General features: G+C 67.0%; 59 protein-coding genes, 2 tRNA genes and 2 pseudogenes (1 of these 63 only partly in view). 29 read left to right on the top strand and 34 right to left on the bottom strand.

Features of this window, described 5'->3' with window-relative positions; genetic code table 11:
• Positions 1-382: the 5' portion of a DUF192 domain-containing protein gene (locus tag ASC37_RS07675; RefSeq protein WP_055423816.1), read on the bottom strand. Its footprint begins 50 nt before the window's first position; the window shows 382 of its 432 coding nt (coding positions 1-382); the start codon lies at positions 380-382; its stop codon lies off the left edge, out of view.
• Between the two features lie 105 nt (positions 383-487).
• On the opposite strand from ASC37_RS07675, the gene trxC reads away from it, so the two are divergent.
• Entirely contained in the window at positions 488-922 is a 435-nt protein-coding gene (gene trxC, locus ASC37_RS07670; protein WP_055423815.1) for a thioredoxin TrxC, read from the top strand.
• 24 nt (positions 923-946) lie between these two features.
• Here trxC and gloA read toward each other — a convergent pair whose 3' ends face one another.
• From gloA to ffh, 4 genes are read right to left on the bottom strand one after another with little or no spacing between them, the layout of a single operon-like run.
• The gene (gene gloA / locus ASC37_RS07665) at positions 947-1333 is read right to left on the bottom strand and encodes a lactoylglutathione lyase (protein ID WP_055423814.1); all 387 of its coding nucleotides are present in this window, start codon (positions 1331-1333) and stop codon (positions 947-949) included.
• A gap of 28 nt (positions 1334-1361) precedes the next feature.
• Complete coding sequence (locus ASC37_RS07660; RefSeq protein WP_055423813.1) at positions 1362-2120, bottom strand: competence/damage-inducible protein A; 759 nt, start codon at positions 2118-2120, stop codon at positions 1362-1364.
• Positions 2117-2872 (bottom strand): EI24 domain-containing protein, encoded by a 756-nt coding sequence (locus tag ASC37_RS07655; RefSeq protein WP_055423812.1) that lies wholly within the window; start codon positions 2870-2872, stop codon positions 2117-2119. Before ASC37_RS07655 ends, ASC37_RS07660 begins: the two co-directional genes overlap by 4 nt.
• 6 nt (positions 2873-2878) lie before the next feature.
• Entirely contained in the window at positions 2879-4234 is a 1356-nt protein-coding gene (gene ffh / locus ASC37_RS07650) for a signal recognition particle protein (protein ID WP_055423811.1), read from the bottom strand.
• Between the two features lie 39 nt (positions 4235-4273).
• On the opposite strand from ffh, the gene ASC37_RS07645 reads away from it, so the two are divergent.
• From ASC37_RS07645 to argB, 9 genes are read left to right on the top strand one after another with little or no spacing between them, the layout of a single operon-like run.
• Positions 4274-5095, top strand: coding sequence for a cytochrome C assembly family protein (locus ASC37_RS07645; protein ID WP_072247951.1), 822 nt, complete (start codon positions 4274-4276; stop codon positions 5093-5095).
• Between the two features lie 5 nt (positions 5096-5100).
• Complete coding sequence (locus tag ASC37_RS07640; protein WP_055423810.1) at positions 5101-6429, top strand: HlyC/CorC family transporter; 1329 nt, start codon at positions 5101-5103, stop codon at positions 6427-6429.
• The gene (gene pilB, locus ASC37_RS07635; RefSeq protein ID WP_055423809.1) at positions 6426-8126 is read left to right on the top strand and encodes a type IV-A pilus assembly ATPase PilB; all 1701 of its coding nucleotides are present in this window, start codon (positions 6426-6428) and stop codon (positions 8124-8126) included. The genes ASC37_RS07640 and pilB overlap by 4 nt, the downstream gene beginning before the upstream one ends.
• A 21-nt stretch (positions 8127-8147) precedes the next feature.
• Positions 8148-9359 carry a type II secretion system F family protein gene (locus ASC37_RS07630; protein WP_055423808.1) on the top strand — a complete coding sequence of 404 codons (1212 nt, stop codon included), beginning with the start codon at positions 8148-8150 and terminating at the stop codon, positions 9357-9359.
• On the top strand, positions 9356-10219 hold the full coding sequence (locus ASC37_RS07625) for a prepilin peptidase (protein WP_055423807.1): 864 nt from the start codon (positions 9356-9358) through the stop codon (positions 10217-10219). Before ASC37_RS07630 ends, ASC37_RS07625 begins: the two co-directional genes overlap by 4 nt.
• A 55-nt stretch (positions 10220-10274) precedes the next feature.
• A complete protein-coding gene (locus ASC37_RS07620; protein WP_055423806.1) occupies positions 10275-10553 on the top strand; it encodes an FmdB family zinc ribbon protein in 279 nt (92 codons plus the stop codon).
• Between the two features lie 30 nt (positions 10554-10583).
• The gene (locus ASC37_RS07615) at positions 10584-11216 is read left to right on the top strand and encodes a DUF502 domain-containing protein (RefSeq protein WP_055423805.1); all 633 of its coding nucleotides are present in this window, start codon (positions 10584-10586) and stop codon (positions 11214-11216) included.
• Positions 11217-11248: 32 nt separating this feature from the next.
• Positions 11249-13042, top strand: a complete 1794-nt coding sequence (aspS, locus tag ASC37_RS07610; RefSeq protein ID WP_055423804.1) for an aspartate--tRNA ligase — start codon at positions 11249-11251, stop codon at positions 13040-13042.
• 25 nt (positions 13043-13067) lie between these two features.
• Entirely contained in the window at positions 13068-13958 is an 891-nt protein-coding gene (gene argB, locus ASC37_RS07605; RefSeq protein ID WP_055423803.1) for an acetylglutamate kinase, read from the top strand.
• An 18-nt stretch (positions 13959-13976) separates the two neighbouring features.
• On the opposite strand, the gene ASC37_RS07600 is transcribed toward argB, so the two are convergent.
• A complete protein-coding gene (locus ASC37_RS07600) occupies positions 13977-14231 on the bottom strand; it encodes an acyl carrier protein (protein ID WP_055423802.1) in 255 nt (84 codons plus the stop codon).
• A gap of 74 nt (positions 14232-14305) precedes the next feature.
• Here ASC37_RS07600 and ASC37_RS07595 point away from each other — a divergent pair, with 74 nt between their 5' ends.
• From ASC37_RS07595 to ribD, 6 genes are read left to right on the top strand one after another with little or no spacing between them, the layout of a single operon-like run.
• Positions 14306-15901, top strand: coding sequence for an acyl-CoA ligase (AMP-forming), exosortase A system-associated (locus ASC37_RS07595; protein WP_055423801.1), 1596 nt, complete (start codon positions 14306-14308; stop codon positions 15899-15901).
• A gap of 17 nt (positions 15902-15918) precedes the next feature.
• On the top strand, positions 15919-17127 hold the full coding sequence (locus ASC37_RS07590; protein WP_055423800.1) for a pyridoxal-dependent decarboxylase, exosortase A system-associated: 1209 nt from the start codon (positions 15919-15921) through the stop codon (positions 17125-17127).
• Positions 17124-17792 carry a histidine phosphatase family protein gene (locus ASC37_RS07585; protein ID WP_055423799.1) on the top strand — a complete coding sequence of 223 codons (669 nt, stop codon included), beginning with the start codon at positions 17124-17126 and terminating at the stop codon, positions 17790-17792. Before ASC37_RS07590 ends, ASC37_RS07585 begins: the two co-directional genes overlap by 4 nt.
• A 52-nt stretch (positions 17793-17844) precedes the next feature.
• Positions 17845-19095 (top strand): serine hydroxymethyltransferase, encoded by a 1251-nt coding sequence (gene glyA / locus ASC37_RS07580; protein ID WP_055423798.1) that lies wholly within the window; start codon positions 17845-17847, stop codon positions 19093-19095.
• Between the two features lie 9 nt (positions 19096-19104).
• Positions 19105-19617: a transcriptional regulator NrdR gene (gene nrdR, locus ASC37_RS07575; protein WP_055423797.1), complete on the top strand. Its 513-nt coding sequence runs from the start codon at positions 19105-19107 to the stop codon at positions 19615-19617.
• Positions 19592-20704 carry a bifunctional diaminohydroxyphosphoribosylaminopyrimidine deaminase/5-amino-6-(5-phosphoribosylamino)uracil reductase RibD gene (ribD, locus tag ASC37_RS07570; protein ID WP_055423796.1) on the top strand — a complete coding sequence of 371 codons (1113 nt, stop codon included), beginning with the start codon at positions 19592-19594 and terminating at the stop codon, positions 20702-20704. Before nrdR ends, ribD begins: the two co-directional genes overlap by 26 nt.
• On the opposite strand, the gene ASC37_RS07565 is transcribed toward ribD, so the two are convergent.
• The 4 genes from ASC37_RS07565 to gpmA are packed head-to-tail and all read right to left on the bottom strand — an operon-like array spanning position 20669 to position 25024.
• A complete protein-coding gene (locus ASC37_RS07565; RefSeq protein ID WP_055423795.1) occupies positions 20669-21427 on the bottom strand; it encodes a TOMM precursor leader peptide-binding protein in 759 nt (252 codons plus the stop codon). The genes ribD and ASC37_RS07565 overlap by 36 nt on opposite strands.
• A gap of 8 nt (positions 21428-21435) precedes the next feature.
• Positions 21436-22866: a S41 family peptidase gene (locus tag ASC37_RS07560; RefSeq protein WP_082438414.1), complete on the bottom strand. Its 1431-nt coding sequence runs from the start codon at positions 22864-22866 to the stop codon at positions 21436-21438.
• Between the two features lie 21 nt (positions 22867-22887).
• Positions 22888-24249 (bottom strand): murein hydrolase activator EnvC family protein, encoded by a 1362-nt coding sequence (locus ASC37_RS07555; RefSeq protein ID WP_055423793.1) that lies wholly within the window; start codon positions 24247-24249, stop codon positions 22888-22890.
• Positions 24250-24274: 25 nt separating this feature from the next.
• Complete coding sequence (gene gpmA, locus ASC37_RS07550) at positions 24275-25024, bottom strand: 2,3-diphosphoglycerate-dependent phosphoglycerate mutase (protein ID WP_055423792.1); 750 nt, start codon at positions 25022-25024, stop codon at positions 24275-24277.
• Positions 25025-25154: 130 nt separating this feature from the next.
• Here gpmA and ASC37_RS07545 point away from each other — a divergent pair, with 130 nt between their 5' ends.
• From ASC37_RS07545 to ASC37_RS07525, 5 genes are read left to right on the top strand one after another with little or no spacing between them, the layout of a single operon-like run.
• The gene (locus ASC37_RS07545) at positions 25155-25586 is read left to right on the top strand and encodes a rhodanese-like domain-containing protein (RefSeq protein WP_055423791.1); all 432 of its coding nucleotides are present in this window, start codon (positions 25155-25157) and stop codon (positions 25584-25586) included.
• Positions 25583-25864, top strand: coding sequence for a glutaredoxin 3 (grxC, locus tag ASC37_RS07540; RefSeq protein ID WP_072247950.1), 282 nt, complete (start codon positions 25583-25585; stop codon positions 25862-25864). The genes ASC37_RS07545 and grxC overlap by 4 nt, the downstream gene beginning before the upstream one ends.
• 21 nt (positions 25865-25885) lie before the next feature.
• Positions 25886-26374, top strand: a complete 489-nt coding sequence (secB, locus tag ASC37_RS07535; RefSeq protein ID WP_055423789.1) for a protein-export chaperone SecB — start codon at positions 25886-25888, stop codon at positions 26372-26374.
• Positions 26375-26381: 7 nt separating this feature from the next.
• Complete coding sequence (locus ASC37_RS07530) at positions 26382-26858, top strand: SH3 domain-containing protein (RefSeq protein WP_055423788.1); 477 nt, start codon at positions 26382-26384, stop codon at positions 26856-26858.
• Positions 26858-27859, top strand: coding sequence for an NAD(P)H-dependent glycerol-3-phosphate dehydrogenase (locus ASC37_RS07525; protein WP_055423787.1), 1002 nt, complete (start codon positions 26858-26860; stop codon positions 27857-27859). The genes ASC37_RS07530 and ASC37_RS07525 overlap by 1 nt, the downstream gene beginning before the upstream one ends.
• 9 nt (positions 27860-27868) lie before the next feature.
• Here the strand turns inward: ASC37_RS07525 and ASC37_RS07520 are convergent, their stop codons facing one another.
• Together ASC37_RS07520 and ASC37_RS07515 are read right to left on the bottom strand one after the other, a co-directional pair.
• Positions 27869-28333, bottom strand: coding sequence for a tRNA (cytidine(34)-2'-O)-methyltransferase (locus ASC37_RS07520; RefSeq protein ID WP_055423786.1), 465 nt, complete (start codon positions 28331-28333; stop codon positions 27869-27871).
• A 5-nt stretch (positions 28334-28338) separates the two neighbouring features.
• Positions 28339-29067: a ComF family protein gene (locus ASC37_RS07515; protein ID WP_055423785.1), complete on the bottom strand. Its 729-nt coding sequence runs from the start codon at positions 29065-29067 to the stop codon at positions 28339-28341.
• Positions 29068-29082: 15 nt separating this feature from the next.
• Here ASC37_RS07515 and ASC37_RS07510 point away from each other — a divergent pair, with 15 nt between their 5' ends.
• Positions 29083-29955, top strand: a complete 873-nt coding sequence (locus tag ASC37_RS07510; RefSeq protein WP_055423784.1) for a methyltransferase domain-containing protein — start codon at positions 29083-29085, stop codon at positions 29953-29955.
• 12 nt (positions 29956-29967) lie between these two features.
• Here ASC37_RS07510 and hemB read toward each other — a convergent pair whose 3' ends face one another.
• The 5 genes from hemB to yihA form a co-directional block, all read right to left on the bottom strand.
• The gene (hemB, locus tag ASC37_RS07505; protein ID WP_055423850.1) at positions 29968-30981 is read right to left on the bottom strand and encodes a porphobilinogen synthase; all 1014 of its coding nucleotides are present in this window, start codon (positions 30979-30981) and stop codon (positions 29968-29970) included.
• 13 nt (positions 30982-30994) lie between these two features.
• The gene (locus ASC37_RS07500) at positions 30995-31267 is read right to left on the bottom strand and encodes a hypothetical protein (RefSeq protein ID WP_055423783.1); all 273 of its coding nucleotides are present in this window, start codon (positions 31265-31267) and stop codon (positions 30995-30997) included.
• A gap of 160 nt (positions 31268-31427) precedes the next feature.
• On the bottom strand, positions 31428-31721 hold the full coding sequence (locus tag ASC37_RS07495; protein WP_055423782.1) for a HigA family addiction module antitoxin: 294 nt from the start codon (positions 31719-31721) through the stop codon (positions 31428-31430).
• The gene (locus tag ASC37_RS07490) at positions 31721-31999 is read right to left on the bottom strand and encodes a type II toxin-antitoxin system RelE/ParE family toxin (RefSeq protein ID WP_055423781.1); all 279 of its coding nucleotides are present in this window, start codon (positions 31997-31999) and stop codon (positions 31721-31723) included. The genes ASC37_RS07495 and ASC37_RS07490 overlap by 1 nt, the downstream gene beginning before the upstream one ends.
• 381 nt (positions 32000-32380) lie before the next feature.
• A complete protein-coding gene (gene yihA, locus ASC37_RS07485) occupies positions 32381-32992 on the bottom strand; it encodes a ribosome biogenesis GTP-binding protein YihA/YsxC (protein ID WP_055423780.1) in 612 nt (203 codons plus the stop codon).
• 93 nt (positions 32993-33085) lie between these two features.
• Between yihA and ASC37_RS07480 the strand changes: the two genes are divergently transcribed.
• The 3 genes from ASC37_RS07480 to phoU are packed head-to-tail and all read left to right on the top strand — an operon-like array spanning position 33086 to position 35138.
• A complete protein-coding gene (locus ASC37_RS07480) occupies positions 33086-33712 on the top strand; it encodes a c-type cytochrome (protein WP_055423779.1) in 627 nt (208 codons plus the stop codon).
• Positions 33712-34395, top strand: a complete 684-nt coding sequence (rpiA, locus tag ASC37_RS07475; RefSeq protein ID WP_055423778.1) for a ribose-5-phosphate isomerase RpiA — start codon at positions 33712-33714, stop codon at positions 34393-34395. Before ASC37_RS07480 ends, rpiA begins: the two co-directional genes overlap by 1 nt.
• 41 nt (positions 34396-34436) lie before the next feature.
• Positions 34437-35138: a phosphate signaling complex protein PhoU gene (gene phoU / locus ASC37_RS07470; RefSeq protein WP_198289047.1), complete on the top strand. Its 702-nt coding sequence runs from the start codon at positions 34437-34439 to the stop codon at positions 35136-35138.
• Positions 35139-35142: 4 nt separating this feature from the next.
• On the opposite strand, the gene ASC37_RS07465 is transcribed toward phoU, so the two are convergent.
• Genes ASC37_RS07465 through ASC37_RS07450 form a run of 4 tightly spaced genes read right to left on the bottom strand, consistent with a single transcriptional unit; the run spans position 35143 to position 39067 of the window.
• Complete coding sequence (locus ASC37_RS07465) at positions 35143-35415, bottom strand: oxidative damage protection protein (RefSeq protein ID WP_055423777.1); 273 nt, start codon at positions 35413-35415, stop codon at positions 35143-35145.
• Between the two features lie 18 nt (positions 35416-35433).
• The gene (gene argA / locus ASC37_RS07460) at positions 35434-36834 is read right to left on the bottom strand and encodes an amino-acid N-acetyltransferase (protein ID WP_082438412.1); all 1401 of its coding nucleotides are present in this window, start codon (positions 36832-36834) and stop codon (positions 35434-35436) included.
• Between the two features lie 14 nt (positions 36835-36848).
• On the bottom strand, positions 36849-38330 hold the full coding sequence (gene pap, locus ASC37_RS07455; RefSeq protein ID WP_055423776.1) for a polyphosphate:AMP phosphotransferase: 1482 nt from the start codon (positions 38328-38330) through the stop codon (positions 36849-36851).
• On the bottom strand, positions 38330-39067 hold the full coding sequence (locus ASC37_RS07450) for a 16S rRNA (uracil(1498)-N(3))-methyltransferase (RefSeq protein ID WP_055423775.1): 738 nt from the start codon (positions 39065-39067) through the stop codon (positions 38330-38332). The genes pap and ASC37_RS07450 overlap by 1 nt, the downstream gene beginning before the upstream one ends.
• Positions 39068-39184: 117 nt before the next feature.
• On the opposite strand from ASC37_RS07450, the gene ASC37_RS07445 reads away from it, so the two are divergent.
• Positions 39185-39261 (top strand) — tRNA-Met (locus ASC37_RS07445).
• A 52-nt stretch (positions 39262-39313) separates the two neighbouring features.
• Here the strand turns inward: ASC37_RS07445 and ASC37_RS07440 are convergent.
• The 4 genes from ASC37_RS07440 to hemA all read right to left on the bottom strand — a co-directional run bounded on the left by ASC37_RS07440 (position 39314) and on the right by hemA (position 44384).
• A complete protein-coding gene (locus tag ASC37_RS07440; RefSeq protein WP_055423774.1) occupies positions 39314-40819 on the bottom strand; it encodes a methyl-accepting chemotaxis protein in 1506 nt (501 codons plus the stop codon).
• Between the two features lie 255 nt (positions 40820-41074).
• Entirely contained in the window at positions 41075-41968 is an 894-nt protein-coding gene (prmC, locus tag ASC37_RS07435) for a peptide chain release factor N(5)-glutamine methyltransferase (protein ID WP_055423773.1), read from the bottom strand.
• Entirely contained in the window at positions 41965-43053 is a 1089-nt protein-coding gene (gene prfA, locus ASC37_RS07430) for a peptide chain release factor 1 (RefSeq protein ID WP_055423772.1), read from the bottom strand. The genes prmC and prfA overlap by 4 nt, the downstream gene beginning before the upstream one ends.
• Positions 43050-44384, bottom strand: coding sequence for a glutamyl-tRNA reductase (hemA, locus tag ASC37_RS07425; protein ID WP_072247949.1), 1335 nt, complete (start codon positions 44382-44384; stop codon positions 43050-43052). The genes prfA and hemA overlap by 4 nt, the downstream gene beginning before the upstream one ends.
• 129 nt (positions 44385-44513) lie before the next feature.
• Here hemA and ASC37_RS07420 point away from each other — a divergent pair, with 129 nt between their 5' ends.
• The 3 genes from ASC37_RS07420 to ASC37_RS07410 all read left to right on the top strand — a co-directional run bounded on the left by ASC37_RS07420 (position 44514) and on the right by ASC37_RS07410 (position 46745).
• Positions 44514-45191, top strand: a complete 678-nt coding sequence (locus tag ASC37_RS07420) for a response regulator (RefSeq protein WP_055423771.1) — start codon at positions 44514-44516, stop codon at positions 45189-45191.
• Positions 45175-46632, top strand: coding sequence for a sensor histidine kinase (locus tag ASC37_RS07415; protein ID WP_055423770.1), 1458 nt, complete (start codon positions 45175-45177; stop codon positions 46630-46632). The genes ASC37_RS07420 and ASC37_RS07415 overlap by 17 nt, the downstream gene beginning before the upstream one ends.
• Before the next feature lie 37 nt (positions 46633-46669).
• A tRNA-Phe gene (locus tag ASC37_RS07410) sits at positions 46670-46745 on the top strand.
• Between the two features lie 281 nt (positions 46746-47026).
• On the opposite strand, the pseudogene ASC37_RS11925 reads toward ASC37_RS07410, so the two are convergent.
• The 9 genes and pseudogenes from ASC37_RS11925 to ASC37_RS11275 all read right to left on the bottom strand — a co-directional run.
• Positions 47027-47574 (bottom strand): annotated as a pseudogene (locus ASC37_RS11925) (phenylacetate--CoA ligase family protein); the annotation flags it as partial.
• Positions 47575-47589: 15 nt separating this feature from the next.
• Positions 47590-48261, bottom strand: coding sequence for a Spy/CpxP family protein refolding chaperone (locus ASC37_RS11435; protein ID WP_055423769.1), 672 nt, complete (start codon positions 48259-48261; stop codon positions 47590-47592).
• Positions 48262-48313: 52 nt separating this feature from the next.
• Positions 48314-48691 (bottom strand): SHOCT domain-containing protein, encoded by a 378-nt coding sequence (locus ASC37_RS11645; protein ID WP_198289046.1) that lies wholly within the window; start codon positions 48689-48691, stop codon positions 48314-48316.
• Between the two features lie 52 nt (positions 48692-48743).
• On the bottom strand, positions 48744-48992 hold the full coding sequence (locus ASC37_RS07395) for an SHOCT domain-containing protein (protein WP_055423768.1): 249 nt from the start codon (positions 48990-48992) through the stop codon (positions 48744-48746).
• 12 nt (positions 48993-49004) lie between these two features.
• Positions 49005-49679: a hypothetical protein gene (locus ASC37_RS07390; protein ID WP_141654658.1), complete on the bottom strand. Its 675-nt coding sequence runs from the start codon at positions 49677-49679 to the stop codon at positions 49005-49007.
• 57 nt (positions 49680-49736) lie between these two features.
• Entirely contained in the window at positions 49737-50129 is a 393-nt protein-coding gene (locus ASC37_RS07385; protein WP_055423766.1) for a DUF302 domain-containing protein, read from the bottom strand.
• 29 nt (positions 50130-50158) lie between these two features.
• Entirely contained in the window at positions 50159-52066 is a 1908-nt protein-coding gene (locus tag ASC37_RS07380) for a heavy metal translocating P-type ATPase (RefSeq protein ID WP_055423765.1), read from the bottom strand.
• Positions 52066-52470, bottom strand: coding sequence for an ArsR/SmtB family transcription factor (locus tag ASC37_RS07375; protein WP_055423764.1), 405 nt, complete (start codon positions 52468-52470; stop codon positions 52066-52068). Before ASC37_RS07375 ends, ASC37_RS07380 begins: the two co-directional genes overlap by 1 nt.
• 79 nt (positions 52471-52549) lie before the next feature.
• A pseudogene (locus ASC37_RS11275) lies at positions 52550-52690 on the bottom strand (transposase); the annotation flags it as partial.
• Positions 52691-52797: the final 107 nt, after the last annotated feature.

Here is a 52797-nt window from a genome sequence, read left to right as displayed (position 1 = left end):
GCTCGCGGAACCACCCGCCAGGCATCTCCAGCGCGTAGCGCGCCGGCGCTGCAGCGCAGTGCGAATCCAAGGTGCGCGGTGCCATCTCCTCCACGTTGAGGATGCGCCCTGCTTCGTCGAGAAAGGCCACCGACAACGCGATGGGGGTATTTTTCATCCACATGCACTGACGCCCCGCCGCAGGGAAGACGAACACCATCCCCTCGTTCGCCCCCAGGTGCTGGCGAAACATCAGGCCGCGTTCGCGCGAGGGCTCGTCGGCCGCCACCTCGGCCACGATCCGGTACATGCCGATCGTCAGCTCCGCGCGCGGCTGCGCCCAAACCGTCAGCGGTAGCGCCATCCCAGCCAGAACGGCCAAAACGCAGGACTTCAGCGACATCGTTCCGTTCCTCCGGGCACTCCGGGTAGATGCGGCGCACGCCCTCTTGACCATCGCTCTCTTTGCCCCCATAGTTTCATCGGATTTCCTTGTGGAGCACTCCCCATGAACGACACCGTGCACGTCGTCTGCCCGCACTGCTTCGCCGTCAATCGCGTCCCCACCGACCGTCTGCACCAAGGGCCCAACTGCGGCAAATGCCACCAACCGCTCTTTCCCGGCCACCCCGTCGAGCTCGACGAAGCGCGCTTCGACGCCTATCTGACGAAGAACGACCTTCCCGTGCTGGTCGATTTCTGGGCCCCCTGGTGCGGTCCCTGCCGCATGATGGCTCCGGCCTTTGCCCATGCCGCCAGCCAGCTCGCCCCGCGCGTGCTGCTCGCCAAGCTCAACACCGACGAGGCCCAGGAAACGGCTGCGCGTTATGGCATCCGCAGTATTCCGACGATGATCCTCTTTCACCAGGGACGGGAAGTCGCGCGGCACTCCGGCGCCGTGGGCACGGCCGAGATCGTGCGCTGGACACAAAGCCATCTCTGACGATCCCGGCCTTGGGATGCCGGCTCAAGGCCGTTCGATGAGCTCGATCTTGTAGCCGTCCGGATCCTCGACGAAGGCGATCACGGTGGTGCCATGCTTCATCGGCCCGGCGTCGCGCACCACCTTCCCGCCGCGGGCGCGGATCTCGTCGCAGGCCGCCTTGGCGTCGGGCACGGCAATGGCGATGTGCCCGAACGCGTTGCCCATTTCATAATGATCGACTCCCCAGTTGTAGGTGAGCTCGATCACCGCCCCCTCGCTCTCGTCCTGATAGCCGACGAAGGCCAGGGTGAATTTCCCCTCGGGGTACTCTTCGCGGCGCAGCAGCCGCATGCCGAGCACCTTGGTATAGAACTCGATCGAACGGTCGAGATTGCCGACGCGGATCATGGTATGCAGGATACGGGGCATGGCGTCTCTCCTTCTTCTGGTTAGGGAATCAACTCCGAGGGCGCTCCCACGACAAACCTCGGGCTTCGAGCGCGGCGACGATGTCGCGCATCGCCGCCTCGACCACCGCTCTGGGACCCTTGAAACCGAGCTCGAGCCGGCGCCGCCCTCCCGTTTCTTCGGGCACCGACGGCAGCGAAAAGAGCGTGCCTTCAGGATAGCGCACGGTGAGCGCCTGCATCAGATCGACCAGATCCCCCTCATGCGCGTCCCACACGTAGACGGAATCCTCGACGTAGTCCTCGCGATGAAAGAGGTGCGCGTATTGGGTGTCGAGCACCCATTCGACCATCGGCCAGGCCATCACCGGAAAACCCGGCACGAAGTGGTGATCGGCAACGGAAAAACCCGGGATCTGGTTGTAGGGGTTGGGGATGATGCGCGCGCCGCGGGGAAAGCGCCCCATCTCCAGACGCTGCGGCGTGGTGCGCTCGCCAAAGCGCGCGCGGATCAGCGCCTCGGCCTCGGGATGCAGCTCGAGCGGCACGCCCAGGGCGTGCGCCACACACTGCCGCGTATGATCGTCCGGCGTGGCACCGATGCCGCCGAAACTGAAGACGATGTCTTCGCTCGCAAGGCTGCGGCGAAACGCCTCGGTGAGCCGCTGCGGCTCGTCGCCGAGATAGTGCACCCAGGAAAGGCGCAGCCCCCGCGCGTGCAGCAGCTCGCGCAGCTTGGCGAAGTGTTTGTCCTCGCGACGGCCCGAGAGAATCTCGTCGCCGATGATGTAGGCCCCGAATGCGCTCATCTTTTCCCCTTGGGCAAGTCCATCTCCACGATCCAGGCACCGCGCTCGAGCCGCAGCCGCCGCAGCGCCTCCAGCCCGGCATGCACGAAGAGCAGCCCCGTGAGCGCCGGCGCGAAGAGATTGAGTAGCGGCACATAGGCAAGTGCCGCACCGATCGCCCCGAGCCAGAAGAAGGTTCCCCCTTCGCGCGCCTCCAGCGCCCGCAGCTCTTCGGCGTCGGCGTGCTCCATCAGGCAATCATAGCTAAAGGTGCGCTTGTTGAGCCAGGCCGTCAAGAGCCAAGGCAGGACCAGCGCCGCACCGGGAATCCACCAGAAAATCATGCTCACGAGAAACCCGACCAGGAAGAGGCCCGAGGCGCTGAGAGTGTTCCACAGACTACGGGCAAAATTCCCGCCATGGCGCAATTCCAGATCGGCGTATTCCTCGCGACCGACCAAGGCGACGACGCGCGGCATCACCCAGATGCCCACGATTACGAGCAGGGTGACGTACATGAGCGGCAGCACGCCCAGCACCAGCAGCACCTTGAGGGCGAAGAATCCGGCCATCGCCAGCATTCCCGCCTGCGCCCCGTCCGGCGAGGCGTCGAACCAGCCCGCCAGCCACGCCGTGAGCGGCTCCCAGGCAAGCGCAAGCGCCGCGATCCAGACCAAGCCCGCCGCGAGCAGCGGCCAGAACATCTCCCACAGGATCTTGCCCCGCCCCAGGGTGGCGAGCGAGCGCAAAAGCGCGATGCGGATGAGATCCATCGTTCCTCAGTGCAGCCGCGGCATCACGCCGCGCAGTCCGCGCATCACCTTGCCCATTCCGCCCTTGGAGAACTGTTTCATCACGCGCTGTGTCTGGTCGAACTGCTTGAGCAGGCGATTGACCTCCTGCACCGTCACACCTGCGCCGGCGGCGATGCGCCGCTTGCGGCTCGCCTTGATGATGTCGGGGTTGGCCCGCTCCTGCGGCGTCATGGCGTCGATGATGCCCTGGATGCGGCGGATCGCCTTCTCTTCCATGCCGCCCTGCAGCTGCCCGGCCGCCTGGGCGAATTGCGCCGGCAGCTTGTCGAGCAAAGCCCCGATGCCGCCCATCTTGCGCATCTGCACGATCTGCTCGCGGAAATCATTGAGATCGAACCCCTTGCCGGTGCGCAGCTTCTGCGCGAGCTCCTTGGCTTTCTGTTCGTCGACGCTGCGCCGCGCCTCTTCCACCAGGCCGAGGATGTCGCCCATGCCGAGGATGCGGCTCGCCATGCGATCGGGATAGAAGGGTTCGAGGCCCGAGAGCTTCTCACCCACGCCGGCAAACTTGATCGGCTTGCCGGTGACGGCGCGCACCGACAGCGCCGCCCCGCCGCGCGCATCGCCGTCGAGCTTGGTGAGCACCACACCGGTGAGTGGCAGCGCCTCGTTGAAGGCGCGCGCGGTATTGACTGCGTCCTGCCCCAGCATGGCGTCGACCACGAAGAGCGTCTCGGTCGGATTCAAGGCCGCGTGCAGCGCCTTGATCTCCTCCATCATCGCCTGGTCGATCGCCAGGCGCCCAGCGGTATCCACCAGCAGCACGTCGTGGAAATGCCGCTCGGCCCAATCCTTGGCCGCGCGCGCGATCGCCTCGGGCTGCTGCTCGGGCAAGGAGGGGAAGAAATCGACCCCGGCCTGCTCGGCCACCGTGCGCAGCTGCTCGATCGCCGCCGGCCGGTAGACGTCGGTGGAGACCACCAGCACTTTCTTCTTTTTCTCTTCCTTGAGCCATTTGGCGAGCTTGCCCACGGTGGTGGTCTTCCCCGCCCCCTGCAGCCCCGCCATGAGGACGACCACCGGCGGGCGCGCCTCGAGCTTGAGCCCCTCGCCCTGGCCGCCCATGAGCGCCACGAGCTCGTCGTGCACCACGCCGATGAGCGCCTGACCCGGCGTGAGCGAACCGATCACCTCCTGCCCGACGGCCTTTTCCTTCACGCGGGCGATGAAGTCCTTGACCACCGGCAGGGCCACGTCGGCTTCCAGCAGCGCCATGCGCACCTCGCGCAGGGCCTCCTGGATGTTCTCCTCCGTGAGCCGCGCCTGGCCGCGCAGCGTCTTGACGACTTTGGACAGTCTTTGCGTCAGGTTGTCGAGCATGGGCACAAAACCTCGGCATTCTTCGAGTAAACTAGGATCATGGATTCGATTCTACCCCATCTGCTGGCCTTCCTCTTGTACGGCCTCGGGGCGATCGCCGTAGGGCGGCGCTGCCGCCGCCAACCGGAAGAAGGAGGCCGCTGCCCGCGCCCACTCGACCGGGCGCTGCTCACCGCCGCCATCCTCGCGCACGGCTGGGGCGCGGCCGCCCTGCTGCTGTCGGACCAAGGACTGCGGCTCGGGTTCGCGCCGGCACTCTCGCTCACGGTGTGGCTCGCCGCCCTCTTCTTCTGGATCGAATCTTTCTACGCCCCCATCGGCTGGCTCTACACCGTGCTCACGCCGATTGCCGCCCTGGTGTGCCTGCTCGTGCCCTGGCTGCCCCTTCCCGGTGCCACGATCGCCGCCGACAACCCATGGTTGCGCCTGCACCTGGTCGTGGCGCTGCTCTCCTATGCGCTGTTCACGCTCGCCGCGCTGCACGCGGTGCTGATGTCGGTGCTCGAACGTGCCCTGCACCGGCGCGAACCCGCGGCCTGGCTCGGGCGGATGCCGCCGCTGCTCGTGATGGAGACGCTGCTCTTTCGCGTGATCGGCGTAGCCTTCGCCCTGCTCACGGTCACGGTGCTCACCGGCGTCGTTTTTTCCGAAGCGCTCTTCGGCCAGCCGCTGCGCCCCGACCATAAAACCATCTTCACCCTGCTCGCCTGGGCGATCTTCGGCGTGCTACTCTTGGGGCGACACGCCTGGGGTTGGCGCGGGCGCGTGGCCCTGCGCTGGACCTGGGCCGGTTTCGTCACCTTGGCGCTCGCCTACCTCGGCACCCATTTCGTTCTGGAATACCTCCTGCACCGTCGATGACGCCGATGGACGACTCCATGCTCGCCGACCTGCTGTGGCAATGGATCGGATTGGCCGTGCTGCTCCTTACCTCCGGCTTTGCTTCCATGAGCGAGACGGTGATGATGGCAGCCAACCGCTACCGCCTGAAAGCCCGCGCGGACAACGGCGAGCGCGGCGCGCAGCTCGCCGCGGCGCTCACCGCCCACCCCGAGCGGATGCTGAGCGTGATCCTGCTCGTCAACAATGCCGTCAACGTCGGTGCGGCCACGCTCGCTTCCGTCATCACCATCGAGCTCTTCGGCCAGAACGAGACGATGCTCGCCGTGGGCAGCTTCGTGCTCACCTTCCTCATCCTCGTCTTCTCCGAGATCACCCCCAAGGTGATCGGCGCGCGCTACGCCGACCTGCTCGCCCCCTACATCGCCTATCCGCTCACCGCCATCTTGCGCCTCGTGGGCCCGGTGGTGGATTTCGTCAATCTCTTCGTCAAGGGACTACTGTGGCTGCTGCGCCTGCCGCGACGGGCCACGCCGCAGGCGCCGAGCCTCGAGGAACTGCGCAGCCTCGTGCTCGAGTCGCGCGTGCTGCGCTCGGAGAAACACCGCGACGTCCTGCTCAAGCTCTTCGATCTCGAGCGCATCACGGTGGCCGACGTGATGATCCCGCGACAGGCGATCGAATTTCTCGATCTCACCGACGACGAGGAGACGCTGCGCGCGCAACTGGCCACCGCCTACCACACGCGCCTACCGGTGATCGAAGGCAATCCCGACGAGGTGCTCGGCATTTTGCACGTGCGCCAGCTGCTCGCCGAGACGCTCACCTCAGGATTCTCCCGTGAGGCCATCCGCCGCAGCCTCTCGCCGCCCTACTTCGTGCCGGAAGAGACCAACGCCATGACGCAGCTGCAGTTCTTCCAGGAACATCACCAGCGGCTGGCTCTGGTGGTCGATGAATACGGCGAGTTGCAGGGTCTGGTAACGCTCGACGACATCATCGAGGAGATGGTCGGCAAATTCACCACCAGCCGCCCCGGCAGCGATACGGTGCTGCAATGGCAGGAAGACGGTACGGTGATCGTCGATGGCGCCACGCCGGTGCGCGAGCTCAACCGGGCGCTCGGGCTGGATCTGCCCACCGACGGCCCCCGCACCCTCAACGGCCTGATCCTCGAATATCTCCAGGAGATCCCCGAATCGGAAGTGTCGCTGCGTATTGGCGACGTCCGCATGGACGTTTTACAATGTCATGATCGGCGTATCCGCTCGGTACGCCTCTATGCGCCAACGGCCGGGGAAGCGGATACATCCGAAAGCAGCTCCGGCGAACGCTCAAGCGAGGAAGGACGATGATCGAGACGACGGGTTTGGTGCGGGCGTTGATCCAGAAGGGCTGGATCGACGAGAAGACCGTCGAGCAGGCCCATGCCAAGGAAGAGGCCGGCCCCAATGGTCTGCTGCTCACCCTCATCAAGTCGGGCCTGCTCGATGAGCGCAAGGTCGCCCAGTTCGCCGCAGAGACGTTTGGGCTGCCCGTACTCGACATTGCTGCCGTCGACCCCGGCGCCCTGCCGAAGAAGCTGATCGATCCGCAGATCGCCAACCGCTATCAGGTCGTCGCCCTGTCACAGCGCAAGGGCAAAACGGTGATCGCCGTGGCCGACCCCACGCTCGTGCGCGTCTACGACGAGATCCGATTCCAGACCGGCCAGACGATCGAACTCGTCGTCGCCCCTGCCCTCGCGCTCGCCCGTTTCTGCGACAAGCTCTACGAATCACTCAACAACGCCCTCTCCACCCTCGTCCAAGACGGCGACGGACTCCTGGAAGCCGTTTCCTTGAGCGAAGTCACGCCCCAGGCAGACGAAGGCGAGGTCGATGTCGAAGATGCCCCCGTCGTGCGTTTCATCCAGAAGATCCTCATCGACGCGATCAACGAAGGCGCCTCCGACATCCATTTCGAGCCCTACGAGAAGTTCTACCGCATCCGCGTACGCCAAGACGGCGTGTTGCGCGAGATCGCCCGCCCGCCGCTCGCGCTCAAGGAAAAAATCGCGGCGCGCCTCAAGATCATCTCCAAACTCGACATCTCGGAGAAGCGCGTTCCCCAGGACGGGCGCACCAAACTGGTGCTGAGCAAGAACAAGGCGATCGATTTCCGCGTCTCGACCCTGCCCACCCTGTGGGGCGAGAAGATCGTGCTGCGCATCCTCGATTCGAGCCAGGCGATGCTCGGCATCGACGCTCTCGGCTACGAGCCCGATCAGAAGGCGGCGCTGCTGGAAGCGATCGAGCGTCCCTACGGCATGATCCTCGTCACTGGCCCCACCGGCTCGGGCAAGACCGTCTCGCTCTACACCTGCCTCAACCTGCTCAACAAGCCCGAAGTCAACATCTCCACCGCCGAAGACCCGGTGGAGATCAACCTGCCCGGCATCAACCAGGTCAACATCAACGACAAAGTGGGGCTGACCTTTGCCGCGGCGCTGCGCGCCTTCCTGCGCCAGGACCCGGACATCATCATGGTGGGCGAGATCCGCGACCTGGAGACCGCCGACATCGGTGTGAAGGCCGCCCAGACCGGCCACCTGCTCCTTTCCACCCTGCACACCAACGACGCCCCGAGCACGGTCGAGCGGCTGCGCAACATCGGCATCGCCCCTTTCAACATCGCCTCCTCGGTGATCCTCATCACGGCGCAAAGGCTGGTGCGGCGCCTGTGCACTTGCAAGAAACCGATCGACGTCCCGGTGGAAGCACTCGTTTCAGCCGGTTTCAGCGAAGAGGAGCTCGACGGGAGCTGGCAGCCCTACGGCCCGGTCGGCTGCGAGAAATGCCGCGGTTCCGGCTACAAGGGACGCACGGGCATCTACGAGGTGATGCCCATCAGCGAGGAAATCCAGCGCCTCATCATGGCCAATGCCTCGGCCATGGAGATCGAAGCCCAAGCCCGGCGCCAAGGAGTGCGCAGCCTGCGTCAGGCGGGGCTGCTCAAAGTCAAGCACGGCATCACCTCGCTCACCGAAGTGCTTGCCGCCACCAACGATTGACCCTGTTGCGAGAGGTTTCCCATGGCAACTACGACCGCCAAACCCAAAGAGCTGCTGTTCAGCTGGGAGGGTAAAGATGCCCAGAACAAACCGGCCCGCGGGGAGATTCGCGCCCCGAGCGAAGCCTCGGCCCGCACGGCGCTGCGCCGCCAAGGAGTGGTCGTCACCAAGATCACGAAAATCAAGCAACGGCGCGGTCGCGTCGGCGAGAAGGATCTGGTCCTCTTCACCCGGCAGCTCTCCACCATGATGAAGGCGGGCGTGCCGCTGCTGCAATCCTTCGACATCGCCATCAAGGGCTCGACCAACCCGGCCTTGACGCGGCTATTGAATCTCATCCGCGAAGACATCGCCGCCGGTTCGAGCCTCGCGGCCGCCTTCGCCAAGTACCCCATGTATTTCGACCGCCTCTTCGTCTCGCTGGTGGCCGCCGGCGAACAGGCCGGCATCCTCGACGATCTGCTCGAGCGCCTGGCCTCCTATCAGGAAAAGATCCTGGCGATCAAAGGCAAGATCAAATCGGCCCTCTTCTATCCCACGGCCGTCGTGGTGGTGGCGATGCTCGTCATCGCCGTGATGATGATTTTCGTCATTCCGCAGTTCAAGGACATCTTCACCAGTTTCGGTGCCGATCTTCCCGCCCCGACACAGATCGTCATCGACCTATCGGAGTTCTTCGTCGCCAACTGGTATTACATGCTGGTGGCGGTGATCCTGCTCGTGGTCGGTTTCGGGATGCTGCACCGACGATCTCCCGCCTTCCGTGCCCTGCTCGACCGCATGATCCTGCGCATCCCCGTGATCGGGGACATCATCCGCAAGGCCACCATCGCACGCTGGACGCGGACGCTGGCCACCATGTTCGCCGCGGGCGTGCCGCTCAACGAAGCGCTCGTGTCGGTGGGCGATGCCGCCGGCAACATCGTCTATCGCGAGGCCACCGAAAAGATCACCCAGGCGGTCACCTCCGGCATCTCGCTCACCGTGGCCATGACCGACAGCGGGGTCTTCCCGGCGATGGTCACGCAGATGGTCTCCATCGGCGAGGAATCGGGCCAGCTCGACGCCATGCTCAGCAAGGTGGCCGAATATTACGAGCGGGAGGTCGACGAGGCGGTCGCTTCGCTCTCCCAGCTGCTCGAACCGATCATCATGGTCTTTCTCGGCGTCGTCATCGGCGGCATCGTCGTGGCCATGTATCTGCCCATCTTCAAGATGGCCCAGACCATATGAGCGCCGTGGCCGGGCTGCCGCTCGGCGTGCAGCTCCTCGCGGCGCTGCTCGTCGGTGCGATGGTGGGCAGTTTCCTCAACGTGGTGATCCACCGCCTGCCGCGCATGCTGGAGCGCGACTGGCAGGCGCAGGCGCGCGAGCTCCTGGGCCTGCCAGTCGAGGCGCAGCCGCGTTACGACCTCGCACGACCGGCTTCGCACTGCCCGCACTGCGGGCACGCCATCTCCGCCTGGGAGAACGTTCCGCTCGTGAGCTGGATCGTGCTGCGCGGGCGCTGCCGCCACTGCCGCGCCCCCATCGGCTGGCGCTATCCGCTGGTGGAGCTCCTCGGGGCGCTCGCGGCGGCGGCCGCCGTCTGGTGTTTCGGCCCAACCTGGCAGGCGCTCGCTGCCGCCGGTTTTCTCTGGTGCGCGATCGCACTCGCCTTCATCGATCTCGACACGCGGCTGCTGCCCGATGCGCTCACGCTGCCCTTGCTGTGGGCGGGGCTGCTGGTCAATCTGCACGGCACATTCGTTCCCTTGCCCGATGCCGTACTGGGGGCGGTGGCCGGTTATCTGGTCCTGTGGAGCATCTATTGGCTCTTCAAACTCCTCACCGGCAAGGAAGGCATGGGCTACGGCGACTTCAAGCTGCTCGCCGCCATCGGCGCCTGGCTCGGCTGGACGGCGCTTCCCCTCGTGCTGCTGCTCTCCTCGCTTGCCGGCGCCGCGATCGGGGTCTCGCTCAAGGCGCTGGGGCGTCTGAAGGAAGGAGAGCCTCTGCCTTTCGGCCCTTTTCTCGCCGCCGGCGGTGCCGTGGCGCTCCTGTGGGGGCACGAGATCTTGCACTGGTGGCTCGGCGCCCCCATTTTGCGGTAGACTTCCTCGTTTGTCTGCATCGGTTCCACGTCGTTCCAACCAAGGAGACTCGGCGATGCCCATCTATGAATACCGCTGCGCCGATTGCGGCGCCCAACACGAGCACCTGCAGAAACTCAGCGATGCGCCAATCACCCGCTGCCCCGATTGCGGCAGCACTCACTACGCCAAACTCGTCTCCGCCGCCGGCTTCCAGCTGAAAGGCAGCGGCTGGTACGCCACCGACTTCAAGGGGGGCGGCTCATCGAGCACATCCTCCTCCAGCGAAGGTGGCGAAAAAACCGCCGCCACGGCCGGTGGGGGCTGCTGCGGCGGCGCCTGCGGCTGCCACTGAGCCTGACGGGCGAAAGGAACGAGGACGACGATGCGCCGCTACTTCGTGACGGGTCTGCTCGTCTGGCTGCCCATCGTCGTCACCTTCGCCGTCCTCGCCTGGATCGTCGGCACGCTCGATGCCCTCATCGACTGGCTGCCCGAGCGTTGGCGGCCCGAGACGCTGCTGGGCTACCGCATCCCGGGGCTCGGCGTCGTGGCCGCGGTAAGTCTGGTCTTCGCCACTGGCATCGTCGCTGCCAACGTGCTCGGGCAGCGCCTCATCGAGCTATGGGAGGCGCTCATCCGGCGCATCCCCATCGTCAAGAGCCTCTATTCGAGCGTCAAGCAAGTTTCGGAAACGCTCTTCTCCGAAGGTGGCCAGGCCTTTCGCACCGCCGTGCTCGTCGAATATCCCCGCCGCGGGGCCTGGACGGTGGCCTTCGTCACCGGAGAGCCTCCGGCAGCGGTGGTCGGCGGCACCGGCGTCGCCGAACCCATGATCGCCGTCTATGTACCGACCACCCCCAACCCCACTTCTGGTTTCCTTCTCTTGGTGCCCGAGAGCGAGATCATCCCGCTCGAGCTCGGCATCGACGAAGCGCTCAAGTACGTGATCTCTCTGGGCACCATCACGCCGACGGCGATGCCGCCCTCGATTCATTCCCCCGACGCGGGGACATGACCATTTCACCCTTCGAACGAAACGGATCGTCCATGCGCACCCACTACTGCGGACAAATCAATACCGAACACCTCGATCAGACCGTCACTCTCTGCGGCTGGGTCCATCGCCGACGCGATCACGGCGGCGTCATCTTCCTCGACCTGCGCGACCGCGAAGGGCTGGTGCAGATCGTCTGCGATCCCGACTCCCCCGAGACGTTCCGCACCGCCGAATCCCTGCGCAACGAATACGTCGTGCGTGTCACCGGCACGGTGCGCCGCCGTCCCGCCGGCACCGAGAACCCGAATCTGCCCACCGGCGAGATCGAGGTGCTGTGCCGCGAGCTGGAAGTGCTCAACGCCGCCGCGCCCCTGCCTTTTCAGCTCGACGAGACCAACCTTTCGGAGACGGTGCGCCTGACGCACCGCGTCATCGACCTGCGTCGCCCGGCGATGCAGGCAAACCTCCTGCTGCGCTACCGCACCGCGCGCGCCTTCCGTCGTTTCCTCGACGCGCACGGTTTCGTCGACATCGAAACGCCCATGCTCACGCGCAGCACCCCCGAGGGGGCGCGTGACTACCTCGTGCCTTCGCGCGTGCATCCGGGCCACTTCTACGCCCTGCCGCAATCGCCCCAGCTCTTCAAACAGATGCTCATGGTCTCGGGGTTCGACCGCTACTACCAGATCACCAAGTGCTTCCGCGACGAAGACCTGCGCGCCGACCGTCAGCCCGAATTCACCCAGGTCGATATCGAGACTTCCTTCATGACGGAAGCGCAGATCACGGCACTCGCCGAAGCCATGATCCGCGAGGTCTTCGCCGAGGCGCTTGGCGTGCGGCTGCCCGATCCTTTCCCGCGCCTGAGCTATGCCGAGGCGATGGCGCGTTTCGGTTCGGACAAACCCGACCTGCGCGTGAAGCTGGAGCTCACCGACGTCACCGACGCCGTGCGCGACGTCGCTTTCAAGGTCTTCTCCGGCCCGGCCAATTCCGGCGGTCTGGTGATGGCGCTGCGCATCCCCGGCGGGGCGCAGCTCACCCGAGGCGAGATCGACGAGTACACCAAATTCGTCGGCATCTACGGTGCCAAGGGGCTTGCCTACATCAAGGTAAACGACGCGAGTCGCCCCGACGAAACCGGCTTGCAATCCCCCATCGTCAAGAACCTGCACGAACAGGCCCTGCGCGCCATCCTCGAGCGCACCGGCGCGCAAAGCGGCGATCTCATCTTTTTCGGCGCCGACAAGCCCAAAGTGGTCTACGATGCGCTGGGGGCGCTGCGCACCAAGATCGGGCACGAGAAAGGCTTCCTCACGGGGGCCGACTGGGCGCCGGTGTGGATCACCGATTTTCCCATGTTCGAATACGACGAGGAAGAAAAGCGCTGGACGGCGCTACACCACCCCTTCACCTCACCCAAGGACGAAGACCTCGAGCGACTGGAATCCGACCCGGGCAGCGTGCGCGCCAAGGCCTACGACCTGGCGCTCAACGGCTGGGAGATCGGCGGCGGTTCGGTGCGCATCCACCGCGAGGAGGTGCAGCGACGCGTCTTTGCCGTGCTCGGCATCGGCGAGGAGGAGGCGCGCGCCAAGTTCGGCTTCCTGCTCGACGCGCTCAAGTACGGCGCTCCGCCCCACGGCGGCCTCGCCTTCGGGCTCGATCGGATCGTGGCGATGATGGCGCGCGCCGAATCGATCCGCGACGTGATCGCCTTCCCGAAAACGCAGCGCGCCCAGTGCCTGCTCACCCATGCCCCCAGCCCGGTCGATGAGAAACAGCTGCGCGAGCTGCACATCCGCCTGCGCATCGAACCGGAAAAACCGGCCAAGAACGCCTGATTCCGCCAAACCCAAGGACGACGCGATGACCCGAGAACCGCTCACCGCCGCGCAGAAAGCCGACGTGCTCGCCGAGGCGCTGCCCTACATCCGCCAGTTCTTCGACAAGACGCTCGTCATCAAGTACGGTGGCAACGCCATGACCGACGAGCGCCTCAAAGACAGCTTCGCGCGCGACGTGGTGCTCTTGAAGCTCGTCGGCATGAACCCGGTGGTGGTGCACGGCGGCGGGCCGCAGATCGAGCGCCTGCTCGAACGCATCGGCAAGAAAGGGGAATTCATCCAGGGGATGCGAGTCACCGACGCCGAGACCATGGACGTGGTCGAGATGGTGCTCGGCGGCCAGGTGAACAAGGAGATCGTCAACCTCATCAACCGGCACGGCGGCAAGGCGGTCGGTCTCACCGGCAAGGACGCCGGCGGCTTCATCCGCGCCCGCCGCATGCGCCTGCGCCAGCGCGACGACGGCGAAGCGCTCATCGACATCGGCCAGGTGGGCGAGGTGAGCCATATCGACCCTTCGATCATCCAGTTCCTCGATCGCGGCGACTTCATCCCCGTGATCGCCCCGATCGGCGTCGATGAGGAAGGGCAGACCTACAACATCAACGCCGACCTGGTGGCGGGCAAACTCGCCGAGGTGCTGCGCGCCGAAAAACTCATCCTCATGACCAATACCCCCGGCGTGCTCGACAAGAACGGCAAGCTCCTCACAGGGCTCACGCCACGCGAAATCGACGAATTGGTGGCCGACGGCACGCTCTCGGGCGGGATGCTGCCCAAGATCGCCTCCGCGCTGGAAGCGGCCAGGAACGGCGTGCGCTCGGTGCACATCATCGACGGGCGCGTCGAGCACGCGCTGCTCGTCGAGATCCTCACCGACCATGGGGTCGGCACGATGATCCGGGCCGAGTAGGTGGAGGATGGCGGCGGCTCAGCCGCCGAGCTTCTCCGCCACGAAGTCGGCGAGCGTGCCGAGCGTGGCGAAGGTGGTGCCGTCGATCTCCTCGTCGCCTATGATGAACCCGAAACGCTCTTCGAGCAGATGGATCACGGCGAGCACGCCCATGGAATCGAGCTCGGGAATGGCTCCCAAAAGAGCGCTGTCGCGGCCGAGTTCGACCAGACGCTGCGGTGGCAATTCGAGCGCCTCGCCCAAGATTTCGAGGATCCTCGTTTCGATGTCCAACCTCGTTCCCCTTCATTCCAGCAACGCCGCCCACGGGCGGCGAAACGATCATTATAAAGGGAGGTCGCTCCGCCATGCATCCACCGTTCCTGCTGTGGCATCTGCCGCGCTACCACGCTGAACGGCGCCCTGATGCCCGGGCGCTCACCTCTGGCAGCGAGCACCTCACCTACGCCCGGCTCGCGCGGGAGATCGAACGCTGCGCCGCGGCGCTGCAGGCGCTGGGCATCCGCCGCGGCGATCGCGTCGCGGTCTGGCTCGACAAACGGCCCGAGACGGTCATCGCCTGTTTCGGCGCAGCCGCCGCCGGCGCCATCTTCGTGCCGATCAACCCCCTCCTCAAGGCCGAGCAGGTGCACTACCTGCTGCGCGACAGCGGCGCGCGCTGCCTCGTCTCCGCCCCCACGCGCCTGCGCACCCTGCTGCCCTGGCCCGAAGGCGTGGCGCCGGGGGTGCTCGCCGTGGATGAACCGGGCCAGGGCGTACCGCCCGAGGCCCATTCCTGGCGCGAATGCCTGGCGCAGGCCGGTGCCTTCGCCGCGCCGCCCGCCACCGAGAACGACGTCGCCGCCATCCTCTACACTTCCGGCAGCACGGGGCGCCCCAAGGGCGTGGTGCTGTCGCACCGCAACCTCGTCGCCGGAGCCCAATCGGTGGCGAGCTATCTGGAAAATTCCCCCGAAGACGTGCTGCTCGCGGCGCTGCCGCTCTCGTTCGACGCGGGCTTTTCCCAGCTCACCACGGCCTTCTGCGCCGGAGCGCGGGTGGTGCTGCTCAACTACCTGCTGCCCGTCGACGTGCTGCGCACCATGGAGCGCGAGCGCGTCACCGGGCTCACCGCCGTGCCGCCGCTGTGGGTGGCGCTCGCCGAGCTCGACTGGCCGGCTCCTGTCGCCGCCCACCTGCGCTATTTCGCCAATACCGGCGGAAAACTGCCGCGACGCGTGCTCGAGCGCCTGCGCGCCCTCGCGCCCCAAGCCAAACCCTATCTGATGTACGGCCTCACCGAGGCCTTCCGCGCCACCTACCTGCCGCCGGAAGAAATCGACCGCCGACCCGACTCGATCGGCCGCGCCATTCCCAACGCCGAAGTGTTCGTACTGCGCGAGGACGGCACCCCCTGCGCCCCGCGCGAAGTCGGCGAGATCGTGCAGAGCGGTCCCCTGGTGGCGCAGGGCTACTGGAACGACCCCGAGCGCACCGCCGAACGGTTCCGGCCGCTACCCCCTGCCGTCGATCCGCGTCCGTCGCCAGTGCCGGCGCGCGAGTGGGCGGTCTACTCCGGCGACTACGGCTGGCTCGACGAAGAAGGGTATCTCTATTTCGCAGGGCGGCGCGACGAGATGATCAAGACCTCCGGCTATCGCGTCAGCCCCACCGAGATCGAAGAAGCGCTCATCGCCTCCGGGCTCGTGCGCGAGTGCTGCGCCTGCGGGCTGGAAGACGAGCGGCTCGGCCAGATCATCGCCGTGGCGCTGCAGCCGGCGGTCGAACCCTTCGACCTGGAAGCCCTGCGCCGCCATTGCCGCCAGCACCTGCCGCCCTACCAGATGCCGCAGGTCTTCCTCCTGTCCGATCAGCCCCTGCCGCGCAACCCCAACGGCAAGCTCGACCGGCCGGCGATCCGCGAACGGCTCGCCCGCTACGCCAAGACCCAGACGCAAGTATGATCCCGGAACACGCACCGATGCGCGAATTTCCCGTCGATGCGCGCGGTGAGCTCACCGTGGGCGGACTGCCGCTCACCCGGCTCGCCGAGCGCGTCGGCCGCACGCCTTTCTACGCCTACGACCGAAGCCGGGTGTGCGCGCGCGTAGCCCGCGTGCGCGCGGCGATCGGACCCGAAGTGCGCCTGCACTACGCCATCAAGGCCAACCCCTTCCCGCCGCTCGTGGCGCTGCTCGCGCGCGAGACCGACGGTTTCGACGTGGCCTCCGGCGGCGAGATGGCGCTTGCCCTCGACTGCGGCATCGCCCCCGAGCGCATCGCCTTTGCCGGTCCCGGAAAGCGCGACGAAGAGCTGCGCCAGGCGCTGGCCGCGGAGATCACGATCACGCTCGAATCCGAGCGCGAACTGCCGCGCGTGCTCGCCCACGCCGAGTCGCTCGGCATCGCACCGCACCTCGCGCTGCGCCTCAACCCCGATTTCGAGCTCAAGCGCGCCGGCATGAAGATGGGCGGCGGGGCCAAACCCTTCGGCATCGACCTCGAGCGCGCTCCCGCCCTGCTCGAATCCCTCCAGGCTGCCGGCCTCGCCCTCGAGGGGCTGCACCTCTACGCCGGCTCGCAGATCCTCGATGCCGAAACGCTCGTGGCCGTGCAGCGCGCTTCCTTCGATCGCCTCGTGCGCCTTGCCGAACGGCTCCCTGCGCCGCCGCGCTGGCTCAACCTCGGCGGCGGGTTCGGCATCCCCTATTTTCCCGGCGAGCAGCCGCTCGCGCTCGAACCGGTGGGCGAGAACCTGCGCGCGCTCGCCGCCGAGCTGCACCGTCTCCTGCCCGCAACCGAGCTCGTCATCGAACTGGGGCGCTACCTCGTAGGCGAGGCAGGCCTCTACGTCTGCCGCGTGCTCGACAAGAAACGCTCGCGCGACACCACCTTCCTCGTGGTCGACGGCGGCCTGCACCAGCATCTGGCCGCGAGCGGCAACTTCGGCCAGGTGATCCGCAAGAACTACCCCGTGGCGATCGGCAACAAGATGCACCTGCCGGCGAGCGAACGGGTCACCGTGGTCGGGCCGCTGTGCACCCCACTCGACATCCTCGCCCAAGAGGTGCTGCTGCCGCCGGCCGAACCGGGCGATCTCTTCGTGGTCTATCAATCCGGCGCCTACGGCGCGAGCGCGAGCCCGCGCGCCTTCCTCTCCCATCCCGACGTGACCGAAACCCTCGTATGAAACGAACACTTCCCTTTCCGTTGCCCGATGGCGACGACGCGCTCTTTTGCTTGGTGCGCCATGGCGAAACCGACTGGAACCGCGACAAGCGCATCCAGGGGCATCTCGACGTGCCGCTCAACGACACCGGCCGCCGCCAGGCGCTGGCGGTGCGCCGTGCCCTTGCCGGAATCCCTTTTGCCGCGCACTATGCGAGCGACCTCGCGCGCACGCTCGAGACCGCCCGCCTCATCCTCGGCGAAGACGCGCCCCTTCAGCCGCATCCGGGCCTGCGCGAGCGGCACTGCGGCCACTTCCAGGGCCTTCTGCCCGAAGAAGCCGAACGGCTCGATCCCCAAGGCTACGCCCGCTACGCGAGCCGTGATCCCCACTACCGACCGCCCGGCGGTGAAGCGCTTCTCGAAACCTTCACCCGCATCGGCCGCACGCTCGACGAACTCGCCCGCGCCCATCGCGGTGAAGCCGTGCTCCTCGTCACCCACGGCGGCGTGCTCGACGCCGTGCGCCGCCACGTCGAGGGGCTGCCGCTCGAGCGCAAGCGCGACTTCCCCATCCCCAACTGCGGCCTGTCGTGGGTGCGCTGGGGGCAGCAGCGCGCCATCCTCGCCTGGGCCGAGACCTCGCACCTCGAAGCGCCGGCGCGCGACGAGATCGCCGCGATGTGACCCCGCGCCCCGTGCTAGAATTTCCCGTTTCCGAACCCCGACGGAGTCCCCCATGTTCCGCAAAGCCGATGGCCTCGCCCAGGTCGACCCGGAGCTCTTCGCCGCGATCGAAGCCGAAAACCGCCGGCAGGAAGAGCACATCGAACTCATCGCCTCCGAGAACTACGTCTCCTACGCTGTCATGCAGGCGCAGGGCTCGCAGCTCACCAACAAGTACGCGGAGGGTTATCCCGGCAAGCGCTACTACGGCGGCTGCGAACACGTCGACGTCATCGAGCGCCTGGCCATAGAGCGGCTGAAGAAACTCTTCGGCGCGGAAGCCGCCAACGTGCAGCCCCACTCCGGCTCGCAGGCGAACCAGGCGGTGCTCATGGCCTTCGCCAAGCCCGGCGACACCATCATGGGCATGAGCCTGGCGGAGGGCGGACACCTCACGCACGGCATGCCGCTCAACCTCTCCGGCAAATGGTTCAACGTCGTCGCCTACGGGCTCAACGAGCGCGAGGAGATCGACTACGACCGCATGGAGCGGCTGGCGCACGAGCACAAACCCAAGATCATCGTCGCCGGCGCCTCGGCCTATTCGCTTCGCATCGACTGGGAACGTTTCGCCAAGGTCGCCCGCGATGTGGGGGCGATCTTCTGGGTCGACATGGCCCACTACGCCGGCCTCATCGCCGCCGGTTTCTATCCCAATCCCGTACCGCACGCCGATGTCGTCACCTCCACCACGCACAAAACCCTGCGCGGGCCGCGTGGCGGCGTCATCCTCATGAAAGCCGAGCACGAAAAGGCGATCAACTCCGCCATCTTTCCCGGCCTGCAGGGCGGTCCCCTCGTGCACGTCATCGCTGCCAAGGCCGTGGCCTTCAAGGAAGCCATGAGTCCCGAGTTCAAGCGCTATCAGGAACAGGTCGTGCTCAACGCCCAGGTGATGGCGCGCGTGCTCGGCAACGAGCGGGGCCTGCGCATCGTCTCCGGCCGCACCGAATCGCACCTCTTCCTCGTCGACCTGCGTCCCAAGGGCGTCACGGGCAAGGACGCCGAAGCGGCGCTGGGGCGGGCTCACATCACGGTCAACAAGAACGCCATTCCCAACGACCCGGAAAAACCCATGGTCACCTCGGGCATCCGCATCGGCACCCCGGCCATGACCACCCGCGGCTTTGGCGAACTCGAAGCCGAACAGGTCGCGCACCTCATCGCCGACGTGCTCGATGCGCCGAGCGACGAAACCGTGCTCGCCCGCGTGCGGGAACGAGTGGCCGAGCTCTGCCGTCGTTTCCCCGTCTACGAGCATTGATTCCTCGCGATGAAATGCCCTTTCTGTGGTGACGCGGACACGCAGGTGCTCGATACGCGCGAAGGCGACGACGGCAGCGTCGTGCGTCGCCGCCGCCGCTGCGCCAACTGCCAGCGCCGTTTCACCACCTACGAACGGGTCGATCTCAAGCCCCCGGTCGTCGTCAAGCGCGACGGCTCGCGCGAGGACTTCGACCGGGAAAAGCTCACCGCCAGTTTGCGGCTGGCCTTGCGCAAGCGCCCCGTGCCCGCCGAGACGATCGAACGCACCATCGAGCGCATCGAAGCGGAGCTCCTCTCGAGCGGCGCGAGCGAAGTCCCCAGTACCATGATCGGCGAGATGGTGATGGACGCCTTGAAGCGCCTCGACAAAGTCGCCTACGTGCGTTTCGCCTCGGTCTACCTCAATTTCGAGGACGTGGGCAAGTTCGCCGAACTCATCCGCGACGTGCAGGCAAGCGCCCGGCGCAAGCGCAGCGAGAAGCACACCGACGACGATGCCGCCGACCTCGCCCGCTCCTGACGATTCCTACTGGATGCGCCGGGCGTTGCGGCTCGCGCGCAAGGGGCTGGAGACCACCACGCCCAATCCGCGCGTCGGCTGCGTCATCGTCTCCTCCGACGGACGGCTGCTCGGCGAAGGGTGGCACGAGCGCGCCGGCGAACCGCATGCCGAAATCCACGCCCTGCGCCAGGCGGGAGCGGCCGCGCGCGGCGCCACCTGCTACGTGACGCTCGAACCCTGCAGCCATCACGGCCGCACTCCGCCCTGCGCCGACGCGCTCGTCGCCGCCGGCGTGGCCCGCGTCGTCGTCGCCCTGCAGGATCCCAACCCGCGCGTGGCCGGCAAGGGAATCGAACGCCTGCGCCAGGCGGGCATTGCCATCGACGTCGGGCTGTGCGCCGAAGCATCCGCCGAGCTCAACCGGGGGTTTCTCACCCGCATGACCCAGGGCCGGCCCTGGTTCCGTCTGAAGACCGCCGCCACGCTCGACGGACGCACCGCGCTCGCCGACGGGCGCAGCCGCTGGATCACGGGCGAAGCCGCCCGACGCGACGTGCACCGCTGGCGCGCCCGCTCCTGCCTCGTGCTCACCACCATCGCCACCGTGCTCGCCGACGATCCCGAGCTCACGGTGCGCCACGTCCCCTGCCGACGCGCTCCGCGCCGCGCCGTGCTCGACAGCACCTTGCGCCTGCCCGAATCCGCCCGTCTGCTGCACGGCGAGCCGGTGTGGATCTTCACGGTACGGGAAGAAGCGGAAAAACGCGCCCGCCTCGAAGCCCGGGGGCATCGCGTCATCCGCTTGCCGGCCGACGCCGCTGGGCACATCGATCTCGCGGCGCTCGCCCGTTGGCTAGGGGCAAACGAAATCAACGAAGTCCTGATCGAAGCCGGCGCCACGGCGAACGCCGCCTTCCTCACCGCGGGGCTCGTCGATGAATGGCTGCACTACGCCGCCCCTTGCGTGCTCGGGAATCAGGCGCGCGCCCTCTTCGCCCTGCCCGAACCGGGCACACTCGAAGAAGCACCGCGCTTTCGCGTGGAAGAGACGAAACGCCTGGGCGAAGACCTACGCCTGCGCCTGCGCCCCACAGACCGGACATGAGGGGTCGCGCGCCACGTTCAAGCTGCGCCACTGCATCGTCAAGGCATCGAAGAGCACCAGCCTGCCGGAAAGCGCCGCCCCCAGTCCCGCGAGCCACTTGATCGCCTCGGCGGCGAGCGCCGTGCCGATGAGGCCGGTGAGCGGCGCGAACACGCCCATCACGGCGCAGCGCAGCTCCTCGTCCTCGGCCTCTTCGGGAAAAAGGCAGCGGTAGCACGGCCCGCCGCGCCCCGCCCGGTCGAACACGGCGATCTGCCCCGAGAAACGGATCGCCGAGCCGGAAAATAGCGGTTTTCCGGCCGCCACGCAGGCGCGGTTGACGGCGTGGCGCGTGGGGAAGTTGTCGCTGCAATCGAGCACCAGGTCGACCTCCGCCACCGCCTGTGCCAAGCGCTCACCCTCGAGCCGCGTCTGCAGCGGCACCACCTCGACCAGCGGATTGACGCGGGCAAGCGCCGTCTGTGCCGCCAGCACCTTGGGCTGACCAAGGGTGCTTTCGTCGTAGAGCGTCTGGCGCTGCAGGTTGGTAGCATCGACCACGTCATCGTCGGCGAGAAACAGCCGGCCGATACCGGCCGAGGCGAGATACCACGCCGCCGGGCAGCCCAAGCCACCCGCCCCGACGATCAGCACCTTGCCCTGTGCGATGCGCTCCTGCCCTTCGATGCCGATCTCGGGCAGGAGCAGGTGGCGGCTGTAGCGCAGCAGCGCCGCGTCGTCCATCGGACGGGTCAGCGTTTCGCCGCTTTCGGAGCCTGACCGAGGGCAGAGGTCTCGGCCGGCGGCGCAGGCGGAGCCACCCCTTCGCGCAGCCACTTCAAGGCTGCCTGATATTGCCGGTCTTCGGCCGAACCGTACTCGAATTTCGGCGGCATGTCGGGCTCTTCGGCCGGCGCCTCCTCCTTGTCCTCACCGGTCGCCGTCTCGCCGGACCCCGCCCGTTTGACACCTTTGCCGTCGAGTTCGAGGTGCTGCTGCAAGTCGGCCTCGCGCAGGAAGCGCGCCGCCCCTTTCTCGGTTTCTTCGACGACGAAGTCCGGTTCGATCCCCTTGGCTTGAATGGAGCGGCCGCTGGGCGTGTAGTAGAGCGCCGTGGTGAGCTTGAGCGCCGCGCCGTTGTTGAGCGGCAGGATGGTCTGCACCGAGCCCTTGCCGAACGAGCGCGTTCCCATGATCTTGGCCCGGCCATGATCCTGCAAGGCACCCGCCACGATCTCGGAAGCCGACGCGGATCCGCCATTGACCAGCACCACCATCGGCACGGAGCGGTACTCCGGCGGCAGGTCGGCGAGATAGTCGCGCTCGCGGGGTCCGCGCAGATAATCGGACGGGCGCACACGGTATTCACGCTGCGAGTCCGGCAGGCGGCCGGAGGTTTTCACCACCAGGGCGTCGTCGGGCAGGAAGGCGCCGGACACGCCGATCGCCGCATTGAGCAGGCCGCCCGGATCGTTGCGCAGGTCGAGGATCACGCCCTGTAGCGCTCCGTCCTTACGCAGTTTGCGCAGCTGCTCGATGAGCATGGGACCGGTATTTTCCTGGAACTGCGTCACGCGCACGTAGGCGACGTTCCCGTCGCGCTTGCTCTTGACGCTGCGCACGGTGATCACCTCACGCGTGAGCGTGAGTACGATGGGTTTGTCCACCTCTTTGCGCACGATGGTGAGCTTCACCTTGGTGCCGGGTTTACCGCGCATGCGCTTGACCGCATCGCGCAGGCTCATGCCCTTGACCGGCGTCTCGTCGATTTTCACGATCAGATCGCCCGCCTTGATGCCGGCACGAAAGGCCGGGGTATCCTCGATCGGCGAGACGACCTTGACGAAACCGTCTTCCATGCCGACCTCGATGCCCAGGCCGCCGAATTCTCCCTGGGTGCCGACCTGCAGCTCCTGATATTCTTCGGGGTCGAGATAGGCCGAATGCGGATCGAGGCCGCTCACCATGCCGCGAATGGCTTCGGTGATGAGCTTTTGATCCTCCACCGGCTCGACGTAGCCCTTCTTGACTGCGTCGTAGACCTCGGCGAACGCCCGCAGATCCTCGAGCGGCAAGGCGGGCGAGGCGTTGCGCTCGGCCCAGGCCGACAGATTGAGCGTGAGCAGGACGCCGCCCACCACCGCGACCACCAACAAGGAAACCCGACTGATCCAGCGCCGCATTCGCATCACCCCGAGATTGTGTCAGCCGCCGATCCATCGCAGGGGATCGAGCGGCTCGCCATTGTGCCTAATTTCAAAGTATAACCCCGAGCGGCCCATGTTGCCGCTCGTCCCTGTGGTGGCGATCGTCTCTCCGGCCCGCACCCGCTGCTGCGGCTCGCGCAACAGGGAGTCCGCATTGGCATAGACGGTGAGATAGCCGCCCCCGTGATCGAGGATGATCAGATTACCATAACCGCGCAGCCAGTCGGCGTAGGCGACCACGCCGTCGGCCACCGCCCGTACCGGCTGTCCCGCCCCGGCGGCGATGAACACCCCGCGCCACGTCCCTCCTTCGGGGCGGGACGCACCGAAGCGCCCCTGAAGATTGCCCTGCACCGGCCAGCCCAGACGGCCGTGCAGCCCGGAAAGGGGGGTTCCGGCGGCCGATGCATCGGCGAGGCGCCGCGCCGGGCGGGAAGGAGCCTCGTCTTCCGGGGGCTTCGGCGATGGCGGCGATGCCGAAGATTCAGCCGGAGACGCACTGCTCGCCTCGCGCTTGGCCTGTAGCGCCGCGCGCCGCGCCGCTTCGCGCCGCTCACGCTCGCGTCTTGCTTCTTCCTCCCGCCGCAGGCGCTCCTGCCGCGCCTCTTCCTCGCGTCGTGCCCGTTCCTGGGCTTCCAGCCGACGCACCAGCTGCGTGAGCGCCGCGGCATCCGCCTCGATCTCGCGCTTGCGATCTTTCGCCGCCTGGAGCTGTTGCGCCAACTCCTCGCGCAGCTGCCGCCGCTGTTGTGCCAGGGCCTGCCAACGGTCCGCTTCCTGCGCCGCCTCTTCCCTCACCTGCACCAGACGCTCCTGACGGCGCTTGAGCTCCGTGCGCAGCGCCGCCGCGCGGGACTGCTGCTCGCGCAAGGCGGCGATGCGCCGGGCCCGATCGGCGGCGAGAAGCTCCAGATAGTGCGCCCGTCGCCCTGCCTCGGCCGGATCTTCGCTGGAGAAAATCGGATCGAGCGGTCGCTGGCGGCGGTAATACTCCCGCGCCCACGCGGCCACCTCTTCTTGATGCCGGGCGATCGAGCGTTCCAGCTCCGCCAGCGTCGCCTCGTTCTCGGCGATACGCGCCGACAGGGCCTCTTCTTCCGCGCGCAGCCGCTCCAGCTTGCGTGCCGAGGCGTTGGCCGCCCGTTCGGCCTCCTGCAGCTTCGCCTCGGTCTCCCGACGGCGCGACTCGGTCTGGCGCACTTCACGGTCGATGCGCTGCATCTCGCGCTGCAGGTTCTGCAGCTCGGAGCGTTTCTCCCCGAGCCCCTCTCCCTGCGGCGCCCCGGCCGGATGGGCGGGCACGACGGCCGCGGCCAGCAGAATGAACCCTACTGAAACGGCCAGTCTGCGCCCGATCATCGGTGCGCCGTCCGATGCATTCGGTTCACTTTTTCGCGCGCCCTTGCGCCGCCACGGCCGCCTGCTGCGCCTTGATCGTCTCCTCGTCGGCGAGGTAATAGCTCTTGAGCGGCCGGCAGCTCTCGTCCAGCTCATAGACGAGCGGCTGGGCGGTGGGAATGTTGAGCCCGACGATGTCCTGATCCGACACCTCGTCGAGGTATTTGATGAGCGCACGCAGGCTGTTGCCATGCGCCGCGATGAGGATACGCTCCCCGGCGAGAATGCGCGGCACGATCACCGTCTGCCAGTAAGGAACGAAGCGCGCCACCGTATCCTTGAGGCATTCGGTGCGGGGAAACTCGGCCTTGGGCAGATCCCAGTAGCGCGGATCGTCGGCGGTGATGCGCGGATCACCCTCGGGCAACGGCGGCGGAGGAACATCGTAAGAGCGGCGCCACAGCAGCACCTGCTCGTCGCCGTATTTGGCCGCCGTCTCGGCCTTGTCCAGCCCCTGCAGCGCGCCGTAGTGGCGCTCGTTGAGGCGCCAGGAATGCTCCACCGGAAGCCACAGCTGATCGAGCTCTTCGAGCACGAGGTTGAGCGTCTTGTTCGCCCGTTTCAGCACCGAGGTAAACGCCCGATCGAAGGAAAACCCCCGCTCGCGCAGCAGCCGCCCGGCCGCGCGCGCCTCTTCGACGCCTTTCTCCGTGAGATCGACGTCGGTCCAGCCGGTGAAGCGGTTCTCCTTGTTCCAGGTGGATTCGCCATGACGCAACAGCACGATCTTGTACATGATCATCCTCTGATATGATTGGACACCTCGATCGGCGCTCGGGCGACGGCAGCTGCACACCACGATCGAGCCGAGCATTTTATCGCAGCCGCCGCACGTGCGCCGTTCCATCCCGTCGCGAAAGGAGGCAATGTTGCAGGAATTTCTCGTGCAAAACTGGCACTGGGCTTTGCTCGCCGTGGCAAGCGGCCTGTGGTGGATCGTCGAGACGGTGCGCAGTGCCACCGACGACAGCCGCGTCACGCCGACCCAGGCCGTCGTCATGGTCAACCGCGAAGATGCCGTCTTCGTCGACATCCGCAGCGAAGCCGACTACCGTAAGGCGCACCTGCCCAACGCCCTCCACGTCCCCGCCGAGCGCCTCCTGGAAGACCATCGCATCGAGCAGATGCGCTCGCGCCATCTCATTCTCTACTGTGACAGCGGCGCGCGTTCGGCCACCGCCTGCAAGAAGCTGCGCGCCGCGGGTTTCCCCCACGCCTACACGCTCGCCGGCGGCATCGATGCCTGGCGCAAGGCCAATCTGCCGCTCGAGAGCGAATCCTCGAGGAAGAAGAAATGAGCCCATCCCCCAAAGTGCGCATGTACGCCACCCAGGTCTGCCCCTACTGCGTCCGGGCCGAACAACTCCTGCGGCGCAAGGGCGTGACCGAGATCGAAAAGATTCTGATCGACCGCGACCCGGCGCAACGAGACGAAATGATGCGCCTCACCGGTCGGCGCACCGTGCCGCAGATCTTCATCGGCGAGACCCACGTCGGCGGCTGCGACGATCTCTACGAGCTCGAACGCCAGGGCAAGCTCGACGCACTGTTGCAAGGCGCATCCTCTTCCCATTGATCCTTCTTACGGAACCCTGCCATGAGCGACACCAACGGTACGCAAACCTCCGACCAGCCGATCTTCAGCGTGGAAAAACTCTACGTGCGCGACCTCTCGATCGAGGTCCCCAACGCGCCGCAATGCTTTCTCGAGCGCGAGACGCCCAACATCGACGTCCAACTGGCCACCGCTGCCACGCGCCTCGACGAGGGCTTCTTCGACGTCACGCTCACCGTGACCGTCACCGCCAAGATCGGCCAGGACAAAACACTCTTTCTCATCGAAGCGGCGCAGGCCGGCATCTTCCAGATCCGCAACGTGCCGGAAGAGAACCTCGAACCGCTGCTCTTCGTCGCCTGCCCCAATCTGCTCTACCCCTATGCGCGCGAGGCCATCACCTCCTCGTCGCTGCGCGCCGGATTCCAGCCGGTGATCCTCGCGCCGGTCAATTTCGAAGCGCTCTACGCGCAGCAGAAGCGCCAAGCCGAACTCGCCCAGAGCGGCGAGGGCGAAGCGCGCCTGCAGTGAGCCCGGGATGAAACGGCGGGGCGGGGGGCTTCTCGGCACAGGACCCAGCCGGGCGTTTGCCTGGCTGGCCGCCGCGTTGATCTTCGTGGCGCCCGTCCCCACCCATGCCGAAGGGGCGACGTATCGTCACGTCACCGCCCTCACGCCGGCCTATCTCGCACCCGGCGAGCCGGTACCCGTTTTTTCGCTGCTGCCCGGCACGCCGGTGGAATGGATCCAGAACCGGGGAGAATGGGCGCAGATCCGGGACGCCGAAGGCGGGTTGTACTGGGTGCCTGCCGCCAATCTCGACGATCTGCGCACGGTGATCGTCATCGTCGACCGTGCCGAAATCCGCTCGGCACCCGATCCCGCAGCGGCCATCGTCTGCGAGGTCGAGCGCAACGTCGTCCTGGCGCTGCTGGGTACGAGCGACGGCTGGGCCGAAGTCGCCGCCGGCCCGCTGCGAGGCTTCATCCCTCGCAGCGCCGTCTGGGGGCTGTGATGCAGCTCGCCGTGCTCGGTGCCGGAGCCTGGGGCACGGCGCTCGCCATCGCCATGGCGCGCCGCCACCGCGTACGCCTGTGGTGCCGCGATCCAGCGCAGGCCCAGCAGATCACGCACGAACGCTGCAATCGCCGCTATCTGCCGGAAGTTCCGCTGCCCGAGGACGTCGCCGTCACGGCGGATTTCCCCGAGGCGCTCGCCGGGGCGGACCTCGCCCTGATCGTCACGCCGCTCGCGGGGCTCGGAGCCACCGTCGCGGCGCTCGCGCGCGAGCGCCCCAACCTCCCTTTTCTGTGGGCCTGCAAGGGGATCGACCCCGAGCGCCTGGCGCTGCCGCACCGCATCGTCACCGAAGCATGGCCCGAGACCTTGCTGCCGCCCCGGGCAGGCGTGCTCACCGGCCCCAGCTTCGCCCTGGAAGTGGCACGCAACCTCCCCACCGCCCTGGTGCTCGCCGCCGCCGACGCCCACTGGGCCAAGCACTGGGTCGAACAGCTGCACCAGCCCCGGCTGCGCCTCTACGCCCACGACGACGTGGTCGGCGCCGAGGTGGGCGGAGCGCTCAAGAACGTCATCGCCATCGCCGCAGGCGTGGCCGACGGCCTGGGCTGCGGGCTCAACGCCCGCGCCGCCCTGATCACCCGGGGGCTAGCCGAGATCGCGCGGCTTGCCCGGGCGCTCGGCGGGCGCGACGAGACCCTCATGGGACTGGCAGGGATGGGCGATCTCATCCTCACCACGACTGGACAGCTCTCGCGCAACCGCCGCGTGGGGCTCATGCGCGCCACGGGCAAGCCGCTGGCCGAGATCCTCACCGAACTGGGGCACGTCGCCGAGGGCGTGCCCACCACCCGCGCGGCGGTGGCGCTCGCCCGGCGCCACGGCATCGAAATGCCCATCGCCGAAGCCGTCCATCGCCTGCTCTTCGAGCCGGATCTCGCCGCCGAGGCGGTGGTGGAGGCGCTGCTCGCGCGCGACCCGAAGTTCGAGCGCCCCTGAGCGCCCGTTTCATCCCCCGCCGGCAAACCCCTGCTGCCGCCAGGCCTCGTAGACGACGAGCGCGACCGCGTTCGACAGGTTGAGGCTGCGGTTACCCGGCAGCATGGGAATGCGCAACCGCGAAGCCTCGGCGAATCCTTCCGCCACCTCGGACGGCACGCCGCGCGTCTCGGAGCCGAAGACGAAGACGTCTCCCGCTGCGAACGCCACGTCCGCGTAGGGGCGCACGCCTTTGCTCGTCAGCAGGAAACGGCGCCGCGTACCCAGCCAGGCGCGGCACGCCGCCCAATCCTCGTGCACCATCACCTGGGCAAGATCGTGATAATCGAGCCCCGCGCGGCGCAGTCCCTTGTCTTCGAGCACGAATCCCAGCGGCCGCACCAGATGCAGCCGCGCCCCGGTGTTGGCCGCCAGCCGGATCACGTTGCCGGTGTTGGGCGCAATCTCCGGCTGGAAAAGGACGATCTCGAACATTCCCGTCACCCCGTCAGACGAACGGGCGAAGCCGCCCGCGCCAGCACGATTCCCTGGACCGCAGCCGCTCCGGATTCCAGCAAGACCTCCGCCAACGCGTTCAACGTCGCCCCGGTGGTGAGCACGTCGTCAACCACGCCCACCCGGCGCCCGGCAATCGCCCGCGCCCGCTCCACGGCGAAAGCGCCGCGCAGGTTCTCGCGCCGCGCCGAAGCATGCAGACGGGCCTGGTGCGGCGTCTCGCGCCGGCGCTGCACCGCGTCGAGTAGAACCGGCAGGCGCCACGCCGCGCCCAAATCACGGGTGAGCACCGCCGCCTGGTTGAATCCCCGCGAGCGCTGGCGCCGGGGCGCGAGCGGTACCGGCAGCAGGACGTCGATCGCCAGCGGCGGAAGCATCGTCTGCGCCATCGCCAGCGCGAGCGCCCGGCCCAGACGCAGGTCGGCACCGTACTTGAAGCGGTGGATGAGCGCATCGAGCGGCGGCTCATACCAGAATCCCGCCGAAACGGCTTCGAAGCGCGGCGGTTTCAGCGCGCATTGGGCGCAGATTCCTTCGCATTCTGCGGGCGTGAGACGATCGCCGCAGCGCCGGCACGCCTCTTCCTGCCGCCACGGCAGAAATTCGCCACGGCAGGACGCGCACAGACCCCGCACCGTCGCCCCCAGGCCACACAGGCCGCAACGCGAGGGCAGGAAAAAATCGACGAGCGGCGTAAAATCCGGCAGATTCATTTCCCCTCCGACGACATGCCCGACACCTCCACCGCCTTCGGCCCCGACCTCGACCCCGCCCTGATCCGCCGCCGCGCCGAGCGCACGGCCGCGGCCTACCCTTCCAATCGTTTCCTTGCCGAGGAAACGGCCCAGCGCCTGTTCGAGCGCCTCGACTACCTGCGCATCGCGCCGCGGCGCCTGCTCGACGTGGGCGGCGGGCACGACCTGCCGGCGCTACGCGCGCGCTATCCCCAAGCCGAGGCCATCGCCGTCGACTTCGCCCCGGCGCGGCTCGCGCACCTCGCCCCCCCATCCTCCTGGCTTGCCCGGCTCGTGCGCCGCGACCCGGCAAAGACCCTCGTAGCCGATGCCCACGCCCTGCCGCTGGCCACGGGCAGCGTCGACTTCCTCTGGTCCAACCTGCTGCTGCATTGGCTCTCCGAACCGCTCCTCGCTCTCAAAGAATGGCAGCGCGTGCTCGCCGTGGGCGGCACCGTGTTCTTCTCCACCGTTGGCCCCGACACGCTGCGCGAGCTGCGCGAAGCGCTCGGCCCCACCGCGGTGCATTCCTTTCTCGACATGCACGACGTAGGCGACCTGCTCGTGGCCGCCGGCTTTTCCGATCCGGTGATGGACATGCAGATGCTCACCCTGCGCTACCGCGACCCGGCGCGCCTGTGGCAGGATCTGCGCGCGAGTGGCGCGACGAACGCGCGCCGCGACCGCCGCCACACCCTCACCGGCAAGGAGCGCTGGCAGCGGGCACTCGCGGCGCTGGAAGCGCGGCGCGAGGCCGACGGCACGATTCCCATCACCGTCGAGCTCGTCTTTGGACACGCCTGGAAAGAAGCGCCCAAGACGCTGCCCGACGGGCGCGCGGTGATTCGCCTGCACCGCCGCCCCTGAGCGACGCCCGCCTCAGCGCCGCGCGAGCAGCCGCGCCGCCTCGAGCGCGAAATAGGTGAGGATGGCATCGGCCCCGGCGCGCTTGAAGGCAAGCAGCGACTCCATCATCGCCGCCTGCTCGTCGAGCCAGCCGTGGCCGAAAGCCGCCTTGAGCATGGCGTACTCGCCGCTCACCTGATAGGCGAGCGTCGGCACGCCGAAGGTCTCCTTGACCCGCCGGATCACGTCGAGATACGGCATGCCCGGCTTGACCATCACCGCATCGGCCCCCTCGTCGAGATCGAGCGCCACCTCGCGCAGCGCCTCGTCGCTGTTGGCCGGATCCATCTGGTAGGTCGCCTTGCTGCCCTTGCCGAGATTGGCCGCCGAGCCCACGGCATCGCGAAACGGCCCGTAGAAGGCCGAAGCGTATTTCGCCGAATAGGCAAGGATGCGCACGTGGATGAGCCCCTGCTCGTCGAGCGCGCGGCGAATCTCGCCGATGCGCCCGTCCATCATGTCGGAGGGCGCCACCATGTCGGCGCCGGCGTGCGCGTGACACAACGCCTGACGCACGAGGGCGGCCACCGTCTCGTCGTTCATCACGTAGCCGCGCGGATCGTCCGGCGCGATCAACCCATCCTGCCCGTGGCTCGTGTAGGGGTCGAGCGCCACGTCGGTGATCACACCGAGCTGAGGAAAGCGCTGTTTCAGCGCCCGCACCGCCCGCGGCACCAGACCCGCCGGATTCCACGCCTCCTCCGCACCCGGAGTTTTGAGGCTCGGCGGAATCACGGGAAAGAGGGCAAGCGCCGGAATACCCAGCCCGACCGCCTCTTCGGCAAGCGAGAGCAAGCGGTCGATCGACAGGCGCTTCACCCCCGGCATGGAAGGCACCGCCTCCTCGCGGTTTTCGCCATCGAGCACGAACACCGGCAGGATCAGATCGTCTGCCGTGAGCACGTGCTCGCGCATCAAGCGCCGGGAAAACTCGTCGCGCCGCATGCGACGCATCCGCGTCGTGGGAAACCTACCGAAAAACTGCATCATTCGCTCCTTGTCAGCGTTTTCCCAGATCAGAAAGATTTTCTGCGAACACTTCTTCCAGCCGCTGCGCATCGAGCACGCGGTCGAGCCAGGTGTCGATCTCGTCAGCGTTTGCCATGCGCAAACGTGCCTGCACCCATTCGGGCCAGATCCCGCGGGCGCTGCTGGCGCTTGAGCCAGATGGGCGGCGACCACGCTCTTCGGGCAGAAACCCCTCGACGAGGTGGCGCACCACCTTGGGCGAGGAGAAGAGGTGCTTGTAGCTGGCGTCGTGGCGGGCGTTCATGTCGCCGCCTATTGTAGCTGTATCGGGGCATGGCCGTGCGGCTCATTGTAGCGGCGGCGACGCGATCCCGCGGTGCATCGGCGAGCGAGACGAGGGAGACGCGGGGGCGTCAAGATTGAGAGAAAGGGTGTGGAGAAAGATATTCCCCCACCTGCCCGCGTCAGGCCATAACCAACTCGAGTTTACTGACGCGTTCGAGATTCGTGTGCTGGCGAGCGACCCAGAGATCGTGGGCATCTTGCATGGCAAGCCAGCTCTCGGGGCTACGCCCAAGCACTTTCGATAGCCGAAGCGCCATGTCCGGCGTTACCCTGCTTCTGCCCTTGAGGATTCTGCTCAAGGTGGAGGGCGCGACATCGAGCCGACGCGCCAGCTCGCGGGCGCTGATGCCATAGGGCTGCAGATAGACCTCGATGATGAATTCGCCGGGATGAGGGGGGTTATGCATGGTCATCAGTGATAGTCCTCGTAATCCACAACATACGCGTTCCCGTCACGGAACTCGAAGGTCATCCGCCAGTTGCCGCTCACGGTAACCGACCAGCGTCCGTCCAAATCGCCCTTGAGCGGATGCAGACGAAAGCCCGGGATGTCCATGTCGTCGATCGTCTGCGCCGTCTCCAAAGCGACGAGCAACATCCGCAGGCGCTTGGCATGACTGGCCTGGATGCCCGAGGTACTGCCTGTCTCGAAGAATCTGCGCAGGCCTTTGTGGCGGAACGATTTGATCATGGTCCATTTTAGCCTGTTGCGCAACAGGCAACAAATCGATCAGATGCAGGAATCGCCATATCTCGCATCCCAGGCTCGAAGTGATCATTGGAGCACTAACAATGAGGGATGGCTTGGGGCGTCTGAATGCGGCGTTACGCCCGCATGCGACGCATCCGCGTCGTGGGAAACCTACCGAAAAACTGCATCATTCGCTCCTTGTCGGCATTCCCGCGCCGGCGGGAACTTTCGCCCGTGCAAGCCTTCTATGAAAGTAACTCTGCTCCATCTGCCTGCGCCGCCGCAAAGCCTTCCTGTTGAGCGGGACCCCGGCGATACCGCCGGGTTCATGGCCCGAACCTCCCCCTGCGTTCGGGCCATTTTTTTCGCATCTCGGCGTTTTCATGCCGTTTCGGGCAGAACGCCCGCCAACCACCCCTGCACCACCGCCTCGGCCTCCTCCACTCCCAGCTTGCTGAGGGCCGAAAACGCCTGCACCGTCACCTGCCCCTCCCATGCGGCCAAAGCGCGGCGCACCTGGACCACGGTCGCCGCCCGCGCCCCGCGCGAGAGCTTGTCGGCTTTCGAGAGGAGGATATGCACCGGCTTGCCGCTGGGAAGGAACCAGTCGAGCAGCTGCCGGTCGAGCGCCGTGAGCGGATGGCGCACGTCCATGATGTGGATGAGGCCGACGAGCGCCTCGCGCTCGCGCAGATAACGCTCGATCAGCTCCGCCCAACCGCGACGGATCGCCTCGGGCACCTTGGCGTAGCCGAATCCCGGCAGATCCACCAGATAGAGCCCCGCCGGCGTGCGAAAGAGGTTGAGCAACTGCGTCCGCCCCGGCGTCTTCGAGACGTAAGCCAGCCGCGTGTGCCCGACCAAGGCATTGATCGCGCTGGATTTGCCGGCGTTGGAGCGTCCGACGAAGGCGATCTCCGGCCCTTTGGCTGCCGGCAGCCCCGCGGGCTTGGCAATGGAGGTGACGAACTCGGCATGGCGGAAAAGAGGCATGGGAAAGAGGCGACAGGCGGGCCTGCGCAAAACGGGGAGATGCGATAGAATAGCAAAATTTGCACATTCTCACCCATCGCGTCGAGGATTCCCATGATCAAGCGTACCATCGTGCTCACCGCGCTCGCCGCTTCCGGCCTGGTCTACGCCGCCGAACCCGTCGACCCCGCTCACGCGCAGGAAATCGCCACCACCGTGTGCGCCTCCTGCCACGGGCCCGACGGCAACACCCCGCTCATGCCCGAATACCCCAAGCTCGCCGGGCAGCACCCCGAATACCTCTACAAGCAGCTCGTCGACTTCAAAGCCTGGGACGACAAGCCCATCGCCCGCGAAAACGCCACGATGAACGCGATGGTCATGGCGTATTCCAAGGAAGAAATGCTCGGGCTGGCTCAATATTTCGCCCAGCAGAAACAGGTCCCGGCCGAACCCAAGGCCCAGGAAACCCTCGCCCTCGGCCAGAAGATCTGGCACTACGGCATCCCCGACAAGGCGGTGCCCGCCTGCTCCGGCTGCCATGGCAACAACGGCGCGGGCATCCCCATCATGTATCCCCGGCTCGCCGGCCAGACCCCCGACTACGTCGTCGTGCAGCTCAAGGCCTTCCGCGAGCAGCAGCGCGCCAACGATCCCGAGCAGATGATGCGCCAGATCGCCAACAAGCTCACCGACACCGAGATCTCGGCGCTCGCCGACTACGCCGCGAGCCTGCGCTGATGGCCCTGACCCACGCCGACGAATTGAAGCGCCTGGCGGCGGTGGCCGCCGTGGCCGAAGTCCCCGAGGACATCTTCCTCGGGATCGGCACCGGCTCCACCGTGAACTTCTTCATCGACGCCCTGGTGCAAAGTGGCAAGCGCATCCGCGGGGCCGTCTCCAGCTCGGAAGCCAGCACCGAGCGGCTGCGCCGCTACGGCATTCCCGTGCTCGACGCCACCGAGCTCGATACGGTGCCGCTCTACGTCGACGGCGCCGACGAGATCGACCCCGACTTTGCCATGATCAAGGGCGGCGGCGGCGCACTCACCCGCGAAAAGATCGTCGCCGCCATGGCCGAGCGCTTCGTGTGCATCTGCGATGAGCGCAAGCTCGTCGAGCGCCTGGGGCGATTCCCCTTGCCCCTCGAAGTCATCCCCATGGCCGAGCGGCTCGTCTCCCGCCGGCTGCGCGAGTTAGGGGGCGAGCCGCGCCGCCGCCTCGGTTTCGTCACCGACAACGGCAACGCCATCCTCGATGTGCACGGCCTCGTCATCGACGACCCGGATGCGCTCGAGACCGCGCTCAACGACCTCCCCGGCGTGGTCACCAACGGCATCTTCGCCCACCGGCGTGCCGACGTGCTGCTGCTTGGCACCGGCGAGGGCGTGCAGCGGCGCGAACGCGCCGTCACGAAACGGTAACGTCGTCCCACCATAATGTCTGCACCGCCGCGAGGAAAGCCATGAAGACGATAGAAGAACACACGTTCCGCCCTTACGACCGCGAGCTCAACCAGCTGCGCCAGACCGTGCTCGAAATGGGCCGCGCCGTCGAGCGCCAGGTCGAGAAAGCCGTCGAGGGTGTGCGCAAAGGCGATCAGGCGCTCTTTGACGAAGTGCTGCAGACGGAGCGCTCGATCAACGAGGAAGACCGGCGCGTCTTCGAGCAAAGCGTCCAGCTCATCGTGCGCAACGCCCCGGCGGCCGCCGACCTGCGCCTGGTCATGTCCTCGCTGCAGATCAGCAAGGACCTCGAACGCATCGGCGACGAGGCGAAGAAGATCGCCAAGAGCGGCATCCGTCTCTATCAGGCCGCGCCCTCCTTCACCCCTGCAATCGAGCTCGAGCTCATCACGCGCACGACGCTGGCCATGCTGCATGCCTCGCTCGACGCCTATGCCCGGCTCGACGACAGCCAGGCCCAGGAAATCCTCGCCGACGATCGCACGGTGGATGCGATGTTCAAGGGAATCCTGCGCGAGCTCATCACCTACATGATGGAAGACCCGCGCACGATCTCGCATTCGCTGGAGCTCGTCTTCGTCGCCAAGTCGCTCGAACGCGTGGGCGATCATGCCAAGAACGTGATCGAGCAGGTGGTCTATCTCGTCGAGGGGCGCGACATCCGCTACACCCCCGAAGCGAAACCGCAGCCCCCCCAGTGATCGCCTATCGATCCGGCGGCACGTAGCCGGCGATCTCGTCGGCTCCCTCGCCGAAGAAATAGCGCTCCATCTGCTCCTGCAGGTATTTGCGCGCCGACGGCTCCATCAGGTTGAGGCGATTCTCGTTGATGAGCATCGTCTGATAGCGTAGCCACTCCTGCCACGCCTGCTTGGAGACGTTCTCGAAGATGCGCTTGCCCAGCGCTCCCGGCAGCGGCGGCCGCTCCAGCCCCTCGGCCTCCTGCCCCAGTTTCACGCAAAACACGGTCCTTGCCATCGCTACCCCTTTCTCCGTTCAGGTCAATTCTTTCACGAACACTTTCGAGCGGCGCTGATAGTTATAGAGCTCGCGCTTGCGCCGTGGCAGGGCATCGGGCCCCACCTCGCGAAACCCCCGCTCGAGGAACCAGTGCGCCGTGCGCGTGGTGAGCACGTAGAGCCGCTCCAGCCCCATCGCCCGGGCGCGTGCCTCGATGCGGTGCAGCAGCTCTTCCCCGATCCCCGCGCGGCGAAACTCCGGCGCCACCGCCAGGCACGCCAGCTCCGCCGCCCGCTCCTCGCTGAAGGGATAAAGCGCAGCGGAACCCACCACCACGCCGTCGTACTCCACGAGCACGAAACGCTCGATCTCCTTTTCCAGCAGCTCGCGGTCACGGCGCACGAGGGTACCGTCGGCCTCCATCGGCGCGATGAGCGCGATGAGCGCCGGCACGTCCTCGGGCCGCGCGTCGCGGAAGCGGAAGATCGGATCGCGCGTCACCAGCGTTCCCACGCCGGCATGGGTGAAGAATTCGAGCAAGAGGCCGCCGTCGAGATCGCGGTCGATGAGATGCGCCCGCCCCACGCCACGGCGGACCGCCTCGAGCGCATGCGGCAGGTAGAGGTGCAAATCCTCCGTGAGCCCGCTCCCCTCGGCGAGCGCCCGGGCGGCCGCATCCGCCGTCACGGAGGAGACGAGCTTGCCCTGCGCGTCCAATAGCCCCGGCGCATCGCACAGGAAGACGAGTTTCTCCGCGCCGATCGCCACCGCCACCTCGGTGGCGACTTCCTCCATCGTGATGTTGAAGATCTCGCCCGAAGGCGAAGGCGCGAGCGGCGTGATGAGGACGACGTTCTCCTGCTCCAGGTCGGCGACGATCTCCTCGGCGATCACCCGTCGCACCGCCCCCGTGTATTGAAAGTCCACCCCGTCGATCACCCCCAACGGCCGGGCGGTGATGAAATTTCCCCCCGTCACCCGCATGTAGCTGCCCGCCATGGGCGTGTTGGGCAAGCCTTGCGAGAGCTTGGCCTCGATCTCGACGCGGGTGACCATCATCGCCGCCTTGACGCACTCGAGCGCAGCCGCATCGGTCACCCGCATCCCCTTGTGGAACACCGGCGTCAGGCCGCGGCGCGCCATCTCCGCGTCGATCTGCGGCCGGGCACCGTGCACCAGCACCAGGCGAATGCCCAGCGCCGCGAGCAGGTTGCAATCGTAGGCGAGCCGCTGCATGCGCTCGCCCTGCGCCACCTCGCCGTCGAAGGCGATCACGAAGGTCTTGCCGCCAAAGGCGTGGATGTAAGGGGCGGAGTGGCGCATCCAGCCGACGAAAGCCGCAGCCGAACCGTCTTGCAGCGACACGGGCGGAGAAACCTCGGGAATGCGCTCTTCGGGCAGCCCGCTGCGCCCCGCCTGCTGCCTGTGCCCGTCCATTTCCCTACCCCCTTTCACAACGACGCCTCCAGACGCTCGCACAAGGTGTGCAGCACCTTGACCCGCGCATAGTATTTGTTGTTCGCCTCGACCAGCGTCCACGGTGCGATCTCGGTGCTCGTGCGCTCGATCATGTCGCCCACCGCCAATTCGTACTGCGGCCACTTCTCGCGGTTGCGCCAATCCTCCGGCGTGATCTTGTAGCGTTTGAGAGGATCCTTCTCGCGCTCGCGAAAGCGCCGCAATTGCTCCTCGGGATCGATCGCCAGCCAGAATTTCACCACCACGGTCCCGTTTTCGATCAGCTGCTCCTCGAAATCGTTGATCTCGGCATAGGCCCGCATCCAGTCGGCCGGCGCACACAACCCCTCGACCCGCTCGACCAGCACGCGCCCGTACCAGGAACGGTCGAAGATCACCACCCGGCCGTGCCCCGGCATCCTGCGCCAAAATCGCCACAGATAAGGCTGGGCGAGTTCCTCGTCGGTGGGGGCGGCGATCGGAACCACCTGATAGCGCCGCACATCCAGCGCCGCCGTCACACGCCGGATCGCCCCTCCCTTGCCGGCCGCATCCATTCCCTCGAAGACCACGACCAAGCTGCGCTTGGCGAAACGCGCGTCGCGCACCAAGGCATCGAGCCGTCCCTGCAGCTCCTCCAGCCGACGCTCGTACGCCCTCTTTCCCATCGGCTGCTGGAGCGTGAGCGCGCTCACGGCGTTGGGACGCTCTTCGAGATCCGGCACGAGGACGAGGGGCGGCGCGCCCCCCTCCCCGCGCTCGACGGCCTCGAACTTGCGCTGCCAGGCGCCGGCGAGCGTCTCGCCCACGAACACCGCCCGGTAGCGGTCATCGGCCCCGTCGACCAGCACCCAAGGCACCACGCCGGTGCTCGTGTGCCGGATGGCGGCAGCAGCCGTCTGAGCGTATTCGTCGTAGTGTTCGAGATAGCGCCAGTCCGACTCCCGCACCCGCCAGCTCGTACGCTCGTCCTTGGAGAGTTTCTCCAGGCGGCGTTTCAATTCCTTGGCCGAGATGTGGAACCACAGTTTCAGCAGCAGCACGCCCTCGGCCGCCAGCATTTCCTCGAACCGGCGTACCCGCTCGAGCGCCGCTTCGAAGGCGCTGCGCTTGCTGCGCCCGGTCGCCCGATCCTCGATGATGTCGGCGTACCAGTTGTCGAAGAAGACCCCGATGCGCCCGCGGGGCGGCAAGCGGCGCCAGAAACGCCACATGTAGGGCCGCTCTTCCTCCTCGGAACTCGGGCGGTCGATCGCGTGGCTGTCGAGGTGCCGCGGATCGAGCCATGAATTGAGCAGGTTCATCGTCTCGCCCTTGCCCGCCTTGTCGACCCCGTTGATGAGGATCAGCGTGGCGAAGGCGCGCTCCTGCACCAGGCGGTATTCCAGATCGAGCAACTGCAGGCGCACGGCTTCCGAGCGCTGGCGATACGTCTCCTTGTCGAGGCGATGGCCCAATTCCACGTTCTCGAACATCAGCACTCCCCCCACAGGGCCTGCATCATCGCCAAGGCCGCGGCTGCAGCCGTCTCGCTGCGCAGGACCCGCGGCCCCAGGCCGATGCGCTCGATGCCGAGCCGTCCGGCCTCGTCCAGCTCCTCTTCGCTCCAGCCGCCTTCGGGCCCGACGAGCACGGTCACACTGCGCTCGGGCGCCGGCAGACGGGAAAGCGCAACGCCCCCCGGCGCGAGCAGCCAAAGGCAAGCCTCGGGGCGCGCTCCCCGCGCTTCCTCGATCCAGTCCCGCCAGCGTCGCGGCAGCGTCACTTCCGGCACCGCCGTGCGACCGCACTGCTGCGCCGCGGCCACTGCCACCTGTTGCCAATGCGCCTGCTTGCGCGCCCCCCGTTCGAGCGCTCCCCCCGTCTGGGTGCGCGCCGTCAGGAGCGGCACGATGCGCGCCGCCCCCAGTTCCACCGCTTTCTGGATCGCCCAGTCCATGCGCTCGGCCGGCAGCAGCGCCTGCCCCACCGTCACCGAAAACGGCAATTCCCGCGAGACCGGATCGAAGGTTTCGAGCCGCACCCGCGCCGCATCGCCTCCGGCAACCTCCAGCACGCCCCGCCACTCGCCGCCGCGCCCATCGAATACCACCACCTGCTCGCCCGCACGCAGCCGCAGCACGCGCAGGGCATGATGGGCCGCGGCAGGCGGCAGCGGCACCTGCGCGCCAGCCTCGGGCACGAGATCGGGAACGAAGAAACGGGCAACCATGGCGTCGCATTATACGACGCCCCTTGCCCCTCCCCGGAAGCGCGCGCCGCGCAATCTTCGCGGTGCACAAAAAATGCTTGACTCCGCCCGGGAATCGGCTATAATGTGCAAATCGATCGCGGGGTAGAGCAGTCCGGTAGCTCGTCGGGCTCATAACCCGGAGGTCGCAGGTTCAAATCCTGCCCCCGCAACCAATCGAAAGGCCTGCCCCTGCGGCAGGCCTTTTTGTTTTCCCCCCGTATCCTTTTACCGCAACTGGAATGCTCCCACCGTCGCCGTCAAGGATTCGGCGGCGCGCTTCAAGCGCTCCACTTCCTCTCCAACCTGGCTCATCGACTGCTCGTTCGCGTCGGCAAGCGAGGCCACCTGCGTGAGCGTCGCCGCCACCGTCTGGATCGAATCGCTCTGGCGCGAAACTTCCTGGGCGATCGCCACGAACGCCTGCTCCACGCGGTTCGCATCGTCGATGATCTTGGCGATCGCTTCGCCGGTCTGTTCCTCCATCGCCGTTCCCTGACGTACCCGCTCCACGGCGATCTCGATGTTTCGTAGCGCCTGCGCCTTGCTCTGCTGGATGTCGGCGATCATCGAGACGATCTCGTCGGTGGCCGCGGCCGTGCGCTCCGCCAGTTTCCGTACCTCGTCGGCCACCACGGCAAAGCCCCTGCCCGCTTCCCCCGCACGCGCCGCCTCGATCGCCGCGTTCAAGGCAAGAAGGTTCGTCTGCCCCGCGATCTCCTTGATGAGATCGACCACCACGGCGATGCGGTCGGACTGGGCCCCGAGCCGTTCCACGCTGCCGGCCGCCTCCTCGATGGAAGCGGAAACGCCGGCGATTTCGTGGATCGTTCCCCGGATCACCTCCCCGCCGCTGCGCGCGGAATCGCCCGCGTCTTCGGCCAGGCGTCGCGCCGCTTCGGCCTCATTGGCGAGCTCGCGCAGCGCCTCGGCCAAGGCAGACACCGCCGTGAGAACTTCGTGTGTCGCTCCTTTTTGCGCTTGCGCTCGCCCCCTTCCCTCGCCAGCAAGCTCCTTGAGCCGATGGGCGGCAGCGGCCACGGCGTTGGCCTCATCGAGCACGCGCTGCAGGCTCGCCCCCAGATGGGATTGCATGTCGGCCATCGTCTGCAACAAGGGATACCCTCGCCCCTGAAGTGTACGCAAATCGCCCGTACCGACTCGCCGCGCCGTCTCGGCCACCAGGGCGCTCTCCACCGCTTCCCGTTTGAGGTTTTGCGCCATGTACATGATGAGCCCCGCCTCGACCACCACGTAGGCCGCATGCACCGCCACCCGCACCCAGGAGGGGCCTTGCTCGAAGACGTAGACCCCCCAGTTGAGCATCTGCAAATAGTTGAAGAGCACGTGGTGCACCGCGATCACCACGGCCGCCACGAGAACCGGGCGCCAGTCGCGGTAATAAAGAAGAAAGGCCAGCAAGGCGAAAATGTCGAAGTGCGCCTCGATCGCCCCGCCGTATTGCTGGATGAGGAGCGCCGAGAACACCATGAAGGCGGTGGCGATGGTGATCCGCGCCACCAGCGACCCCGGTTGGGCGAACGCGATCCCTGCGGGAACGAGGAGCGAAGGCACCCCCACCAGCAGCGCGATGCCCCAGGTATCGGTGACGGCGGCCGAAGCCAGCGTCACCAGCAGATGGACAGCGAGCGCGCCCAGCATCAGCCGGTCGGCGTGCGTCTGGAATGGCACCAGCGCTTCGTCGGCGCCGGCGGTCAAAGGGGTATCGGACATCGATCGGATCCTTGCGACGGAAGACTCAACGGCGGGCAAAGCAGACGTCGGGAGCCGGAATCGTCCAGGCATGCCACCCCAGCAACGCCGCCGAATAGGCGAACCAGAGGGAGAACACGGCCCAGGCAACGTGGCACCGGCGCCGCTTCGTCCTTTTTTCTACCGCCAAAGGATTCATCCTGCCCTCCCAAGCCATACGCTCATGATAACATGTCATTTCGAACGACAATGATTGAAATTACAGGAAAAATCCGCTCACTTCGGCCGATGGCCCTCATCCGCTGCCCGCCTCCGTCGCCGCCCTCCGCTCACCCGCTCGTGCCCGGCCAGGTCCTTCCAGCTCTGTACCTCGAGAAAGCCCGCATCGAGCAGCAGCCCCCGCACCCGCTGCGCCTGATCCCAACCGTGCTCCAGCAGCAGCCAGCCGCCCTCGGCGAGGTGGCGCGGCGCCTCGGAGACGATCGCCGCGATCGCTTCCAGCCCGGTTTCTCCGGCAACCAGCGCCTGGCGCGGCTCGAAGCGCAGGTCGCCCTCTTCGAGGTGGGGATCGTCCTGGGCGAGATAGGGAGGGTTGGAGACGATGAGGTCGAACGTCTCGCCCGGGCCGATCCGGGAAAACCAGTCGCTCTCCATGAACGACACGCTCGCTTTCAGGCGAGCGGCGTTTCCCATCGCCAGGCCGAGCGCCTCGGGCAAGGCGTCCACCGCCAACACTTCCGCCTGCGGCAGCTCCAGCGCCAGGGTGATGGCCACGCAGCCGCTGCCGGTGCCCAGATCCAGGATGCGCGGCGCATGCCCCGGCGGCAGGGTGAGCGCGAGCGCGATCGCCACCTCCACCAAGGTCTCGGTCTCCGGCCGCGGGATCAAGACCGAAGGCGTGACGCGAATGCGCCGCCCGTAGAATTCCCGCTCCCTGACGAGATAGGCCACCGGCACTCCCGCCGCGCGCCGCTCCACCAAGTCGACGAAGCGCTGCAGCACCTCCGGCGGCAAGGGGCGCTCCGGCCACGCCGTGAGCTTGGTCGAACTCCAGCTGCTGGCGTAGCTCAGCAGGACGCGCGCCTCCAGCGCCCCGATGCGGGCGCGCGCCCAGGCGAGCGCCTCGCCCACCGTCGCCTCGGGCGGCAGGGCCGACGGAGCCGCACTCATGCCTCGCCCTCCGTTTCCAGCTCGCGCAGCCGCTCCTGCTCGTATTCGAGGCGCAGCGGCTCGATGAGGGGATCCAGATCCCCCTCGAGCACGGCATCGAGCTGGTAGAGCGTGAGATTGATGCGATGGTCCGTCACCCTGCCCTGCGGGAAATTGTAGGTACGGATGCGCTCGGAGCGATCGCCGCTGCCCACCAGGCTCTTTCTTGCCGCAGCCACCGCTGCGGCCTGTTCGTCCCGCTGCCGCGCCTCCAGCCGCGCCGCCAGCACCGCCATGGCCTTCGCCTTGTTGCGATGCTGCGAGCGGTCGTCCTGGCATTCGACCACGAGCCCCGTGGGCAGGTGCGTGATGCGCACCGCCGAATCGGTCCGGTTGACGTGCTGCCCGCCCGCGCCGCTCGCGCGGAAGGTATCGATGCGCAGCTCGGCAGGATCGAGCCGCACCACCGCCTCCTCGTCCGGCTCCGGCAGCACCGCCACCGTGCAGGCCGAAGTATGGATGCGCCCCTGGCTCTCGGTGGCCGGCACCCGCTGTACCCGATGCACGCCCGACTCGAACTTGAGCCGGCCATAGACCCCCCGCCCCTCCAGCCGCACGATCACCTCGCGATACCCTCCCAGGTCGGACTCGCTCGCCGAGAGGATCTCGCTGCGCCAGCCCCGGCGCTCGGCGTAGCGCAGATACATGCGCAGCAAGTCCGCCGCGAAGAGCGCCGCCTCCTCGCCGCCCGTCCCGGCGCGGATCTCGAGGAAGGCCGGCCGGTCGTCCTCCGGATCGCGCGGCGTGAGCGCCTCGGTGAGCGCATGCTCGCTCTCGGCCAGCCGCCCGGCCAACCGCGCCTTCTCCTCTTCCGCGAGCGCGCGCAGCTCCGGATCGGCCATGAGGGCCTCGGTGGCAGCCAGCTCCTCTTCCAGCGCCCGATGGCCGCGCCACAGCGCCACCACCGGTTCGAGTTCCGCCCGCTCCTGCCCCAGCCGGCGCAGCTGCTGCGGATCGGAAGCCACCGCCGGATCGAGCAGCGCCCGGTCGAGCTCCTGCAGCCGTTCCTCCATGCGTCGCAAGCGTTCGCGCAGACGTTCCCTCATCCCCGTTCCCCCCGCGGCACCGCCAAAGGCAGGGATTCTTCCTGTGCCGCGTCCTCCTCCCCATCTTTTGCCGGCGGCGTGCCTTCTTCCAGCGCGAAGAGCCGCGGCAGGGCCGCGAGCAGCGCCTCGCGCTCGGGCTCGGCCGCCTCCTGCAAAAAGCGCGTGGGCGCGTGCAGCCACTTGTTCATCAGCCCATGGCTCAGGGCCATGAGCACCGCCTCGGGCGATTCGCCTCCATGCAGGCGGCGCAAGGCCCGCTGCAGCTCCGCCTCGCGCAGCGCATCGGCCCGCTCGCGCAGGCGGCGGATCCACGGCACGATCTCGCGCGAGCGCACCCAGGCCATGAACTCGGCCACCCGCTCCTCGACGATGCGCTCCGCCGCCACCAGCGCCTGCTGCCGCGAGGCAAGCCCCGCCTGCACGATCTGCGCCAGGTCGTCCACCGTATAGAGGAAGACGTCGTCGAGCTCACCCACCTCCGGCTCCACGTCGCGCGGCACGGCCAGATCCACCATCACGAAGGGCCGGCGCCGGCGCTTTTTCAGGGCGCGCTCGACCATCCCCAGGCCGATGAGCGGCAAGGGACTGGCCGTGCTCGAGACGACGGTGTCGAATTCGGGCAAGATCTCGGGCAGGTCTTCGAGCCGCCCCACCCCCGCGCCCAGCGGCTGGGCGATCGCCTCGGCCCGGGCGAGCGTGCGGTTGACCACCATCATCCGCCTGGGCCGGCCGGCGGCGAAGTGCGTCGCGCACAATTCGATCATCTCGCCGGCGCCGACGAAGAGCACCCGCTGCTCCGATACCGGCCCGAAGACGCGCTCGGAGAGCTTGACCGCCGCCGCGGCCATGGAGACCACGTTCGCCCCGATCGCCGTGCCCGAACGCACTTCCTTGGCCACCGCCAAGGTGTGCTGGAAGAGTTTGTGCAGATGCTTGCCAAGGGTGCCCGCCGCCTGCGCCGCCCGCACCGCGTCCTTGAACTGCCCCAGGATCTGCGCCTCGCCCAGCACCATGGAATCCAGGCCGCTCGCCACGCGAAAAACGTGGCGCACCGCCGCCTGGTCGATATAGGTGAAGAGGTGCGGCGCCACTTCCGGCAGCGGCGTGCCCTGACGGGCGGTGAGCCAGGCCACCACCGGCTCCGCCTCGCGCGCCGCCACGTAGAGTTCGGTGCGGTTGCAGGTGGAGAGGATGGCGGCTTCCGACACGCCGGCCACGCCGCCGCACAGCTCCTGCAGGGCCGGCACCACGCGCTGCGGATCGAACGCGAACCGCTCCCGGATCGCGATCGGCGCCGAATGGTGGTTCAGACCCAAGGCATAGAACGGCATGAGCGCGCGAGATGGAGATCCGAAGAAAGGAATCGATTATATCACCCGCCCCGACCCCACCCTTGACGGCGGGCGGCAGGGCACCCACAATGCCGACGAAGCCTCCCCCGCTCCACGGAGAACGCCCGCATGCGCATCCTCATCGCCGAAGACGACGCCGTCATCGCCCAGGGACTGGCCCGCGCGCTCAGGCAATCCGGCTGCGCCATCGACACGGTGATGAACGGCCGCGAGGCCGACGTGGCGCTGCACACCACCCCCTACGACCTCGTCATCCTCGATCTCGGCCTGCCGGGACTGCCCGGCATCGAAGTGCTGCGCCGCCTGCGCGCGCGCAAGAACACCACCCCCGTGCTCATCCTCACCGCCCAGGACGGCATCGAAGACCGCGTGCGCGGGCTCGATGCCGGCGCCGACGACTACCTCACCAAACCCTTCGCGCTCCCCGAGCTGGAAGCCCGCGTGCGGGCGCTCACCCGGCGCTCGCTCGCCGCCCCGCCGGTGGTGGAAGCCGGCAAGCTGCGCTACGACCAGAGCGCCCGGCGCGTCTGGCTCGACGGCACCCCGCTCGAACTCTCCGGCCGGGAACTCGCGCTCCTCGAATACCTCATCACCCGCCCCGGGCGGCTCGTGAGCAAGGAACAGCTCGTCGAACACCTCTGCGGCTGGGGCGAGGAAGTCTCCACCAACGCCATCGAAGTCTACATGCACCGGCTGCGCAAGAAGATCGAAGGAAGCGGCGTACGCATCCAGACGGTGCGCGGCCTCGGCTACAGCCTGGAGCCCAGCGATGCTTCCCTGGCGTAAGCGCACGCCCGACGGCTCGCCCAACTCCGTCTTCGGCGAGATCCTCGACTGGCTCCTCGCCCCGCTGCTCTTTCTCTGGCCCTTCTCCATCATCGTCACGCACCAGGTGGCCGACCGCATTGCCAACCGCTCGTTCGACCACGCCCTGGGCGAACAGGTTCAGATGCTCGCGCGTTTCGTGACGATCGACGGCGACCGCGTCCAGCTCAACCTGCCCGCGCCGGGCCGCATCCTCTTTCGCTCCTCGGCAAGCGACGTCGTCTTCTTCCAGGTCCGCACCGACGAAGGATTCGTCGGCGGCGACGCCGAGATCCCCGCCCCGCCCCGCCCCTGGCTGCCCGACGGCGAAGTGCGCTGGCGAGACGACGTCGTGGCCGGAGAACCGGTACGCGTCGCCGCCCGCATCGACCGCCGCCCTGGCCCCGAGCAGCCGCGCTTCGTCATCGCCCAGGTAGCCGAGACCCTCAACAAGCGCCGCGAGCTCGCCTCCGACGTCGTCACCGGCGTGCTCCTGCCGCAATTCGCCCTGATTCCGCTCTCGGTCGTGCTCGTCTGGTTCGGCCTCACCCGCGGCATCGCCCCGCTCGCCCGCCTGCAGGCGCGCATCCGCCAGCGCCGCCCCACCGACCTCTCGCCCATCGCGCCCGAGAGCGTCCCCGAAGAAGTGCGCCCCCTCATCGTCGCCTTCAACGACATGATGGCCCGTCTCGAAGAAAACCTCCAGGCCCAGCGCCGCTTCATCGCCGACGCCGCCCACCAGATGCGCACCCCCATCACCGGCCTGAAGATGCAGGCCGAGCTCGCCCTGCGCGAGCGCGACCCGCAGGCGCTGCGCCAGGATCTCCAGCGCCTGCACGGCGCCGCCGAACGCGCCGCCCACCTCATCCAGCAGCTCCTCACGCTGGCGCGCGCCGAATCGAGCTCGGAGACGGTACACCGCATCGAACGCCTCGACGTACAGGAACTGCTGCGCGACGTCGCCCTCGAGCTCTACCCCAAGGCCCAGCACAAAGCGCTCGAGCTCGGATTCGACGAAAGCGAAGGGCGGCTGGAAGTCGAGGGCAACCGCCTCATGCTGCAGGAACTCTTCAAGAACCTGGTCGACAACGCCATCCAATACACCCCGCCCGGCGGCAGCGTCACCCTGCGCGCGCTAGCCCGCGGGGATTCGGTCGACGTCGAGATCGAAGACACCGGCATCGGCATCCCCCCCGCCGACCGCCCCCGCGTCTTCGAGCGCTTCTACCGCGTGCTCGACACCGGCGTCGACGGCTCCGGCCTGGGCCTTGCGATCGTGCGCGAGATCGCCGAGATGCACCGCGCCGACGTCAGCCTCGAACCCAACCCCCACGGCCAGGGCACGCTCGCCCGCGTGCGCTTCCCCCTGCCGGCACGAAGCCCCGCCCGGCAGGACGAGCGCCCCCGCGCCAAGGATGATTGACTTTCTCTTTCCCGCCGCTATAATGGCGGTCTTCGGCGGCCAGGTAGCTCAGTCGGTAGAGCAGCGGACTGAAAATCCGCGTGTCGGTGGTTCGATTCCGCCCCTGGCCACCAATATATAAAGGTCAACCGTTCTCGGTTGGCCTTTTTTCTTGCGCGCTCCCGCGCGTTCGCGGGGACTCCTGCGGATTCCTGCGGACTTCCTTCCCCGGCCGTCTCGCCTGCCTCGGGCCCCATTTCGCTCTCTCCGCGCCGTTTTTCTCTCCGGCCCTGCTCCCCGGCGAAAGGTCGAAGTCAACAGGGAGCGCCGACGGCACCATTCAATATCAACAAGTTACGTGCTGACCGTTCAACCGGTTGGATGAGTGCATCGCTCACCCAAACCAGACATAGCCTCAACCCTGCGTGGTCGGGGCGCCCTCGGGAGGTAGCGGAATGACGGTGCGGTACTTTCCGCCGCTGGATTGCGCAGGCGGCTCCTCGGCGCGCTCGACCGCGACCTGATCGAGCCGGTGCTCGATGAGCAGGCACGCGATCCCACTACGCACAGCCTCCCCCACATGCGCTCCGGGTCGGCGCCGGGCGCGGGACGCAGGCGCACGCGCAGACGCATCGGTGCAGTCTGCACGATCTGCGACAGCTCGACGCCAGAGATATGGTCAAGCTCCAACGCCAGCGGAGGGATAAAGACACGCTCGCCGCGTTCTGTCGTAAATGAGAGCACATCGGCGGAGCGGCCCTGCACGCGGATCGCGGGCAGTGGATTGCCGCAGGGACAGGGATCGGGCCGCTGCAGGATGCTGTCCCCGAGGTCGTAGCGCAGGATCGGCTGTACCCGGCTGGCGAGATTACTCAGCAGGACCGTGTGCGACGGCGTGCCCGGTAGAGTCGGCCGGTAGTCGGCGTCGACCGGCTCGAGCACGGCCCAGTCACCGTTAACGTGGCCGGCTGTGGCCGGCTACCGCATCATCCCGCCCCGCCCGCCGTAGTAACCGCGCAGCCGCTCCTTCTGCTCGGGGGTGAGCACCGCGTCCATGCGATTCTGCGCATCGACCTGGATCTGGATCATCTGCCGTCGCAGGTCGCAAATCTTCTTGTATTGGTTGTCGATCGCGGCGGGGTCACGCTTCCCGGAGTAGTAGATTTCGTTGAGCTTGGCTTGCTCGGCATACATCTTCGCCGCCAGGTCCCCCTGCTTCTTGCGGAAGTCCTCCTGGATCTGTGCGATCTCGGCCTGCTGCTGCTCCGTGAGGTCGAGCGCCGGGCCATAGCCGTATCCGCCCATCATTCCGGGGCCCATCATTCCGGGGCCCATCATTCCGGGGCCCATCATTCCGGGGCCCATCATGCCAGGGCCCATCATGCCAGGGCCCATGTAGCGGTCGTCCCAGTCATCCCAATCCCCCCACATCCCGCGGGGACCCATGCCCATCATGCCGGGACCCATCATGCCCGGTCCCATGCCCATCATCCCCGGCCCCATGCCGCACATCGGGCACCATCCGCCCATCATGCCGGGTCCCATGCCGTAGCCGTAGTACGGTTGCTCTTGCTGAGCCGAAGCGCTGGCCACGGTTCCCAAAAGCGCCATCGCGGCAAGCGCGCCAACGAGTTTTTGCTTGGTGTTCATTTGCATCTCCTTTACTGGTGGAAATTGCACAACCCGGTCCTTGGACCGGGGCCTATCCCCCCTTCAAGTCGTCGCGCTTCTGCAAGAACTCGTCGCGATCGATTTCCCCCCGCGCGTATTTTTCTTCAAGGATAGCCAAGGCCCGGTCATCGCCCTGGCGAGCGCCCGTGCCCGTTCGACTTCTGCCGCCCAACAGATACTTGATGGCGGCCAGCACGAGCAGTACCGGCACCAGCCAGAGCAGGATCATCCAGATCCAGCCGAATCCCCATCCCCAGCCCATGCCGCACATCGGGCACCATCCGCCCATCATGCCGGGTCCCATGCCGTAGCCGTAGTACGGTTGCCCTTGCTGAGCCGAAGCGCTGGCCACGGTTCCCAAAAGCGCCATCGCGGCAAGCGCGCCAACGAGTTTTTGCTTGGTGTTCATTTGCATCTCCTTTACTGGTGGAAATTGCACAACCCGGTCCTTGGACCGGGGCCTATCCCCCCTTCAAGTCGTCGCGCTTCTGCAAGAACTCGTCGCGATCGATTTCCCCCCGCGCGTATTTTTCTTCAAGGATAGCCAAGGCCCGGTCATCGCCCTGGCGAGCGCCCGTGCCCGTTCGGCTTCTGCCGCCCAACAGATACTTGATGGCGGCCAGCACGAGCAGTACCGGCACCAGCCAGAGCAGGATCATCCAGATCCAGCCGAATCCCCATCCCCAGCCCATGCCGTAATCCATCATCATCTTCTTAGCCTTTCATTCCCGGGTGCGGCCATGCCGCCGCAAGAAGTCGATAATCTCGGCCGTCGTCGTCTTGTCCGGGACGAACTTTCCCATTGCCGCCTCGTGCCCGCGCATCCGGCCGACCACCGCCGGCCACTCCTGTTCGGTGTGTTGCCGCGGGTCCGGCAGGGCGTGACACTGCGCGCAGATGGTGCCGAACGCCTGACCCGCCCGTGTGTTCAGGTCCGGAAATTCGGCCGCATCGATCGGCTGCTGGGCGTGCTTCTGCAGATAGTCGAGCAGGATGTCCAGTTCCGCGCTGTTCGGAGCCGCCACTCCCATCATTCCGCTCATCATCTGCATGCGCATGTTCATGCGGCCCAGCACTTGCGGCCATTCGGCGGCGGTATGCATGCCCGGGCCGGGCAGGTTGTGGCATTGCGTGCAGTAATATTCCAGGATGCGCGCGCCGGCTGAATGGGGCTCGGGCAGCAGCGCGGGATCGACGCCGGGCGGCAGGGCGCCCCCCATCATCCGCTGCATCATGTTCCTGTGCATGGGGCCCATCATTCCCGGCCCCATCATGCCTTGCGCCAATTTTGTTGCGTCATCCGCTTGGGCGGGGCTAACGGCGAGGGAGGATAGAAGCAACGCGATCGCAATGGCTGTGCCAGCGGTTGCGCTTGAAATGCCTCGACCTGCTTTCATCTCCTTGCTCCTCGTTCGCCGTTGGCTGGAAAGGCGCTTCTGCCTGACAGACCCGGGTTACAGCGCCTGCATCACCCGCTCCAGCCGCTGCCGCACTTCACTTGCCAGTTGGGTGATTTCGGGTTTGTTCACCAGATCCAGCACCGCATTAGGGTCCATGAATTCCACGTGCACCTTGCCCGTATCGTCCTGACGCACGACCACGTTGCACGGCAGAAGCAAGCCGATGGACGGCTCCGCCGTCAGTGCCCGGTGCGCCAGCGGCGGATTGCATGCCCCGAGAATCCGGTATGGCGGCATGTCCTGGTTGAGCTTTTTCTTCATCGCGCCGGCGACGTCGATGTCGGCCAGCACGCCGAAGCCTTCGGCCTGCAGGGCCTGGGTGACGCGCTCGATCGCTTGATCGAAGGTCAGCTCCACCGTCTTGCCGAAACCGTACTTGATATCCATGACAACGCTCCTTGGGTTGGAATTGCTGTTCAGCGGCGCAGCATGCGCAGGCCGTTTCCGATCACCACGAACTCGCTGATCTCGTGCGCCAGCACCGCGATCGGCAGGGTGAAATAGCCGCCCACCGCGCCCGCGATCAGGCCGCCGATCACCACCGCGGACAGGGCGAGGTTCTGCCGGATCACCTGCCAGGTTCGGCGGCTGAAGGAAATCAGATAGGGCAGCCGCGCGAGGTTGTCGCTCATCAGCACCACGTCCGCCGTCTCCAGCGCGACGTCGGTGCCCGCCGCGCCCATGGCGACGCCGACGTGGGCCGCCGCCAGTGCGGGCGCGTCGTTCACGCCATCGCCGACCATCATCACCTTGCCGTAGCGCGCCTCCAGCTCGGCGACCTTGCGCGCCTTGCCCTCCGGGGAAAGCTCGGCGAACACCTCGTCCACACCCACCTGCCTGGCGATCGCTTCCGCCGCCAAGGGATTGTCGCCGGTCAGCATGACCACCCGCTCGATGCCGGCGCGCTTGAGCTCGGCGACGGCCCGGACCGCCTCCGGCCGCAGCGGATCGGCGATGGCGATCAGGCCGTCGAGGGCTCGATCGGTGCCGACCAGCACCACGGTCTTGCCTTCCCGCTGCAAGGCTTCGATGCGGGGCATCGCGGCGGCCACCGGAACGCCCAGCCCCTCGAAGAGCCGTGGGTTTCCTACATAGTGGTCGACGCCTTCGATCCGGCCGCGGGCGCCCGCGCCGGTGAGGGACAGGAAATCTTGGGCCGGGTTGACCGCGATGCCCTCGCTCTTGGCCCGCTCCAGCACGGCCTGCGCCAGGGGGTGCTGCGAGCGCAGTTCGAGGGCGGCGGCCGCGGCCAGTACCTCGCGTTCGCTTTGCCCGTCCAGCGGGATCACATCCGTGACCTGCGGCCGGCCCAGGGTGAGCGTGCCGGTCTTGTCCAGGGCCACCACCCGCACCTTGGCCAGGTTCTCCAGATGCACGCCGCCCTTGATCAACAGGCCGTTGCGGCCGGCGGTGCCGATGGCGGCGACCAGCGTGATGGGGACGGAGATCACCAGGGCGCAAGGGGCGGCGGCGACGATGAACACGGTGGCGCGGGTGAGCCAGTCCTCCCAAGGCAGGCCGAACAGCGGCGGCAAAAGGCCGATGAGGATGCCCACGCCCAGGACGGAGGGGCTGTAGCGCTTGCCGAAGCGCTCGATGAAGCGTTGACTGCGGCCCTTGCTCGCCTGCGCGGCTTCCACCAGATGGATGATGCGCGAGAGGGTGTTGTCGGCGAAGGTCTTGGTGGCGCGCACCGTGAGCGCGCCCTCGCCGTTGAGGGTGGCGGCGAACACCTGGCTGCCCGGCAGTTTCTCGACCGGCACGGATTCGCCGGTCACCGGCGCCTGGTTCACGCTGGAATGACCGTCGACCACCTCGCCGTCAGTGGCGACCGACTCGCCCGGCAGCACGATGAAGACATCGCCCACCCGGATCTGCTCGACCGGGATCCGTATCTCCTCGTCTCCGCGCCGCACGAGCGCGGTCTTCGGGGCCAAGTCCATGAGGGCGCGGATCGCGTGCCGGGCGCGCTCCGCCGTGTAGCCTTCCGCCGCCTCGGAGATCGAGTAGAGAAACACAAGCGTCGCGGCCTCCGCCCACTGCCCCATGACCCCGGCGACGATGGCGGCGGTGGACATGAGGAGCTCAATGCCGATCTCGCGCTCCTTGACCAGTTCCTCCAGCGCCTCGCGGCCGAAATAGTAGCCGCCGACGAGTACGGCGGCGATATAGAGAATTGCCTGGAACCCGGCGGGCAGGCCGAGATAGCCGCCGACGAAGCCGGTGAGCAGCAACAGCCCGGAGCATACGGAGGTGACGACCTTGGCGTTGCGCCAGGGTCGCGGCATGACCACCGGGGCCTCGGCGGCGCAGGCGCAGCCCATCACTCGCCCTCCACCGCCGCAAGCGATGCGGTCTGGATGCCGATACGACAGCGCCCGCCTTCCCGTAAACACATCCGCTCGCGAAAACGGTGCAAGTCCTGGGCAAAGAGCCCGCCGACGTCGGGCAGCGCCCGCAGCATGTCGTAGGCCAATTCCAGGTAAGGCACGCCGCGCACGAGGCGGTGATAGACCCAGCGCCCATCTTTCTCTGCGGACAGCAGCCCAGCCTGACGCAGAATCTTTACATGGCGCGACAGCTTGTACTGGGGCTCAAGCAGGCTGTCCACCAGTTCGCAGAGGCAGGCCTCCTCGCCGGTCTCGGCCAGCAGGCGGACGATACGGATCCTCGTCGGGTCGGCGAGGGCCTGAAAGATTTCGTGTGGTTGTACGTTGATCGTATGCATAGTTGCATGATAACGCATCTATGCGGGTTGTGCAACCTTTTTTCTGTAAATTTCCGTGGTGTTGGTCATGACGCCGGGGTTACGGGTTGAGGTTGAGATAGACCTTGCCGGTCATCCACTCGTCGTCGAGTTCGGCCAGCAGCGCCGAGACCAGGCGCAGGCAGGAATCCATGTTGGGGAAGATGCTGGCCACCCGGGTGCGTCGTCGCAGTTCCCGGTGTCGGGTAGCAGGACAGCATTACTGCCGCCCCGCCCCCTAAGAACCGTACGTGCGAGTTTCCCCGCATACGGCTCAAGCCTCTGCAAAGCCCCTTGTGACAGGAGCCG

Origin of the sequence: Tepidiphilus thermophilus (assembly GCF_001418245.1) — a bacterium.
GTDB classification, from domain to species: domain Bacteria; phylum Pseudomonadota; class Gammaproteobacteria; order Burkholderiales; family Rhodocyclaceae; genus Tepidiphilus; species Tepidiphilus succinatimandens.
This window is presented reverse-complemented; position numbering and strand designations above follow the sequence as displayed.

Excerpts from the sequence above, each read along its gene's own strand:
- ASC37_RS07620 (WP_055423806.1), top strand. The coding sequence starts at position 10,275 with ATGCCCATCTATGAATACCGCTGCGCCGATTGCGGCGCCCAACACGAG.
- pilB (WP_055423809.1), top strand. The coding sequence starts at position 6,426 with ATGATCGAGACGACGGGTTTGGTGCGGGCGTTGATCCAGAAGGGCTGG.
- gloA (WP_055423814.1), bottom strand. The coding sequence starts at position 1,333 with ATGCCCCGTATCCTGCATACCATGATCCGCGTCGGCAATCTCGACCGT.
- gpmA (WP_055423792.1), bottom strand. The coding sequence starts at position 25,024 with ATGTACAAGATCGTGCTGTTGCGTCATGGCGAATCCACCTGGAACAAG.
- ASC37_RS07515 (WP_055423785.1), bottom strand. The coding sequence starts at position 29,067 with ATGAATCTGCCGGATTTTACGCCGCTCGTCGATTTTTTCCTGCCCTCG.
- ASC37_RS07510 (WP_055423784.1), top strand. The coding sequence starts at position 29,083 with ATGCCCGACACCTCCACCGCCTTCGGCCCCGACCTCGACCCCGCCCTG.
- ribD (WP_055423796.1), top strand. The coding sequence starts at position 19,592 with ATGCCGCCGACCTCGCCCGCTCCTGACGATTCCTACTGGATGCGCCGG.
- ASC37_RS11645 (WP_198289046.1), bottom strand. The coding sequence starts at position 48,691 with ATGAACACCAAGCAAAAACTCGTTGGCGCGCTTGCCGCGATGGCGCTT.
- argA (WP_082438412.1), bottom strand. The coding sequence starts at position 36,834 with ATGGACGGGCACAGGCAGCAGGCGGGGCGCAGCGGGCTGCCCGAAGAG.
- ASC37_RS07465 (WP_055423777.1), bottom strand. The coding sequence starts at position 35,415 with ATGGCAAGGACCGTGTTTTGCGTGAAACTGGGGCAGGAGGCCGAGGGG.
- ASC37_RS07630 (WP_055423808.1), top strand. The coding sequence starts at position 8,148 with ATGGCAACTACGACCGCCAAACCCAAAGAGCTGCTGTTCAGCTGGGAG.
- ASC37_RS07625 (WP_055423807.1), top strand. The coding sequence starts at position 9,356 with ATGAGCGCCGTGGCCGGGCTGCCGCTCGGCGTGCAGCTCCTCGCGGCG.
- hemB (WP_055423850.1), bottom strand. The coding sequence starts at position 30,981 with ATGCAGTTTTTCGGTAGGTTTCCCACGACGCGGATGCGTCGCATGCGG.
- rpiA (WP_055423778.1), top strand. The coding sequence starts at position 33,712 with ATGGCCCTGACCCACGCCGACGAATTGAAGCGCCTGGCGGCGGTGGCC.
- secB (WP_055423789.1), top strand. The coding sequence starts at position 25,886 with ATGAGCGACACCAACGGTACGCAAACCTCCGACCAGCCGATCTTCAGC.
- ffh (WP_055423811.1), bottom strand. The coding sequence starts at position 4,234 with ATGCTCGACAACCTGACGCAAAGACTGTCCAAAGTCGTCAAGACGCTG.
- phoU (WP_198289047.1), top strand. The coding sequence starts at position 34,437 with ATGAAGACGATAGAAGAACACACGTTCCGCCCTTACGACCGCGAGCTC.
- ASC37_RS11435 (WP_055423769.1), bottom strand. The coding sequence starts at position 48,261 with ATGAACACCAAGCAAAAACTCGTTGGCGCGCTTGCCGCGATGGCGCTT.
- ASC37_RS07590 (WP_055423800.1), top strand. The coding sequence starts at position 15,919 with ATGCGCGAATTTCCCGTCGATGCGCGCGGTGAGCTCACCGTGGGCGGA.
- ASC37_RS07500 (WP_055423783.1), bottom strand. The coding sequence starts at position 31,267 with ATGAACGCCCGCCACGACGCCAGCTACAAGCACCTCTTCTCCTCGCCC.
- ASC37_RS07520 (WP_055423786.1), bottom strand. The coding sequence starts at position 28,333 with ATGTTCGAGATCGTCCTTTTCCAGCCGGAGATTGCGCCCAACACCGGC.
- ASC37_RS07490 (WP_055423781.1), bottom strand. The coding sequence starts at position 31,999 with ATGATCAAATCGTTCCGCCACAAAGGCCTGCGCAGATTCTTCGAGACA.
- ASC37_RS07655 (WP_055423812.1), bottom strand. The coding sequence starts at position 2,872 with ATGGATCTCATCCGCATCGCGCTTTTGCGCTCGCTCGCCACCCTGGGG.
- ASC37_RS07440 (WP_055423774.1), bottom strand. The coding sequence starts at position 40,819 with ATGTCCGATACCCCTTTGACCGCCGGCGCCGACGAAGCGCTGGTGCCA.
- ASC37_RS07660 (WP_055423813.1), bottom strand. The coding sequence starts at position 2,120 with ATGAGCGCATTCGGGGCCTACATCATCGGCGACGAGATTCTCTCGGGC.
- ASC37_RS07525 (WP_055423787.1), top strand. The coding sequence starts at position 26,858 with ATGCAGCTCGCCGTGCTCGGTGCCGGAGCCTGGGGCACGGCGCTCGCC.
- ASC37_RS07380 (WP_055423765.1), bottom strand. The coding sequence starts at position 52,066 with ATGGGCTGCGCCTGCGCCGCCGAGGCCCCGGTGGTCATGCCGCGACCC.
- ASC37_RS07375 (WP_055423764.1), bottom strand. The coding sequence starts at position 52,470 with ATGCATACGATCAACGTACAACCACACGAAATCTTTCAGGCCCTCGCC.
- ASC37_RS07645 (WP_072247951.1), top strand. The coding sequence starts at position 4,274 with ATGGATTCGATTCTACCCCATCTGCTGGCCTTCCTCTTGTACGGCCTC.
- ASC37_RS07545 (WP_055423791.1), top strand. The coding sequence starts at position 25,155 with ATGTTGCAGGAATTTCTCGTGCAAAACTGGCACTGGGCTTTGCTCGCC.
- hemA (WP_072247949.1), bottom strand. The coding sequence starts at position 44,384 with ATGCCGTTCTATGCCTTGGGTCTGAACCACCATTCGGCGCCGATCGCG.
- yihA (WP_055423780.1), bottom strand. The coding sequence starts at position 32,992 with ATGCCTCTTTTCCGCCATGCCGAGTTCGTCACCTCCATTGCCAAGCCC.
- ASC37_RS07385 (WP_055423766.1), bottom strand. The coding sequence starts at position 50,129 with ATGGATATCAAGTACGGTTTCGGCAAGACGGTGGAGCTGACCTTCGAT.
- ASC37_RS07390 (WP_141654658.1), bottom strand. The coding sequence starts at position 49,679 with ATGAAAGCAGGTCGAGGCATTTCAAGCGCAACCGCTGGCACAGCCATT.
- ASC37_RS07555 (WP_055423793.1), bottom strand. The coding sequence starts at position 24,249 with ATGATCGGGCGCAGACTGGCCGTTTCAGTAGGGTTCATTCTGCTGGCC.
- ASC37_RS07495 (WP_055423782.1), bottom strand. The coding sequence starts at position 31,721 with ATGACCATGCATAACCCCCCTCATCCCGGCGAATTCATCATCGAGGTC.
- ASC37_RS07395 (WP_055423768.1), bottom strand. The coding sequence starts at position 48,992 with ATGATGATGGATTACGGCATGGGCTGGGGATGGGGATTCGGCTGGATC.
- pap (WP_055423776.1), bottom strand. The coding sequence starts at position 38,330 with ATGTTCGAGAACGTGGAATTGGGCCATCGCCTCGACAAGGAGACGTAT.
- ASC37_RS07480 (WP_055423779.1), top strand. The coding sequence starts at position 33,086 with ATGATCAAGCGTACCATCGTGCTCACCGCGCTCGCCGCTTCCGGCCTG.
- ASC37_RS07530 (WP_055423788.1), top strand. The coding sequence starts at position 26,382 with ATGAAACGGCGGGGCGGGGGGCTTCTCGGCACAGGACCCAGCCGGGCG.
- prfA (WP_055423772.1), bottom strand. The coding sequence starts at position 43,053 with ATGAGGGAACGTCTGCGCGAACGCTTGCGACGCATGGAGGAACGGCTG.
- grxC (WP_072247950.1), top strand. The coding sequence starts at position 25,583 with ATGAGCCCATCCCCCAAAGTGCGCATGTACGCCACCCAGGTCTGCCCC.
- ASC37_RS07640 (WP_055423810.1), top strand. The coding sequence starts at position 5,101 with ATGGACGACTCCATGCTCGCCGACCTGCTGTGGCAATGGATCGGATTG.
- prmC (WP_055423773.1), bottom strand. The coding sequence starts at position 41,968 with ATGAGTGCGGCTCCGTCGGCCCTGCCGCCCGAGGCGACGGTGGGCGAG.
- ASC37_RS07595 (WP_055423801.1), top strand. The coding sequence starts at position 14,306 with ATGCATCCACCGTTCCTGCTGTGGCATCTGCCGCGCTACCACGCTGAA.
- ASC37_RS07615 (WP_055423805.1), top strand. The coding sequence starts at position 10,584 with ATGCGCCGCTACTTCGTGACGGGTCTGCTCGTCTGGCTGCCCATCGTC.
- ASC37_RS07585 (WP_055423799.1), top strand. The coding sequence starts at position 17,124 with ATGAAACGAACACTTCCCTTTCCGTTGCCCGATGGCGACGACGCGCTC.
- aspS (WP_055423804.1), top strand. The coding sequence starts at position 11,249 with ATGCGCACCCACTACTGCGGACAAATCAATACCGAACACCTCGATCAG.
- ASC37_RS07450 (WP_055423775.1), bottom strand. The coding sequence starts at position 39,067 with ATGGTTGCCCGTTTCTTCGTTCCCGATCTCGTGCCCGAGGCTGGCGCG.
- ASC37_RS07565 (WP_055423795.1), bottom strand. The coding sequence starts at position 21,427 with ATGGACGACGCGGCGCTGCTGCGCTACAGCCGCCACCTGCTCCTGCCC.
- nrdR (WP_055423797.1), top strand. The coding sequence starts at position 19,105 with ATGAAATGCCCTTTCTGTGGTGACGCGGACACGCAGGTGCTCGATACG.
- trxC (WP_055423815.1), top strand. The coding sequence starts at position 488 with ATGAACGACACCGTGCACGTCGTCTGCCCGCACTGCTTCGCCGTCAAT.
- ASC37_RS07560 (WP_082438414.1), bottom strand. The coding sequence starts at position 22,866 with ATGCGGCGCTGGATCAGTCGGGTTTCCTTGTTGGTGGTCGCGGTGGTG.
- argB (WP_055423803.1), top strand. The coding sequence starts at position 13,068 with ATGACCCGAGAACCGCTCACCGCCGCGCAGAAAGCCGACGTGCTCGCC.
- ASC37_RS07415 (WP_055423770.1), top strand. The coding sequence starts at position 45,175 with ATGCTTCCCTGGCGTAAGCGCACGCCCGACGGCTCGCCCAACTCCGTC.
- glyA (WP_055423798.1), top strand. The coding sequence starts at position 17,845 with ATGTTCCGCAAAGCCGATGGCCTCGCCCAGGTCGACCCGGAGCTCTTC.
- ASC37_RS07420 (WP_055423771.1), top strand. The coding sequence starts at position 44,514 with ATGCGCATCCTCATCGCCGAAGACGACGCCGTCATCGCCCAGGGACTG.